Here is a 57,163-nt window from a genome sequence, read left to right on the forward strand (position 1 = left end):
ACGGTGAGCGGCCCCAGGAACCAAAAGCCTGGAGCCGCTCACCTCTGCCCCCTTGACAACCGGACCTACATATCAGCGCTGCGCCGCGTAGCGGTACATAAAAGCGGCCATCTGGTCCCGGAGGATGGACGCGCCCGGCCGGAAGGTGCGCGAGGTGGCCGATTCCGCCCAGCCGTTGCTGATGCCGTTCTTGGCCAGCCACGAAATCTGCTTGTAGAAACCGTGGTCCGTGGGAATGTCCACAAACGGCGACTGGGCTTCGGGCACGTAGTCGGGTGAACCGGCGTGGCGGTAGATGAAGGCTGCCATCTGGTCGCGGTTGACCGTTGCGCCCGGCCGGAAGGTCCTGGTGCCATCCGCTTCCCTCCAGCCCGTGCTGATCTGCTTCTCCGCCAGCCAGGAGATCTCCCGGTAGAAGGCATGGTTGGTCGGGATGTCGGCGAACGGCGAGACAGCAGGCGGGACAAAGTCCGGATTGCCGGCCAGCCGGTACAGGAAAGCGGCCATCTGGTCCCGGTTCACCGGCTCGGCGGAACGGAACGTCCGCGTCCCGTCATATTCGGCCCACCCCTGGGTAATCTCCTCGGTTGCCAGCCAGTTGATCTCCAGGGCAAATGCCGAGTCCTTATTGATGTCTCGGAACACGGCGGAGTCGAACATGTGGGTCCATGAGGCAACGCTGCCGGCTACCAGTGCGTAGCCCGCGGTGGCTCGGGCCATCACCCCCATGTTGCCGGCGCCCGGGTAGGTCCCCGCCGGGACCACGTTGCCGGCCACCAGGTACTCCACCCCTTCGGAAGCGGGCACCGTGTAGGTGTCGTTGGGGGTTCCGAGCTTGTCCGTGAACTGCACGGGCGCCGGAATTGCCCCCGTGGCCACAACGGCCGTTTCTTCGCTGGTCCGTTCGGCCGGAGTGTACCCGGCCTTCGTGCCGTTGATGCGGAGGGCTAGCGGCTTGCCCTTGTCGTCCGCCGTGGGCGTGTAGGTGCTGCCTACGGCGCCGGGAATCGGGGCGCCGGCGCGCAGCCACTGGTAGGACAAGACAACCGGCTGGGGATACCACCCTCCCGGGTATGCCGTCAGTCGGCCGCCGACGATGGCCTGCCCCGAGATGTATACGTGATCCGGCGCGATGACCAGAGCCGCCACCGGCGCCGTCGGCGCAGAAGTGAACGTCACGCTTTTCCCGAAGAACCGGCTCGCGGTGACGGTGGCCGTGAGGGTGGTCCCGGCGTCGTCCGGTTGGATCAAGTACCCCGACGCTTGCGCTCCCGGAATGGGAGCGCCGTTGCGGTTCCACTGATAGGACAAGCTGATGTCGCTGGGTGTCCAAGTGCGGACGTCCGCGTAAATGTTGTATCCGACGGCGGCCTGCCCACTGATGATGGGGGCGCTTCCGGCTATTTCACGGTCGGGCTGAAAGGTGAGTGCCGCCGCCGCGGTCACCGTGCCGCTTCCGCAGCCTTTGGCACAGCTGAAGACATTGTTCCTGGCCGTGTCCTTGAGCCGCGTTTCCACACCGGCCGGAGTGACTTGGTCTCCCAGCCGGGACATCAGGAGGGCGGCGACTCCGGACGCATGCGGGGCGGCCATGGAGGTCCCTTCGGAATACGCATAGGTTTCGGAGGAGGCCGCCTGGGTGCCCTGATTGAACGTCACTACGATTCCGTGCTGCGGAGCATGGGTCATGTCGCCGCCCGGCGCCGCCACATCAACGGCAGCGCCGTAGTTCGAGTAGGGGGCCAGCGTGCCATAAGGGTCCATTGCCGCCACAGAGATGACGCGCTGGCAATTGGAAGGACTTGTGTCCGCAGCCGGCCGGCTCTCGTTTCCCGCCGCGACCACCACTGCAGCTCCGCTGTTGTAGGCGAAGTCGACGGCGTTCTGGAAGGTCGCCGAACAGGGGACGGTGGCGCCGAGGCTGAGGTTGATGACCCGGGCGGGGGTCGGGTTGGCGGGCAGGCCAGCGACGCTTCCTCCGGCGGCCCAGATGATGCCGTCCGTGATGTCGGACATGTAGCCGCCGCACGGGCCCAAGGCACGGACCGGGAGGAGTTTAGCCTCTGGTGCCACTCCGGTGATGCCTGTGGCGTTATTGGCCGTTGCGGCGATGATGCCTGCCACCTGGGTGCCGTGCCACGAGGACGGGCTGGCCGGGCGGCCGTCCCCGCACGCGCCGGCCGCGGTCCAGTCACCTTCGTCGCGCGGGTTCGGGTCGCGGCCGTCGGAATCCCGCGAATAGGCGGGATCGGACATCATGTCGTAGCCCGGGAGGACGTTGGCGTTCAGGTCCGAGTGGCTCGTGATGCCGGTGTCGACCACGGCCACGACGACGCCGGCACCCTTGCTGACGTCCCAGGCGCCAGGCAGGTGGATCGAGCCCAATCCACCATTGGCCTGGAGGCCCCACTGCTGTGGGTAGTACGGGTCGTTCGGAATCGCCGCCGTGGGGTACATCCGGATGTCCGGTTCGGCGTGCTCGACGGCGGGATCCCCCCTCAGCGCCGCCAGCGCCTTTTCGGTTTCACCGGCATCCAGCGTGCGTTCGGCCCGCAGGACGCGGGCACCCGCGGCTGTCCCGCGGACGTCGGTCACGGGGACCCCTACGTCCTTGGCCACTTTGCCGAGGGACTCCGTCCGCAGGCGGGATCCCGCCGCGGCCCTCTCTTTGAACTTCACAATGAACTGGTCGGTCGCAGCGCCGGAACTGACGGCTGGTGTGGCGGGCGCAACCGGAAGCGCCGGCGCATCATCGGCGGCGGCCGGAAGTGAAACCACCGAGCCGCAGACCAGGGCCAGAACACCGGGAATCAGTAAGCGGGCGGACAGACGGGTGCGCAGGGCATGAGACATCGCGAAATCCTTGGGGCCAGGCGTCGACCCCCCCAAGGAGCCGGACCGCGGGAAATAGAGACCGCGGAATCCGCGTCAAGCATGAGTGTAACAACGACTTTACAAATTGCCAGTCCCTTGAAGGCATCTGTTTTTCAGGGCCGGCGCCCGGAAGCAGGTGGCAGCACGCATCAGCTTTGGGCAAGAGAAGAGGCGGGCCGCCTGAGCCACATATTAAGCCAGCTTGGGATGGCCGGACCAGCCTAAGACCGAATGTGACCGGCCGCGTCCCCGTCCCGCACGTTGCCTCGCCTTAGTGCTCCAGCCGCAGCCTTGAGGCCGATTGCAGGGAGCAACACAACGGCGGCAACGACCGACAGAACGGTCCAGCCCAAATCCTCGGGGCTGAATCCGGCTTGGCGCTCCGGGCGCGAGTTCCGCCGGCGCCCGTCATGCATCAGTGTGATCATGGCCCAAGGCTATGTACCGGACACCCGCCTGCACCTCAGTAGCCAGTACCTGTCTTTGGCCTCACGCGACACTTGCCTGTACTGACCAGCAGCCCGAAAGACCGAGTCGTTCCTTTGCTGACCGCACGGTTTCACGTCAGGCGCCACACACAGCGTGGCGAACTGGAACACCCGCTCGACGCTCCACCAGCCGCCATCCGGCGGAAGCGCAGGCATCGCGTCTTACCGCGTGGACAACATGGGTGCATGCGTATCCGGCCAGCTGGTCGAGTGCCCTCCCTACCGAAGTCGCCGAACTCGCAACGCACCTTCTCGCCGAGGCCGCGAATTAGGCGGCGGCCCGCCCAAGCCGCGGGCACAGCGAAGACGGACCACCTGACGCCATCGTAAGCCAGGCTTAGTTCTTGGCTACCGGGTCACCGCAAGAACGAGGACCCATGCCGTAACGCCGGCCAGCAGGATGAGTGACCCGAATTTGAGGTAGGGCCACCCTCGGGTCGAGGTCAGGGAGCGCTTTTCGTGGCGGCTGTAGTTGCTCATGCTTCACTCTTTCACTGCCACCTCCACGCTCGCTGAGTACGGCACGCAAGACCGGCTAGTTCCCTACTTAGGCTCCTCGAGAAGTTCCGAGTTGGGGTCGGTCGAATCCGCAGGGCTTCCTACTCGCGATCGCAGAACTTGCCGAACCAACAGTTGTTGGGATTCGTGACAATGCGATTATCAGCTATGTCTGAAGGTTGCCGTCTTGCGCTCCTCGACGACTCAGTAGCAACCGTTTTGGGCCCGGGTGTTGACAGCCGTCCCGGTGCCTGTTCCTAGGACGTCAGGTCTGATTTGTCGCGCGCAACCATCGCACTTCTTGCCCCCGATGGGCTGTCTCGCGCGTCCTCGCCCTGGACCCTGCCAGGCAATGGCAGGGAACGATGGGCCGCACCGCGGAAGCCGAACCTGAGCGAACAATGACGCGATTCTCGGTGGCGGCGAAATCCTAGTGGTGCGCGCGGGTCTCCTGCAGGCGCTTGATGAACCAGCGGGACTGCTCCGGCCCGTACGGCAGCACCGGGATGGCCTTGGTGGCGTCGCTCGGGGTGTCACGGATGGACTGGATGGCCTGACGCACGGCCGTGCTCATGGTGTTGGCCATGGTCTTCACGAACTGGTCGCTGCAGGGTTCGCCGTGGCCCGGGATGAGGAACTCGTAGCGGTGGCGCAGTGCGGACAGGTGCCGCAGGGCGTCGGCCCATTCCTCCGGGAAGGCGTCTTCGAAGGACGGGTGCGAGCCCTGCTCCACCAGGTCGCCGGCGTACAGGGTGGTGGAGGTTCCCACCAGCAGGTCGCCGTCGGTGTGGCCGCGGCCCAGGTAGAACAGCGTGACGGTCTGGCCGCCGAGGTCCACCAGGACGGGCTGGTCCTTCACGATCGCGTTCGGAACCACGAGTTCGGCGTCGGCGCCTTCGCCGGTAGCCATTTCGGGTTCCAGGACGGCGACCATGCGGCGCTGCCGGTCCCCGTTTTCCTCAATCTCGCGCGCACAGTTCTCGTGCGCATAGAACTCGGTGACGCCGTCGTCCGCGAAAACGGCGTTGCCGAAGAAATGGTCGTAGTGGGCGTGGGTGTTCACCACCACCAGCGGCAGCTGGGTCTTTTCGCGCACGGCGGCCAGGATTTCCCGGCCCTGCCGCGGTCCGCCGCCGGTGTCGATCACCATGGCGCGTTCGGCGCCGACTATGAGTCCGGTATTGAGCTTCGAGCCTTCGGTGGTCAGCACATGGTTGCCCTGGCCGACCTCCATCCATCGCGACATTCTGTTCTCCGTATTCATGCGTTCCGGCGATCTTAGGCCTCGATTCTACCCACGCCTTACTGGTGGAAGCCTGATGAAAGGCACGCGGCGGCGGACCAAAACAGCGGTCATCGCCTTGTTCGGCGCAGGCGAGCAACCTGTGCCGTACTTCAGTTGCCCGGCCGAGGAAGCGGAGGTGCCCGCATGGAATCCGGAACGTCCCTGGAGCGGATGGTGTTTTTCAGTGACGCCGTCTTTGCCATCGCCCTGACCCTGCTGGCCCTGGACCTGAAACTGCCCGAGGGCATGGCGGCGGCACAGCTGGACGGCGCCCTGGTCGACGCCCTTCCGGAACTCTTCGCCTACGCGTTGTCGTTTGTGATCATCGCCAAGACATGGCTGTCCCACCACTCGGATTTCGCCCTGATCCGCCATTTCACTCCGACGCTCGCCTGGCTGAACCTGGCCCTGCTGTTCTTCATCGCCATGCTCCCGGCGCCCACCTCGGTCCTCAGCGAATACGGGGACGACCCCACCCCCTGGCCGAGCATTCTGTACGCCACCAACATCGCCGCGATCTACCTGCTGATGGCCGTGATCTGGAGTTACGCCCGGCATGCGAAACTCATGGATCCGGGGATGACCGCGCACGTGCACCGGCGGGTGTTCACCGCCCGCATGGCCGTGCCGGCGGTCTTCCTGCTCAGCATCCGGCCGCGTTCTTCCTGAACTCCTACACACCGCTGCTGTGGCTGCTGCTCCTGCCGGCATCGCGGCTGTCACGCTGGCAGTCCGCCCGGTCCCTGCCCAGTTCACAGCCCCGGCCGCAGGGCGACGGCTAACGCCGGCTGTCGGCTGCGATACCGGCGAGCAGCTGTTTCAGGGTCCACTCGTAGTGGTCTTCGCTCCCGTAGCGGTTCATGGGACCGGCCGCCGCCGCGGTGAGCGGAAACTCCGGCGGCGCCGGCGGCAGCTGCACCGCTCCCCCGCCGCTGGCGGCCTCGCGGGCGAGGACGAAGGAGGACCAGCCGTAGTTCAGTGCCACTATTCCGCTGAAGGCGGCGACCGCGGCGTCCCCGGTGATGCCTGCACGCTGCAGGATACGCAGCGCGGCTTCACCGATGGGCAGGGCGTTCGCTCCCGGATACGGGTGTCCGATCAGCGGGGTGACGGCCCACGGATGGTCGCGCAGCATCCGGCGGTGGTTCCGTGCGAACGCCGCCAGGTCGTCCGGCCAGCTGGCAGTTTCCGGTGGAGCCGTGAACCGCCCCAGCACCCGGTTGAGCAGTGCGTCCACCAGCTCGTCCTTGGTGGCGAAGTAGCGGTAGAGGGACATGGGCGCGGCCTCCAGCGCCACCGCAACGGCCCGGACAGTCAGCGATTCGAACCCGGTTGCCGCCACCTGCTCCGCGGCGTCCAGGATGGCGTCCACGGTCAGCGAGTTCCGGGCGCGGCGGCTGCGGGGTTCCGTCGAGGTTTTCGAAGGCATGGCACCGTCTTTCAATCGGAAAAGTTGAGTCGCAGGACTCTTGTGTACAGTGTACGTTATGGCGTAGCGTACTTAGTACACAACCACTGCAAGAGGAGATCCTCCAATGTCATTCCTACGCTGGGCACCAACATTCCTCGGCTTCCCGGTGGGAGGCTGGCTGGCCTTCCAGATGGCCGGCTCAGTCACAGGCCCGCTCACGGCGGCACTGGCAGGCGTCATCGCCGGAGCTGTGATTGGCGGCGCACAATGGCTGGCACTGGGACGTGCCGCAGGCTGGCGCTGGCTCGCCGCCACCACAGTCGGAATGGGCGCCGGAAGCGCCCTGGCGGCCGTCGCCACCGGGGCGGGAACCACGACGCCGGCACTCGTTATGTCGGGGCTGGTCACCGGCGCGGTGGTCGGCGCAGCCCAGGGGGTCGTTTTGCGCAGCGGCCTGCGTATCACGGCGGTTTGGGCGGCAACCGTCAGCTTGAGCTGGGCCCTCGGCTGGCTGGCCACCGCGAATGTGATCGTCGACGCCGGGAACGGCTACGTCGCCTTCGGTTCCAGCGGTGCCCTGATGGCCATGGCTGTTACCGGGCTGGTGCTGCGGCGTATCCTCGGCCCCGGTGCCCCGCGTGGGGCCGTGGGAACTCCTGCCGCCGCGGCTGCTGCATCCGAGAAGGCAGTCCGGTGAACGCCACCATCACAGCGGCCGTCCTGCTGATCCTGCTGCCGCTTGCCTTCAACGCAGCCTTCGCGGCTCTGGCAGCCAAGTTCGACTATCCGGACATCCTCCGGCGCCCCACAAGTGAAGTCCTGGAACGCTTCCGGCAGGGCCGCCCGGCGCTGGTGCTGCTCTGGTGGGCGTTCGCCATGACGGCCGTCCTGCTGGCGCCGCTGGCGGTGCTCCTGGCGGGTGTCCTGCACGGCGCCGATCCCCTGCTGCTCAGCCTCGGCTCAACCGTCGGCGTACTGGCTGCCCTGGTGCAGTTCCTCGGTCTGATCCGCTGGCCGTTCCTGGTGCCGTATCTTGCCCGGGTGGCGAGCGAGGGCAACGCCTCCGAGGCGCGGAAGGAGGCGGTGGATGTCGTCTTCCAGTCGTTCAACCGGTACCTGGGGGTGGCTGTGGGCGAGCATCTCGGCTACCTGTTCACCGGGACGTGGAGCGTCCTGGTCGGGGCCGCGATCATGCAAAGCGACGCAGTGCCGGCCTGGCTGGGTCTGGTGGGTATTGTGGTGGGTGCGGTGCTGGCGGTCTGCTCGCTGGAGTTCGTTGGACCGTTCGAGCGCGACGGCTGGAAAGTGGCAGCCGCGCTGACGCCCGTCACGTACATCGCCTGGTCGCTGTGGCTCGTGGCAACCGGCGTGGCAATGCTGCTGTGACCTTGGGGCACCCGATTGGGTTACAACGAACCACGTCACTTCATGTGGATCCCGTGACGGCGGTAGCGGCGTCAGCGTCTAGTGCACCAGGCACTCGGACCTGCTTTCATAGAGCCGTATCCCGCTGTTTGCGCCGACGGACCGAATCGCTCTACCGGGGCAGCCCGCGGGTGGCCTCATGCCAGTCGACACGGCCCCGGACTCGATAACGGGGGCCACGCAGCGGAAAATGCATTGAAGCCGACGCACAGGCGGCGGCCTCGTATGCGTGACCGCCCGGACCGTCGGTTGGTCGTTGACCGCCGACGGCGCACCCTAGGCGAGTACCAACCGATTGAACGCCCACGGACCATCAGACGTACGCATTGGACAATTGGGCGAGGAACAAAGAACCCCTTCCGCGGGCCTGACGGCCTGAGTCCCTCATGTCTCCCCGGTGATTTTGATCGACCGAATGGGGACCGCAATTACTAGCGAACGGTAGGGAGACTTCAACGTGGTGATGGTGGTGCAGCACGTAACCATCGTGACCGAATACGTACCGTGTGAAAGGAAGGGAGTATTTACTATGAAATTAAGCGCGTAGTTCCTACTGTGGTTTGGCTCTCAACGACCAATTAGCGTTTGGGCATGTCGATTTACCTGTAAGAAGATTCCGTCGGTGCATCCTCGAGGCTAGGGCTGTACCGGCCAAACGCATGACTCTTCAGGTCCATCAGCGGGTCTCTTCAAACAGCATTTGGAATTGGGTGTTCAGCCGTGGGCAATGAAGCTGGGGAAAGTACGACGCCATTCGTAAGTGGCGCCAATGTTAAGCGCCGCGGACTGCTGAGGCTTGGAACTTTGGCGAGCGCGATTACTGGGACGTTCGCTTTGTCGGGTCTCAGCGATGGCCGCGCTGAAGCTGCGCCTCCACAGCCAATGTCCGAGAAGGACCTCAGCGCAACTATTGGAACTGAGGTTTCGACCCCCGGGCGGGCGGCACGGACTGCGTTGGACACCATCTTCGGGCGCAATGGCGACATGGCTCTGAATGTAAAGGCGCCACCATACAATGCCAAAGGTGATGGAGTGGCCGTAGACCGGGCAGCGATCCAGAGCGCCATCAATGACGCCAACGCGTCCTACGCGGCTACGGGCCAGCGGCAGTCCGTATTCATCCCGTCTGGGGTATACCTTCTCGACTCCATAAACTACGTCAAGGACGACGCCACAACCTTCGGAGCGACGTCGCTCAAGCTCCTTGACGGTGTGGAACTGTCCGGGACTGGGACACTCAAGGTCAAGAACAACGCATACGGTGCCGGCGCGTTCTACCGCGCCATATCGTCACGCAACGGCGGTGCTTCGAACGCCGGAGTTAGTGGCATCACTATCGACGGCAATAAGGCCAATCAGGTTGGGTCGTCACAGTGCTCCAACATCATGATCGAAGCATTGGCTAACATAACGGTCGACAACGTGAAGTCGGTCAATGCCAACGGCAACGGCATCATGGTTCGAGGAACCAGGACCACAGCCGCTACGAACTTACGTATCACCAGGAACACCGTCACCAACTGCACTTGCGTCGGCATTCAGTGTTCCCAGTTCGACGGACTAGTCATAGCTGACAATTATGTGGCGAATACGGCCGACAACTGCATTGACATATATGGGGAAAACGGCACCATCCTGTCCAACGCTCGGAATTGGTCAATCACCGGAAACACGGTCCGCAATGGCCTAGTCGGCATCTTCCCCGAAACGAGCCGTGACGGCATAGTGTCAGCGAACACAGTGAGCGGATGCACCATCGGCGTTTCCATTAACCGCATCAATGGCCAGCCAATCGGCGTGGTCATCTCAGGCAATGTCATCGTGGCATGCCCGACCGGCGTCAGTGTTAGCGGCGATACTGGGGGTATACAGGTGAGGGGCAACTTCATCCGGGATTTCACTGCCACGGGAGTGCAACTCGGCGGGGGCAGCGGAAATATCTCCTATGTCACGGTCGAAGGCAACGACTTCCAACCCAACGGTGCGACCACATATCTCATCAATGTCGCCGGGTCACTGGCCGCCTTCCTTCGGGCCCGGAACAATAGTACAACCGCCACGAATCGCGCTTACGACTTGATGAACACGGCGACAACCAACGTTATGAATATCTTGGAACCCCCACACTGCCAGACACAGGTGAACCGCGATCAGAACCTCGCTGTGACGGGCATCAGTGTCGCATCGGGTGGAACTTTCACCATCCCAATCCCGGCCAACACCTCAGGAATACTGACCGTAAAGGGCACCATGGGAGGCGGCTGGCAGTCAGCCTACGTCGCTGCGGTTGCCTCGGGCAGTGCTGCTGTCGCCGTCGCCCAGTCAGCAACGACATTCACGACACCGGGGAATTCAATCCGCAACGTCGCGGGATCGACCACGTCGCTGAACGTGACCGTACTTGCGGCTGCATCCGGATCATTTGGGTCTTTCGCATGGTCCTACCGCTACTTATAGACGACCTATTCGCCGGTAAAGCAGCATAGCCTGCGCCATCGAGCCAAGGCATCGTCAATCCATTTCCCTCTGGGTTGACCGTCTCGACGCATATCGGAACAGATCGATAACGCTGACCTCCACTTCCGTCTCCAGGACCAGGTTCGCGTCGGCGGGTACTCTGCGGACGCAACGTCGCGAATTATCAATTCACTGTGCGACCGAATTACTACAAATCAGCCAGAATGGACCCGGGGTTCTCGATCGCGTCAGCCACGTACCTAAGGAATCCGCCGGCCGTTCCTCCGTCGCACACGCGGTGATCAAAAGTTAGCGTCAGCTCAGTGACTTTTCGGACGGCAAGCTGCCCGTCAGCCACCCACGGCTTGTCGATGATCCGGCCAACGCCCAGGATCCCCACTTCCGGGTGGTTGATGATCGCCGCGGAGCCGTCCACTCCGAAGACCCCATAGTTGTTCAGCGTGAAGGTGCCGCTGCCCAGCTCGGACGGCGTCGCTTTGCCCTCCCGTACGACGGCGGTGAGCCGGCGGATTTCGGCATCCAACTCACGGGCGCTCATCTTGTCCGCGTTGCGCACTGACGGCACCATCAGTCCGCGGCCTGTCTGTGCGGCGAAGCCTAGGTTGACGCCGTCGAACGCGACGATCTCTTGGCTCTCCCCGCCGGCCACGTCCTCCGTGGTGACAATCCGGGTGTTCAGTGCCGGGTACTTCTTCAATCCGGCCGTCACAAACCGCGCGATGAATGCCAGGAGGCCTGGGGTATTGTGCGGGTTCACCTTCTTCAGGGCGGCACGCATCTCCACGAGGGCCGTGGCATCAACATCGACCCACACTGTGGCTTCCGGGATCTCGGAGCGGCTGCGGGTCATGTTCGCGGCCACTGCCTTGCGAACGCCGCGTAGCGGCGTCCGGGCGGTGACGCCGAGACCCGTGCGGGAGTCGGTCTCCGCTCCGGTTTCGACAGACTCAACCACGGAACGCGGTTCAACCCTCGGACGTCGCGTTTCGGCAGGCTCAACGACCCGACGCGGCTCAACCGCCGGAGCGGGGGCGATCGCCGCCTCGACGTCCTTGCGCATGATCAGCCCGCTTGCACCCGACCCTTGGAGTCCCCCCAAATCAACTCCATGGTCGCGGGCCATCCTGCGGACCAGCGGCGAAATCACCGCACCGAGTTTGCCCGGCACGCGGGTGCGCAGAAGAAGGAGATCGTCGGCTGCCTTCTCCGCTTCCGGGATTTCGACGGGCTCAATCACCGGGCGGACAGGCTCAATCACCGAGGTCGCGGCCGCAGAGGATTTCCGGGGCCGACTGCGCCGGGCGACGCCGTGTCCGCCTGGTGTTCCATATCCGATCAGGACGTTGCCGGAGCCGGCTTTTTCCTCGTCACGGTAAGTTTCTGCCGCGACAGATGCGGCAGGCTCGGTTTCGACAGGCCCCACCACCGGGGCCTTGGATTCGGCAGGCTCAACAACCGGGGAACCGATGGGCGTGACCGAGATCAGCGGCTTCCCGACGTCAAGGGTCTGGCCCGGCTCCCCGTGAAGCACGGCAACGGTGCCGGCGTACGGCGACGGGACCTCCACCAAGGACTTCGCGGTCTCAACCTCGGCGATGGGCTGGTCGACGCGGATTTCGTCGCCCACGGCCACGAGCCAGTTCACCAGTTCGGCTTCCGTGAGGCCTTCGCCCAGGTCCGGCAGCAGGAACACTTTCGTTTCGCTCATCTGATCAGTCTTCCCACTGGAGGTCGTCAACGGCGTCGAGGATACGGTCCACGCCGGGCAGGTAATAGTGCTCAAGCTTCGGCGCCGGATACGGCACGTCGAAGCCGGTGACGCGGCGGATGGGCGCGGCCAGGTAGTGGAAGCAGCGCTCCTGGACCCTTGCCACGATCTCTGACGACACTGACGCGAAGCCATGTGCTTCGGCGATGACCACGGCACGGCCGGTCTTGCGGACCGACGCGCAGACAGTCTCGTCGTCGAACGGCACGATGGAGCGGACATCGATGACTTCCAGCGAGCGGCCTTCCTCTGCCGCCGCGGCAGCGGCGGCCAGCGCGGTCGGCACGGACGGGCCGTAGGCGATAAGGGTGGCATCGGTCCCGGGGCGGGCGACGGCGGCGCGGCCTTCCGAGGACGTTCCCCGTTCGGCGTTCGCGGCGTGTTCGGCGCGGAGTCCTTCAAGGTCCACCAGGTCCTTGGACCAGTAGAGCTTCTTGGGCTCCATGAACATGACCGGGTCGTCGGAGTCGATGGCTTCTCGGAGCATGCGGTAGCCGTCGGCGACGGTGGCCGGGGTGAAGACCTTCAGGCCGGCGGTGTGGGCGTAGTAGGACTCGGAGGAGTCGCAGTGGTGCTCCACTCCCCCGATGCCGCCGGCGTACGGGACGCGGATGACGATGGGCAGCTTGACCGCGCCCTTGGTGCGGTTGTGCATCTTGGCCACGTGGCTGACGATCTGTTCGAATGCCGGGTAGGCGAAGGCATCGAACTGCATCTCGATCACCGGGCGCATGCCGTTCATGGCCATTCCCACGGCCATGCCGACGATGCCGGATTCGGCCAGCGGGGTGTCGAAGCAGCGGGACTCGCCGAAGGTCTTGGTGAGGCCGTCCGTGATCCGGAAGACGCCGCCGAGCATGCCGACGTCCTCGCCGAACACCAGGACGGAGGAGTCGGCGTGCATGGCGTCCGCCATGGCGGTGTTCAGTGCCTTGGCGAGTGTGATGGTCTGCGGGCCGGTCGATTCGGCGGTGGCTGCGGCCTTGGCGGCGGCGCGGGCTGTTGCCGCACTGACGTTGCCGTTGACTTCGGAGGAGGTGGTGACAGTGGGGCTCATTTTGTGGCCTCCGTATCGGATGATGCGCCGGCGCTGGCGTCGCGGGCCAGTTCGTCGGCGAGCAGGGCGGACTGTTCCTTCAGCTGCGGGGTGGGGGTGGAGAAGACGTACCGGAAGAGATCCTGGGGGTCGACGGGGACGTCCTCGCCCAGGCCTTCGCGTAGCTGTGTTGCTATTGCCTCCGCTTTGTCGGTGATGCGGGCGGCGCCGTCGTCGTCGAGCAGGCCGCGGTCGGTCAGGTAGGTCTGCATCCGCTTCAGCGGATCCCTGGCCACCCACTGGGCCACTTCGCTGTCCTGGCGGTAGCGGGTGGCGTCATCGGCGTTGGTGTGGGCCTGCATGCGGTAGGTGTGTGCCTCCACCAGGAGCGGGCCGGAGCCTTCGCGGGCCAGCTTGACCGCGCGGCCGAGCACGGCGAGGAGGGCGACGACGTCGTTGCCGTCCACGCGTTCGCCGGCCATGCCGTAGCCGACCGCCTTGTGGGCGAGCGACGGCGCCACGGACTGGTGGGCCAGCGGCACAGAGATTGCGTACTGGTTGTTCTGCACGAAGAAGACAACGGGCAGGTGGAAGACGGCCGCGAAGTTCAGGGCCTCGTGGAAGTCGCCTTCGCTGGTGGCGCCGTCTCCGCACATGGCCAGGACCACGGTGTCCTCGCCGCGGAGCTTCGCGGCGTGGGCGACCCCGACGGCGTGGAGCAGCTGGGTGGTCAGCGGCGTGCACTGGATGCCCACCTTGTGCTTGGCGGGGTCGTAGCCGCTGTGCCAGTCGCCGCGGAACAGGGTCATGGTCTGGACCGGGTCCACGCCGCGGGCCATCACGGCCACGGAGTCGCGGTACGTGGGGAAGATCCAGTCGCCGTCGGAGAGGCAGAGGGCGGCCGCAACCTGGCACGCCTCCTGGCCGTGGCTGGACGGGTAGACAGCCATCCGGCCCTGACGGACCAATGCGGAATTCTGGTCATTGACGCGGCGGCCGACAACGAGCTGCTCATAGGCGGCCAGCAGTTCGGCGTCGCCGGGCAGGGAGTATTCGTGGCCGGGCTGGGCGCCCTGCTCGGTGTGGGGGTTCAGGGTGCCGTCCTGGTCCACCATCTGGATCTGGTGGCGGGCCGGCAGCATGTAGTCCTCAACCGTGATGCCGAACTTGCGCACGGCCTCGGCTGCGGCGCCTTCGGTCACGTGGTTCCCGGCCGGCTCTTCCGGCGAGTGCTGCCCGAGGGCGGTGTGGTCCGCGGAGATCGTCATTGGTCAGTCCTTCTGTAGCCACTATTCGTTTCCAGTATCGTCCTGAAGGAACTTTCGTATCCAGTCCCGTAGGAAATCGTGGAGAAGTATGGAATTCTGGCCTAGTCTGAAAGACAAATCGTAAGTGTGAGCTGCGTTACCGGCGGGAGTTGTGGACAAATGGCAGGGACCGAAGGGGACCAAGTGGCGGTGCCGCTGGATGACGTGGACCGGAACATCATCGCGGAGCTGACCCGGGACGGGCGGATGTCCGTCACCCAGGTTGCGGAGAACGTGCACATCTCACGGGCGCACGCTTATACGCGGATCGCCAGGCTGACCGGCGAGGGGGTGCTGACCAAGTTCACGGCCCTTGTTGACCCCATTAAGGCCGGGCTCAAATCCTCCGCCTACGTGACGCTGAAGGTAAGGCAGCATTCGTGGCGCGAACTGCGCGAGCTACTTCGGGCCATCCCGGAGGTGCACCACATTGCCCTGGTAGGCGGCGACTTTGACGTCATCCTGCTCGTGCGGGCAGTAGACAACGTGGACCTGCGCCGCGTCATCTTCGACCAGCTGCAGTCCATGCCGGGGGTGCTGGATACACAGACGTTCCTGGTGTTTGAGGATGTGGATACGCGCTAGGCCTCATGAAACCCGCCAACCTAAGTAGGCCGCGCGATCACACTGGGCCTACGGCGCGCCACCCCCAAATATCTACACAAAAGGGATAGGGGACTCTAGGTACCCTCAACCACGAACACTCGTGAACGCTAATGGCCACTATGCGACAATGCGCGAGGTCACACTAAACACAGTGCTGCACTGTGCCTTAGAATGGCCAAAACTCCAGCTATCGAATGGATCCCCTTTGTCTTCATTATTCGTGGACTGGCCCGCAAACCGCGGCGACATCCGAATTCAACTGGCGCTCCTCCTATTTCGCACAGCTAGGCGACTGCGGACAGGCAGAAGTTACCCGGAGCGGGTCCTCGGCAAAGCCATGTGTCTCGTGTACCTTGTGATCGTTGAGTGGACATGGGGCATAGAAATCCCTTGGACAACAGAAGTTGGCTCCAGGCTAAGGATTTTTCACGGTACAGGAATCGTCGTAAATGGGGGTGCGAAGCTGGGCAATGACGTCACACTCCATCAAGGCGTGTGCATCGGGGCGCGAAGCAGCGAGGGCGGTTCACCGATAATTGGTAATGGCGTTCATCTGGGGGCTGGATCGATGATTCTCGGCGCAATTTCCGTCGGGGATAACGGCCGGATTGGGGCCGGTGCGGTAGTTCTTGCCGATGTTCCCCCCGGCAAAGCGGCTGTAGGCAACCCAGCAAGAATCCTCTAGCCTTAATGGCCAAGACGAACCTTGCGCTCAGCCGCTCTTGTGCGGCCGTCAGCAATCCATAGGACAAATTTCTTCGGCGCAACTTGCCGGCGCGGGCGACCGATCCGGAATCACGGACCATATTCGGTTGCGAACACCAGATCCAGAATCAGAGCGTAACAATAGAAGCTCTGACCAGGCACACCGCAAGAAGTATCCAGTACCCCGCCGAGAGGCTAGAGGCCCTGGAGCCAGCCTCCGAGCGGGTTCTTGAAGAAATGACCGCTGCTGATCAGGCACTAGCGCCCTTCGCGATCCCGACGTCATCAGGGATAGAACGCTCCTGACACAGGATTGTCCAATGCGACGACCTTTGGTGGTGCTCTGCCGCGTATTCGTCTGCCATCGAGGACCTCCCGATGGCGTGGGCCGCTGTCGAAACAATCCACGCACATCCGGAGGTCCCGACGCATCAACGGCAAGAAGTTCCACTATGACGCTGTCATTTGGAGAACTCCAGTCGCCAGTCCCCGACTAATCCCGCTCTTCAAGGAAGTCATTTGGGGGTCGTGGCTATGCCAATAAATTGGAGGTCGGAGGTCCGACTGACTGGCTTTCCGAAGCAGAGTTCAGGCTTGCACGCCAATGGTAGTACTCAGTTCGAGCCGTGCCTTGTCGACCGCAGCTTCAATGGCTCCGGAACGGTTACCGGATGTGATCGTGTCCCACCATTCGCTCATGTAGGTGGCCGTGCAGTCGTCAAACTCCACCCAAGAATCGCCGAACCCCATTCCTTCCATGACTCCGGACGTCTTTCCAGTGAAGTAGGCGATTGCCAGGGCAGGGGTACCTCCCGCCATCGCCAGTATCGCACCATGCAGCCTCACTGCCACCACACCACTTGCTTGGGCATACAAACCACAAAACTCAGAAGGCCCGAACTTACTCGTGTCCAAAACCTCAACACGATTATCTGCAATCTTCGACGCCAACTCTTTCACGACAACCCTGTCGTCTTCCACGACGGATGGGCCGGTCACCTGCGGCACAAGTACTATTGAGTCGACTTCCCCGCGTTCCAGCAGTCCCCGGCCAAACATCGCCAGCTCATCCAGGAGGGTGTCGGTCCGACTACCATCGCCATCAAAAAAGTGCTTCCTCGGAACTATGGCCAAGTAGCGACCGCGACTTTTCTCCGACTGCTCTGAACGTATCGGATTCGGTTGGATTGCAAAACCAAAGTCGGGAGCCAGCTCTACATTTTGGCGCCCAGACAGCCCGAGTGCGACTTGTTCAGATTTTTCGTCTCGGACGAGAATCTGCTCGCTTGAGGCAAACAGGCGCCGGGCAATTGCTTGTCCGAACTTCGTTTCGAACGGGCCCAACGTATGCCCCCACAAATACACTGGCACGCCAACGCTGGCAGCATCAATCGCGGCTTCAGTAATCCGTCGCAGCCTAAATTGGCTTGTGACCGGTCGGCGAACCTCAAATAGGTCACTCCCACCAACGAGAACGACAGCTTCAGCACCTGAGATATGGGAGCGAACAGCTTTTCGGGGCCCCATGCCGATTCCGAAACCAAGGTACAGAGCACGCACGATACCGAGAACAACACTGATTTTCCTGAAGCGTCCTGCAGAACTTGGTTCCGGGTAAAACGCGGGCAAGAAATCAGCCTCTGGAAATCGAACCTTCAGGTGCTTGTTCCACGATTCATACGCTGGGTCATTCCTGCCAAGCATCGTTCGAACTTCAACTTTTGCACCTGCCCACTTTTTCATTGCGGCTTCAATGCAGATCTGTGCTATCGCAGAATCACCGGCGTTGTCATCATGCCAAACATTGAGAAGAATGACCCTTTTCACAAAATCTCCCACTTTGTTATTCGAACCGAAGTCGCAATCGACTTGTGTCTATTTTCTGCCCCTGCATATCGCATTCGTCATTTCAAGGCAGTAAATCCTGCACGCAATGTAAACAGAATTACGTGGATAATTTATAGCTCTGCGTATATCTCGGCCAATTTTTCAGAAGCCATCTCCCACGTGTGAGAGTAATCAGTGGGGCTGGGTTCCACATTCTTCTGCAGCACCTCCGCCGCCTTTGACAAGAGTTGGGATACGTCGTGAGTGTCCACTGCAACAACACTTGCTCCGAGCCACTCGCTGGAGTTGCCTCCCCTTCCGACTACCACCCAACAACCAGCCGCTGCGCCCTCTATGTCGACCAGGCTCTGGACTTCAACCCACGAGCCATTAAGGAGCACGCGGGAGTTGCCCATAAGATCGAGCACTTCCTCGTGTTCGACGCCACCAACCCAGACAAGGTTCGGATCGGCAGCGACGACTGCCTCAAAATCTGCGACGTACCTAGGTGAAGACGGGCTAGGGTGTCCGGCGAACACAACACTTTGGCCCAGAGCAGTGGCAGCTCGGGCTATCTCCAGTTGTCGCTTGCGTGGCTCAATCCGGCCGACAACGCAGATATCGTGAAGACGATGGCTCCAAGTACGTCCGGGTTCCGAACTGTCGCCCGTGGACCGCCCCGCCGGCTTCCCGTTTGGGATCAACTTGCCGTTTCGGCCTTGCCATCTTGTGTCCCGGGTCAAGGAGTTACGTTCTCCTTCGGCCAGCAAAGCCACGGTATGAACCCCGTCCAGGGTGCTTCCGACAGCTCGCCAAACTGTCCCAACCGTCGGCAAGCTTCGGAGCCAAGTCGTTGCCCATTTTTGGCCATCAGACGAGGTGCGGATTTTTCTAGCCGTCCTAACCGAAAAAGCGAGAAGTTCTCTACCCGACTCTGGCAATACGCGGCCCGCCAAGGTTCGAAGGCCTTGGTTCCTTTCCGCCTTGCGCATCTCTCTGACTGACGTCAAGTCATGATGAATGGTTGAAACAACGATCGGCCGGTCACCAGCAATGCGAACAGCAGCAAGAAAATCGAATGGCCTATCGACATTAACAATGTGAACAATGGAGTTTGGGCGCAGAACCATCGAAACGTGAAAAGGAATGCACTGGACGTCAAACCCAGCCTGGGCAAGATTCTTGCGATACTGTTCGATTTGGAAGCCGTCTCCTCCGTTCTTCTCCAAAGCGTCCGACCGGAGTATGAAATCAATTTCATTGCGAGGCATCATTGTCAAACTTCCTACTATTAGCTGAACGCGATGGTGCGTGGGACTCTACAGCGATGTGATCAGGGCTACGTGTTGTAGCCAGGGCAACGGCATCGCCGTACGCAAGCATTGCCCACATTAGAACCATGGGGCGAAGGGAGTACAAAAGATCTATGAATATTGCACCAACTAGTAGGGCAACTATTACGCCCTTCAGTGCTGGGGCCAGCGACCTTCCCCACCTCCTTATTGACCAGGCCCAGACGCCCAAGCCGATAACACCTGTCTCCACCATCATTCGAACAAAGGACCCGTCCACGGATGCACCGGCAAAGGACGGTCCGAGACCAAATAGGAAAGTCCAAGGGCTGTCAATTGAGTCTATAAGTATGTGCCACCTGAAGAAACGAACCATATCGCTCGCCTCGCCTGAACCTGTCGACGCAAATCCGCCCTCGCCAAGCAGATATGGCATGGAACCGTATGCAAGCGTGTAATACTCATTTGCATTGTTTGGCATCTCAAGGCTCGACGCTACCTGCCCTGACAATGTCCATGAGTCAACCGTCGAGGTGTCTTGAAGCCGTCCGATCACGGGATCACCAAGAGCTCCCGACGACGACGGATTCGCGGCGACGAACATCCCGGCGCCGGCAATTAGCAGCATTCCAAGCACCACGTTCACAACGCGCTTCGGCCTCATGGTGCCAGCGGCCGGGGTCTTCCCCTTTGAAAATACGATCGCAATTACGCTGCCGATAACGATGCCAGCAATAGAGATTCGTGAAGCGGTTAGAAACACACCCAACGCCGCGATCCCCGCGAGCGGGTAGTTCCGACGCATTAGCCAAAAGATGGCAAGCATCGAGCAGATGGCCCCAAGTTCGTATGGTCCTGCAGTAAGTCCGGCGCCGCGTTCCACGGAAAACTTTGAGAATCCGATGTTGAAGCCGAAAACCGCTTGAGCTGCAGCTACTCCAACTTGAATCAAGGTCACAGCGCCAAGAACACGGACGAAGTAAGTTCTATGTTTGTCAGTTCCCAAACGGAGGACAAAATATGTAGCGGGAAAAACAGCCCAGTATTCGAGGGGCCGAAGACTATAAAGGATACTCGGGCCGAGGCTCACCCTTTCTCCAATGACAGCAAAGGCCGTTGCGAGAAGACTGACCGCGACGATAGCGGTTACACCGCGACGCGGCAGCCCGCTCGTAGCCTTGCCCCAGCGGGTTAGGACGTACACCCACAGCAAAAGGAGGAGCGCGTCCTCCAGGCGCACGGATGACCCCGCTATATTGGCTAGGGGCAATCGAGGCCCAACTAGGAGCCACGTGACCACCAAGATCACAATATAGGGGGTCGAACGCGTAAATGGCCCTTTGGTCAAAGCCTTTGCGGATCCGATGCGGTGAGCAACTCTATCCATCTGCGGGTTGTGCCTGAACAGGCCGTTGCGTCGAGCCACTCAGTGCTTTTCCGGGCACTCCAACGATGGTGGAATTGGCAGGAAAACTCTTGGTCACTACGCTCCCCGCCCCCACAACGCAACCGGCGCCCAGAGTCACGCCGTCAACGATGGTCACTCTGTGGCCGATCCATGAACCGTTGCCCACAGTGACTCCCTTACGCATCACCTCAGAGTGGCTTACTCCTTCGGGGCCCATCTGATGGTTCTCAGCAATTACAGTAAATCCGGCACCAATCTGGCAGTCGGCTCCGATTGCGACAGGACCGCCAACGCCAAGAACCGCTCCGGGCCCGATATAGGTATTTTCGCCTATCTCTAGACCCGCCCCTGGATTTGCCGGGCTAGACGAGCATTGAATCCAAGTATTTTCGCGGATTGTGCAACCGCTGCCGATGCTAATCCCATCTTTGGAGAAGGCGTTGATATTCGTATTTGCGCCAATAAACACGGAACTACCCATCCGGATAGACGATGCGTAACTAATGGTGACGCGACGACCCAAGAATACAGGGAACCCTGCGGTGGCAAAACGACCACGGAATAATACGCCTCGAACTAGGGGGAAGAAGCCCTTACGTGCATACCATCCGATGAGGACAGAAGTGGAAACGTTAGGATCGGGCGAATAGTTCGGGCGAATTCTTCGAATTATTATTGTCATCAAATTATCAATCATTGGCCGTCCCATTCGTTGAAAAGTATTGAATCAGAATTATTGCCAGTCCGACGCCCTGAGCCGCAATCAATCCGAAGCTGATCGCAATAACACTTGATCCAAGGAATGTTCCAAGGACGAAGCAACCGAGAATTAGAACAGTCAGAATCGACAGTCCTGGCCATAGGGATGCCTTCCGGCGTTGCGCATTAATCGCTGACAAACACACAAAAGTGAAAGCTAGTCCCCCAGCAGCAGCCAAGAGCGGGAAGGCAAGCGCTGAGGCACTAAAATCGGTTCCGAATACAATCGGCGTAAGATACCATCCGGCAGCCCCGCATAATACTGTCAATAGACTCGCGATTCCCAGAATGATCATCAGAGTCTTGCCTCGCCCGCGTTTGGCAACGAGGCCGATCACTCGACCTTCGAGCACCGTGGCAGCGATTAGCACGGCCGAAAAGCCAAGTTTTGCAACCGCATAATGGCCGAGGACATCCGTGGAGGTTAGCATGCCGAAAATAATTACGTCGAGGTTGCCGCTCAGCAGGGGGATCACCGACGCAGGCCCATTCCTGAAGCTGGCCTTCAGCAGAGCCGATTCCGTGTCAGGGCGTCTCCGGCGATCTCGGCGTCGAACCTTGCTTCTGTCGTTCAGATGCCACTGCCACGCGGTGACTAGGCGTGCCGCCTGCGCTCCGATAGCAGTGAATATCGCCACAGCCAAGCTAAAGCGCTGAAAGAGGAACGCACCCAATGTGACCGCAAATTCCAGAACGGCGGGCATGGAAGCCGCAATCCCAATCCTGGCTCGTAACTGCCCATGATTAGCATTGGCGAACTCAATCTGGTTCATCACAAAACTGGGTGCCAGCAGGACAGTGCCTACGATCGACCAAAATATCAGGGGTGAAAACGAAGTCGCTGCGACCCAGGACAATGGCAAAATTACAATAGTTGCCGCCAGGACGGAGACCAGCCCCATCCTGATGTAGCTCATGGAGAACCGGGAGTCTCCTACGAACCCGACTTGATAGCAGGCATATCTCACGCCGAGCGCCGCAGCCACCCCAATTGTCGTCAGTGAAGACTGAAAATAAGCGAACTCACCGCGGCCAGACGGTCCAAGGATCTGAGCTCTGAGAGGGGCCAGGAGAAAAGGCAACACGGCTGATACGCCTACAACAAGGACGAGCAGCGAGTCACGACCGAGACCTCCACGGCCCCTCCTGATCGTTCTTCGAGAGGCTTCGCTTCTTACGGTCATGACCGCGAAGAAAGCTTCAGCCGACGCGCGAAGTCTCCTGCTGCCTGACTTAGGGTGAACTTTGCCGACACGGCGGCCCGAGCCAGTGCCCTGTCGGCCCAGCTTCGGCTCATGTTTTTCGCGTAGTAAAGGAACAAAGCGTCATGAAAAGCCTTGTTGGACGTACGGCCACGCGGCCAACCACTGGAAACACCCTTCAAATGCAGCGATGCTGGCCAGTCAATAATGACCACCTGATATCCCTCGTCAGCGGCGTCTTTGCAGAGCTGCAAGTCCTCACCGTACATCCAGTATTCCAAGTCGAAGATAGGCTGCGTGGAAGGCCGAAATTGCGGATTCACAAGCATAAGTGCACCTGTGGTCGCCTCAATAACTGAGTGACCCGGGGACTTCTGTCCGGGCAGCCCTGATTCCAGGTCGTCAATTGTCGTGGCGTTGTACCGAAAGCGTTTCGGTACAAGTTTTCCGACAGCCGAGTACAAGAGAGAAGACCCGAAGCGTGGGAGTTTACGTACGCTGGCTGAGTCCAACTGTCCGTCTGCTCGAACCAGAGGCGCCGTTACTACGCCTATCAGCGGGTCCGAGTTGAGAGTGTCGAGCATTTTCTCGACAGTGCCGGCGCTCAACACCGCATCCGGGTTTAGGCAAAGTGTTGGCAACTCCCCGTCACTGAGACCCTGGCACGCCCCAAAAATGCCTTGTCCGAAGCCAACGTTGTCGGCCCTGATTATGGTTACAGTCAAGTCCGGGCATGTGGCCGACACGGCCTCTACCCTCGCCACCGTGTCGTCTCCACTGCCATTGTCATGGACGACTACTTGCTCGATCCATTCGCTCTGCTCCGCCAGATTCCGGAGGAGAGGTTCGACCGTCGCTTCGTTGTTGAACGTAACGCAAACTATGTTTACTTTGGACCAAAACAATTTTGTCGTCATGCGAGTCACCCAAACCTTGTGAGGAGTTTAGTACCCCTCAGATATTTAGGTGCGCCGCTGCAGCAACACCGATGCCTGAGACTGCAGCGACTCATCATCGGGGTACAGATACGATTAAAACACGCTTGACGGCGACCTCGTTCCTTCGGTTTGTAACATGAGCAGCGGACTGGCCGACGCAGCCGAAACCTGCAAATGATCAATCGTCAGTTCACGACGGCATGAACCGCCTCGAGTTTGAAATAACAGAAGCCCTCGGGTTCACTTGCACTCAAAGAACCCAGGACCCCTACAGGATTACTGGCATCCGAGTCCAGCGGAGTCGCCCGACATTTCCGGAAGCTTCCAGTATGTACTCCGGGGACTGATATCTTTGAAAAGTCTAGCGTGTGGAGACCGCACGCATCTGCAGGGGTACTTCCCCGATGTCACAGAAAACTTGAGAGGTATTGATCTTGGAGCTGAGCGGCTATTTGATGGTCCTCCGTCGCAACTGGATTCTGATCACAGCCTCCATGTTGCTCGGACTGTTGGTGGGCGGGGCGGTGTCCCTCTCAATCGGAGCTACGTATACTGCAAAGACGCAACTGTTCGTGGCCATTCAAAGCTCTGGTTCCGTCTCGGAACTTCAGCAGGGAAACACGTTCAGCCAAGCAAGAGTCCAGTCGTACGTGAAGACGGCCAAGACACCCGCTGTGATTCAGCCAGCGCTGGACAGTCTCGGACTAAGCCAGTCGCCCGAAAAAATGGCCGCAAAAATTGAAGCTACTGCTGACCTGAACACGGTGTTAATTAACATATCGGTCGAGGATGAGTCGCCAGTCCAGGCGGCAGCCATTGCGCAGGCCATTGCGGATAGCCTCATCAAAGTCGTGGACAGACTCGAAACGCCGTCTCAAAGCGGTACTTCTCCGGTGCGGCTTTCAGTTATCACACCGGCAACTGCGCCGAACGCCCCGTCCTCGCCAAACATCAAGCTGAATATTCTGCTTGGCCTCGTGGTGGGACTCGGACTCGGCATCGGCGCGTCCATACTCCGAACGGTGCTGGACACAAAGGTTCGGGGAGAAACCGAACTAAGGCGAATCACCGATGCCGCAATTCTCGGCGGTATCGCGTTTGATTCCGATGCCACAAAGAAACCCCTGCTGACGCAGGTCCCCCCGCAAAGCCCACGCGCTGAGTCCTTCCGGCAAATCCGAACGAACCTCCAATTTTCGCATGTAAGTCATCAGTCAAAGACAGTCCTGGTAACTTCATCGCTGCCGGGAGAGGGTAAGAGCACTACTGCGATAAACATGGCTATGGCGCTTGCCCAATCAGGACAACGTGTCGCTTTGGTTGATGCTGACCTGCGGCGGCCAATGGTCGGGGAATACCTGGGCTTGGAGCGCAACTCGGGTCTGACGACCGTCCTAGTTGGGAATGCAAGTCTTGATGAGGTCACCCAGCCGTGGGGGCAGGACGCCCTCTACGTCCTTACATCTGGTCAAATTCCGCCCAATCCCAGTGAGCTGCTTGGATCAGATTCCATGAAAGCGCTCGTTGGAAGACTGGAGGAGCAGTTCGACGCCGTCGTGATCGACGCACCCCCGCTTCTCCCGGTCACCGATGCCGCGGTTCTAGCCCAAATCGTCGGCGGCGTCGTATTGGTCGTAGGTAGTCAGCAGGTTAAGACGACAGACATTGAGAAGTCTCTCTCCGCACTAATGATGGTTGACGCCGATCTAATCGGGATCGTCTTGAACAAGCTGCCTTCCAAGGGGCCGGACGCCTACGCGTATACCACCTATGCGTATGGGCCGACGCCAATCGAACGTGAAAAAAAGACGCGTTCGCGGTCGCTTCCATCAGAGATGACTAGCGATAGCAAGTTCGATCAAGTGATCTTTGGCCAGTTGGATCAGGAGCAAACGCACAAATAGGTCTATGCGACCGTTGCGTCGCTGTTTTCGTCGTGATTGGTAGCTCGAAGTCCGCGAGTTCGAGGATGTCGACAAACCCCAATCGCAGTGAATTGTTACTTCATATGCAACGAAATTCCTGGTCCGGAGTAAAGGCGTCACCTTTACTCGATTGAGACGCGCACACACTAAGATCTCGAATGCCCAGTCGAATATATTAGGGACCCTAAGGGGAAAGGACCCTTCATGACCACCTACGCTGATTGGCGTACAAAGTACCGCGTACGCCTCTGCTGGATTGATGCATTTGTGGTGATCTGGGCGGCAAGCGGCGCCTACTTCATCCGTTTTCGTATGGACGGGACCACAGCGTCGACTCAAGACTCCACGAGCTATGCAGTTCTGACCGTGTTGCTCATTTTGGCGTGGTGGTTGTTTCTGAGTGCGTGGGGCAGTCGTGACCCTAAGATCCTCGGCGCTGGCACAGAGGAATACAAGAGCGTTTTCGCTGCTTCGCTCTGGCTATTCGGACTCGTGGCGATACTCTCGTATGCCTTTCAGTTTGAGACCGCTCGTGGCTACGTTGGGTTGGCACTGCCGGCGGGAGTCCTCGGTCTCCTAATTGCCCGATGGGTGGTTCGGCAACTGCTTTGTGCTGAGCGTTCCCAGGGTCGCAGCAATTCGCGAGTAATGATCATCGGAGGTCCCCTTTCGGCCGAGCATTTGGTCCGATCGTTTGTGAGCCACCCTCAGGCTGGATACCAACCAGTAGCTGGCTACCTCGTTGGAGTCCCCGATGGGGCACTCGCCGAAGACATAACTATTCCCGTAATCGGACATGAACAAGACCTTCAGAAGATTCTGAACGCCATCCAAAAATGCCAAGCCGATACGGTGGCCATCTCATCTGGTGCCCAGCTCGCCCCAGAGCAACTTCGGCTGCTTGGTTGGGAGTTGGCTGCCAAAGGAATAGGGATGATTCTTGCGCCTGCCCTAACAGATGTAGCCGGGCCCAGGATCCACACACAGCCCGTGGCAGGTCTCCCATTGATTCACGTATCCACCCCGAAGCTAACGGGCGGAAAACGCGTCGCAAAACGGCTGTTTGACGTAGTAGGGGCAGTCCTGCTCATCGCTTTCAGCTCGCCAATGCTAATTATTATCGCCGTGCTCGTGAAGGCCACAAGCCCTGGGCCGATATTTTACGCGCAGAGCCGGATTGGGAAGGACGGAACACCTTTCCATATGATCAAATTTAGGTCCATGAAACAAAATGCGGATGCGGAACTTCAGCGTTTACTGGAAGCCCAGGGTACAGCCGGAAAGCCTTTGTTCAAGGTCGAAAACGATCCTCGCATTACAGCGATTGGGAAAATTCTGCGGAAGTACTCGTTGGATGAACTCCCGCAACTGTTCAACGTCCTCATGGGTACCATGAGCTTGGTCGGGCCGCGTCCGCAACGCGAGGGTGAAGTGGCCCTATATGACCATGCCGCCCACCGCAGGCTCTACGTTAGCCCTGGAATGAGTGGCCTCTGGCAGGTTAGCGGTAGATCCAACCTGTCATGGGAACAGTCGATACGCATAGATCTCTACTACGTTGAGAACTGGTCATTGACACAAGACATAGTCATTCTGCTCAAGACCTTTCGAGCAGTATTCGGTAGCCACGGCGCCGTTTAGACACGCAGCAATCCGAAAACTGGCGTAGGAGACCCTTTTGACAAGCGAATTCCCTTCCGGCAATCGAACGAGGATCGCCCGATCAAAAACCCCGGGCGCCAAAAGCGGTCGACGCCCATATATTGCTCGGGCAATTTCCCTCCTCCTTTTGTTTGCGGTGATTATGATCGCTGTCGGACTGTGGCTTGGTAGCAGGGCCCTCATCATCAAGGACAATCTCGAAGCGACCAACACAAATCTCGTCGCGATCGAAACTGAGGTCCTCGCAGGTCCGGACAAAGTGTCACCCGCATCCTTGGCCAAGTTGCAGGATAGTTCATCCGCTGCCAAAGATGCTGCCTCCGACCCATTCTGGAAGGCCGCTGGAATGATCCCTTGGGTAGGAAGTAATTTTTCTGCTGCAACTGAAATGGCCGTTTCCGCCGACGATATCGTGAATAGGGCTGTCGTTCCCCTGCTCTCGGACGCTGGGCTAATCAACTTCGACAAATTTACGCCTGTTAATGGAGCAGTCAATCTCGATTGGCTGCGCGCGGGAGAACCGAAATTGACAGCCGCCGCAAACGTTGTTCACCTGTCCCACGAGAGACTCGCGAGAATTGATGCGTCAGCGCTGATACACGAAATCGCGGAACCCCTGACGGCCGCGACTTCGCGGCTCGACACATTGGATGCAGCGCTTCAAGCCTCAGCCCGCACAGCCCAAGTCCTGCCTTCGATGATGGGGGCTGATGGGCCACGCCGCTATCTCTTGTTGGTTCAAAACAATGCCGAGGTACGGGCCACCGGGGGAATTCCTGGCGCGTTGGCGGTCCTGACTATCGACAATGGCAAACTTACTTTGGACTCACAGACCAGCGCGAGTGCGCTCCGAGCCTTTTCCCCGCCCGTGTCCGTGGACCCGGACCAAACGACCATCTACTCGCGCCGTATCGGCACGTACATACAGGACGTCAATTTAACGCCTGATTTCCCAACGACCGCAGCGACTGCGCAGGCCATGTGGGAGAAGACCAAGGGAGAACGCTTGGACGGCGTTCTTTCACTTGACCCCGTGGCCCTGGCATATATCCTCGACGCCACAGGTGCGGTACGTGTGGAGAGCACCTCTGCCGCGAGCGTCGGTAAGGGCTCTCTTCCTACAGAGCTAACAGGACGAAACGTGGTCAGAACGCTTTTGTCCGATGTCTATGCAGAAATCGCTGATCCTGAGCTCCAGGATGCATACTTTGCAGGCGTAGCCAAAGAGGTTTTTGGTGCACTTTCCGCAGGCAAGAGTGATCCGAAAAGACTGATCGAGAGCTTAGGGCGTGGTGTGGATGAGGGGAGAATCCTCGTGTGGTCCGCCGCGTCAAACGAACAAGAAGTGATCTCAGACTACAAGCTTGGAGGGTCCGTAACGGGTTCGAACATCTCCCCTGCCGAGTTTGGTGTGTATTTCAACGACGGCACAGGCGCAAAGATGGACTACTACGTCAAACGGACGGTTCAGCTTGTTGAGGAATGCACGGGCAGCGACTACGGGCAGGTCAAGGTCCGCATCACAAGTACAAACACGGCTCCCACTGATGCCCCTACTTCCCTGCCCGCATATGTCACAGGCGACGGCATCTTCGGCGTTCCGGCTGGGACTGTACAGACCAACGTGATCGCGTATGGCCCGGCCCAAGCCAACGCTGAGACTGCATTTGTTGACGGAATAAAGACGGACTTCGCTGCCAACAGGCACGGCAACCGGCCCGTTGGATCCGTAACAGTCTCCCTGGCCCCGGGACAAAGCAGCACCGTGGAGCTTACATTTGGAAAGATTGTCCAGCACACCGAACCTAACTTGGTTGTCACGCCCACCGTCCAAGCTGTCAAAGACGTGGTTCTCGCTACGCACCAAGCAAAATGCGTTCCGGAGAAGTAGACATCGCGTTAACAGTATGTAAAGCGACTTGATTCACTTTGGTAACACCCGTCACGGGATGCTAACGTCTACTTGGGCACAGCAAATGAGATTTCAACCTACGGTCACTCGGGGGATCGGAAATCTCCACTAATCACGTGACAGCCATCGTAATTACGGTCTCAGGGGGACTCATGAAGAAAACACTTGCAGCAATCGCACTTGCAGGTTCCATCGCACTTATCGGCGCCGTTCCGGCCGTCGCAGCCACCTACCCGGCACCGCCGGCCAACGCAGCTGTCTCTGACGGCACCGTGGGTCCCGGCGAGCAGTTCGTCTTCCGCGGCAACGGCTTCCTTGCCGGCGAAGGCCTGACCATCACCGTAACTCCGGGCAACCCCCCGGCTGCCAACGGCTCGAGCGTCTCCAACGGTAGCCGCACGGTACCCACCAAGATCACCCTGCCCCTGGCAACCGACACCTTCTCCACGACCGCTGACGCCAACGGCGCCTTCGCCTACACTCTGTCCATTAATGAGCCGGGCGTTTACACCCTAACTGCCACTGGCGCTACGTCCGGTAAGACCGCCAGCGCGACCGTCACCGTCGTCGCCTCAGGCACTGGCCTGGCAAACACCGGCGGTGCCCCGCTGGCAAACACCGGAGCCGGCCTCGCCAACACCGGTGCGGACGCAAGCCTGGTCCTGTGGTCCCTGGTGGGCGCAGGCGCACTGGCTGCCGGCGCAACCTCGGTAGTTGTGGTTCGCCGTCGCGCCAAGGCTGCGGCCACAGCGTAAGGCTAAACCAACAAGCACCAAAGAGGGTGGGTGGTTCTCCGGGGAAACCGGAGAACCACCCACCCTCCGCATTTAACTAGAAACCGCAGGCCAAGCTTCCGACCTTTGTGGTATTCATAAGAGTTATGGGGAGACATTGGCGCAGATCACGTTGGCAGTTCGATTTCACCATGCCGCTCCTTCCTCCGCACTCACTCCCCTACATCCTCTTGACACTTCTCGCGCTCGCCGCGCTGGGCGTGGCAGCGCTCGCCATCCTGAAAGCGTCCTGAGGCCTGCTTGAAGTGCCTGGAGCAGCCCCGCCTTTGGCGGGCAGTCCTCACAGTAATGTCGGTGCCGCTGGCCTTGGTGGCATTCTGGCCCAGCCCGGTGGACCAACCCTTGCAAGGCGAACTTGCGGGCCTCCTCATCGTTATCCATGCCATGGGAATTCCCGGCTGGGTCAATTATTCGTTTATCGAGGCCGCAGCTAACGTCCTACTCTTCGTGCCCGTGGGCATAGTCTCATCACTGGTTTTCCCAAACAAACGAATTTGGCAGCTTGGCGCCTTCGGGCTCCTGGTCTCCGGCTGTATGGAGCTGGGTCAGCAGCTATTTCTTCACGATCGTGTCGCAAGTCCGCTGGATCTTGTCACAAATACGGCTGGGTGCCTCTTAGGGGCATCAGTAGGCCGTGCTGTTGTGCGGGAAATTAAGCGGCGAGAGGCTCAACGCCATCTGGCGTTGAGCCTCTCGACAAGTAACTCCTGAACTGAATTATTTGTTCACGAATTCCTTCATCCATGCTTTCAGGTCTTCGCCAAAGTCCACGCGCTCCGAAGCAATGGAAATAACGGCCTTGATGTAGCTGAGTTTGTCTCCAGTGTCGTAACGACGCCCACGGAACACAACCCCGTAGACACCACTGCCTTCGTCCTCCGAGGTTGCGAGGGTCTGCAACGCATCCGTCAGCTGGATCTCGCCGCCGCGGCCCGGCTCGGTTTCCTCGAGCACGTCAAACACGGCCGGGTGCAGCACGTACCGGCCGATGACGGCCAGGTTCGACGGAGCCTCGTCAGCAGAGGGCTTCTCCACGAGGCGGTTTACCTGGAAGTAGTTCTCCCCGTCCACGGGCGTAATGTCCGCGCACCCGTAGGCACTGATCTGGGACGGGTCCACCTCGATCAGGGCAATGACAGAGCCGCCAGTTTTGGCCTGGACATCGATCATGGTGCTCAGCAGCTCATCGCGTTCGTCGATGAGGTCGTCACCCAACAGGACAGCGAAGGGCTCGTCCCCCACGTGCTGGCGGGCACACAGGACTGCGTGGCCCAGGCCTTTGGGGTCTCCTTGGCGTAGGTAGTGCAACGGCGCGAGGCTGGAGGCGTGCTGGACGGCCTCCAAGCGATCCAGGTCGCCCTTGAGCTCCAAGATGCGCTCCAGGTTCGGTGCGCGGTCAAAGTGGTCCTCCAAGGCGCGTTTCTGACGTCCGGTGATCATGAGGAGATCATCCAGGCCGGCTTTAACGGCTTCTTCCACCACGTACTGGATTGCCGGCTGGTCAACCACCGGCAACATTTCCTTCGGCATTGCCTTGGTGGCTGGCAGGAAGCGAGTTCCCAATCCGGCAGCAGGAATGACGGCTTTTCTTACGGATTTCCCCAAAGTCATAGCTGAACCATATAAATCTATGCAGGAACATCGCAATCCCTGACGCCGGATGACGGTGACGGCCACCGCAGTTTAGACAGTTCAGCCACCGGAGTTAACCACCTCGACGGACAGCATTGTCCTTTTTGGGGTAGAAGAGCAAACTGTTCTGAATGGCGCCAGTCACCCTATGGCAAGGTCCGGTATGGCATGAGCAGCAGTCGATTTGTTCGGTACCGCGTCACCTTCATTTTGTTCAGCTTCCTCTTACTAACGGGCTGCGCGGGACCATCGTCGGGACTTTCCACCGATTCCCCGGCAATGCCCACCGGAACGTCAACTGCAGCGCCCGGCGCAACAATTGCTTCACCGCCTACTCCGACCGTCGCGCCCGCTGACCAGAGCGCCGTTTGCGCCGTGGCAGCTGAACTGACCAGGGCAGGCAAGCCCGAGCAGGCATTGGAAACAATCAAGAAGCTGCGTGAGCTCGGTCCAATCAAGCCTCCCTCAGCAGCGCCCGCTGAAACATCCGCACCGTCAGAAGCAACTGCGGCCCCAACGCAAACAAATGTTGTACCAACGGAGGCGCCAACGCCGGCGATACAACCAACCGCCTGTCAACAAGAACTCGTGGATGCGCTGCGCGCGTCAGGAATTGCCCAAAAACCTCTCCAAACGCGCGTTGACAAACTGCAGAGTCCCCCCGGCGACTGGCTTCCGAATTGGACGGCACCATTTACAAGTGCAGCCCCGGTCTTCGCGGGCATGTTAGTAGGAGCCCTGCTGTTGTCCCGGTTCGTCGCGGGGACCGCCAGATGTTCAAAAGCAGAGCTCGGATTGCGTCCCGAATTGGACCGAGGAGCCGTGTGCCTTGTTGGGATCGTGATGGCCGTCGCGGGCTCATACTTTTTCGTGGCCAAACTGGCTGAACTTCTGGATCCCTTCAGCGCGCCCTTAGACGGCTCGAATGGTTCACAGCCAGCCGTCTTCTGGATGGGACTGTTGCTCGCCGTCCTTTTGTTTACCGCCGTCGCCGGCTCAGTGATGTTCGCCTATTTCCTATCAAGCAGGTTGCGCGTCTCCGTTGTCATTCGCGACAAAACAGGCAAAGTGGACGACGCAGCAGTGGACAAGGCCGTGGCCTACATGACTGAGCTAGGTGGTTCCCGACCCCACGGAATGCAAGTCCCCCGAGCAACCGATGTCACCGCACTGTCCGGTGATGTCCTGGTCGATGCACCGACGAACAAGATCCTTGCGGCGCTCAAAAGAATCGTTCAATCCGCCCTGCTATTCGTCCCTTGGACCGTCACCATCGACGAAACCGGCGATGATCAAATTTCCGTTGTCGTGGCCAGGAACGGCTGGGTCAACAACGCTGCCACATTCAGTACAACAAGCCTGGGCCTTCCTGATGCCGATGCGGCCCCTCCCAAGGGCGGCGAGGCGAGCTCAGCTGTCTCACCTCCTTCCGATCGCCGGCAGAAGATGGCGGCAGCCGTCGTCATCTCCACGCTGGCCACCAAACACAGGGGCTTTGAAAGCCTATGCGGCGCCACCGACTGGCGGAGTATTGGCCTCCACTACATCGCCACCACCGAACTGGATCAAGAGCCTGTGCAAGCTGTCACCCTGTTGGCGCAGGCGTTGAATGCCGACCCATTCAATCTTCCGGCGCAGCTGGCCAGCCAGTATTACCGGTACAAGAAGTCGGACACTGAAGCCGAATTGCTGACGTTCACCAATTGGCTTCATGCCCGGATCGATGATTTCCCGCGCACCAACGGCCGGATGCATGAAGGGCACGAAGGGATCTACAGGCGGCTGCTCCTGAACTACGTCCTGGCAATGCTCAATCTTCACAGCATTCGCAATTTGCTCGTAGCAGAGAGGGATAAGACCCTCGAAGTTGCCAAACTGCTAACGACGAGCCTGGAAAAACGAATTCCGGCCAATGACGTGATGGGCCGCTCCATGCGTGTGGTCGCAGCCATTGCCCAACAGGCCGTTGAGGAAGTGAGTCCGGCACTCGGCCCCTCGCTTCCAGCTGCGGGCTCTACCCCAAGGGACTGGACTAAAGCAGAAAACAGTCCCCTTGCGCCCAGCATCGCCTACAACCTTGCCTGCTACCTCGCTTCGCACACGTCGCCGGACGCCGAACCCAACCCTGTACAGCAACCGCTAACGGTCGCCTGCGCGGACGATCGCCTCCGTGCCTGGGCGAAGGAAGACCCCGTCCTTACCAAATTCCATGGCACAGGGTGGTTCCAGAAGCTGGTGGGCGTCAGCCCGCGAACAACGTTCTTGGAGATAGCGCCGTTCAAAGAACACAAAACCAAACTTGAAGCCATCGGTGCCACCGCCCCAGCCCGGCTATTGGCTGTTTCCCCGTGGCGGCTGAAAGAGTATCTAGAAATTCCCTCGCTGCAGTTCGATCGACTCCGCCGCCTTGCCCAATTAGCGGCGAAGGTGGAGCAGACCGCCGGGTTCCCTAACGTCGAAAAATATCAAGTAGAGCTCCTCGGGCTGCTGGTCAGTGACGGGGTGGAAGACGTCAACGGTATTCAAAACGACCCGGCACACAGAATGATTCTGATCACGACGCTAAAGAAGCAGTACCTCGTCGAGCTGCCCGAGGAGGAACTCCGCGACTGGCTCACCAACCTGAAGCTCTAGCGTGCCCCGCCTTCGACGGGCTCCCCAGAGGGGCCGCTACCGGCCCTTGAACTCCGGCGTCCGCTTCTCCTGGAACGCCTTGAAGCCCTCCGCATAGTCCTCGGACTTGCACAGCCGGGCCTGCTCCGCGTTTTCCTCTTCCATGGCCTCCCAGAGGCCAAGGCGCTGGTCGCGGATGTGGGCCACCAGGTCCTTGCTGGCGTTGAAGGCACCCGTGGCACCCGTGGCAACCTTCGCCACGATGCCGCGGGTGTTTTCCAGCAGCTCGCCCTTGGGCATGGCCCGGCTGAACATCCCCTGTGCCACGGCCTCGGCGCCGGTCATCAGCTCGGCCGTGTAGATCAGGTCCAGCGTCCGGTGCATGCCCAGCCGCTCGGTGAAGTACCAGTGCCCGCCGGAGTCCAGCGTGGCGCCCAGCTTGGCGAACGGCGAGCCGAACTTGGCGTCCTCCGCCACATACACCACGTCCGTGGCCAGCAGCAGGCCCAGCCCCACGCCCAGGCAGGCGCCCTGCGCCGCCGCGAACGTCGGAGCGGGGAAGGCCGTCATCTTCTTCAGCAGCGGCTGCAGCAGCCCGCCCAGGTACCCCTGGACGTCGTCCGTCTCCGGCGTCACGCCGGCGATGTCCCGGCCCGCGCAGAAGGCGCGGCCCTCTCCCCTGAGCAGCAGCGCCCGCACCTCACCGCGCGAGGCGGCGTCAGCGGCGTCGTCGTACGCCTGTGTTAAATCCCTGAGCGCCTGCTCGTCCAGTGAGTTCAGCTTGTGCGGGGCGTTCAGTACAACCTCGGCGATGCCGTCGGCGATGGAGAGGGAGATCATGGGGCTCCTTGCGTTGAAACACTTAGACGTCGAAGTCGACGGTGACTTCGGGGGTGGTGGGGTGGGACTGGCAGGTGAGCACGTAGCCCTTGTCCAGTTCATCCTGCTCCAGGGCGTAGTTTTCGTCCATGGTCACCTTGCCCGTGACCACCTTGGCGCGGCAGGTGCCGCACACTCCCCCGGCGCAGGCGAACGGCACGTCCGGGCGCACGCGCAGGGCGGCGTTGAGGATGGATTCGCGGGCATGGGTGGGGCTGGCCACCTTGCCCTCGAGGCCGTCCAGCTTGAACGTGATCTTGTACGTCTCCTTGGATTCGTCCTCGATCACCGGCCGGCCGATGTTGCCCTCGGGACGGTCCGGCTTGCCGGAGGTGAACAGCTCGAAGCGGATGTGCTCCGGCTTCACGCCGCGGGCGGCCAGGGTGTCGCGGCACAGCTGCACCAGCTCGAACGGCCCGCACAGGAACCACTCGTCCACATCGTCCGCGTGGATGGCGGTGCCCAGCAGCTGCTGGAGCTTCTCGGCGTCGATCCGTCCGCTGAGCAGCGGCGCGATGCGCTGCTCGCGGGAGAGCACGTGGTGCAGGGCCAGGCGCGACGGGTACTTGTCCTTCAGGTCCGCCAGCTCCTCCAGGAACATCACGTCCATGGCGGCCTTGTTGGCGTAGATCAGGTCGAAGCGGGTGTCCGGGTTCGCCGCCAGCAGCGTGCGGGCAATGGCGATCACCGGAGTGATGCCGGAACCGGCGGCGATGGCCACGAAGCTGCCGGGCTCCCCCACCAAATCCTCGGGATGGTTCATGGAGTTCATGACGTTCTGCTCCACGGCCTTGCCGTCCCGGCCGTGCTTGGAGACGAACGCACCCATGGGGCTCATCACGTCCAGCTCGTCGCCGGCTTTCAGCTCGGCATTGGCCCACGTGGAGAACAGCCCGCCCAGGTCCTTCTTGATGGCCACCCGGATCTCGCTGCTGCCATCAGCGAAGCTGCGCGGCTCGGCGCAGATGGAGTAGCTGCGGCGCACCTCGTGCGGCTGGCCGTTCTCATCCGGCATGGTGGTGCGCAGGGCCACGTACTGGCCCGGCAGGTAGTCATACTGCCCGGCCAGCTCGGCCGGGACCCCGAACGTCACCTCGATCGCATCGTCGGTGAGCCGGCGGACTTCATCCACCGTCAGGGTGTGGAAGGACGCACGACGGCGGCCGGTGGCTGCCGCCTGTTCGGCGGCGGTCTGGCGGACAACAGTCATGGGAGCACCTGTTCCTTACAAAACTTTGAAATAGTCGAACGGTTCCTTGCAGTCCTGGCAGACGTACAGCGCCTTGCAGGAGGTGGAACCGAAGCGGGTGAGTTCCTTGGTGTTCAGGCTGGAGCATTGGGGACACTTCACAGCCATTTGCAGGCGGATGGGCCCGGCATGGCGGGCTGCATCCGAGCGGCCGGTGGGCGGCGCGATGCCATACTCCTGCAGCTTGGCCTTGCCGGACTCGGTCATCCAGTCCGTGGTCCACGCCGGCGAGAGCACCAGCTCCACGTGCACGTTGGGGTAGCCCTCCTTGGCGAACGCCGCGCTGAGGTCATCTCGGATGGCGTCCATGGCCGGGCAGCCCGAGTACGTGGGCGTGATGGTGACCTGCACTGCAGGGACCATGCCGCCGTCGTCGAACACCCGGACATCCCTCAGGATGCCCAGGTCAGCGATGGTGAGCACCGGGATCTCCGGATCGCACACCGTGGCGGCGAGGTCCCAGGCCTTCTGCTCCGGGGTTCTCGTGTCCGCGGGGGCGGCGTCCGCGGTGGGGTGGCTGACGTACATGTCCGGCATGGCTACCAGCTCGCCCCGGGGAACTGGCGGGCCAGGACCTGCATCTCGGCCACCATGAAGCCCAGGTGCTCGGAGTGCCTGCCCTGGCGGCCGCCACCGAGGGCGGCCGGAACCTGCGGAATGTCCAGTAACGCCTCGGCCAGGACCTCGCCGGTGAGGCGGTCAAAGTCCGCGCGCAGGCTGGAAGGCTCGACGGCGGCACCCGCCGCCGCGAGGCGGGCGGTGAGTTCGTCGTCGCGGAACAGCTCGTCGACGTAGGGCCAGATGACGTTGAAGCCGTGGATCATCTTGGCACGGGACTCGTCCGTGCCGAGGGCCAGGCGGAGCACCCACTGGGTGCTGTGGTCCCGGTGGTAGTCCACTTCCTTGACGGCCTTGGCGGCGATGCCGGCCAGGGTGGCGTCCGTGGACTCGGTGAGCCGGCGGTAGAGCTCGAACTGGTAGTAGCTCACCACGAACTGCCGGGCGATGGTGACGGCGAAGTCCCCGTTGGGCTGCTCGAAGAGTTCGATCGAGCGGAATTCGTCCTCGTCGCGGAAGTAGGCGAGATCGTCCTCGCTCTTGCCGTTCAGGCCGCCGGCGTAGCTGAGGAAGGAGCGGGCGTGGCCCAGCTGGTCCAGGGCGATGTTGCCCAGGGCGATGTCCTCCTCCAGCTCGGGAGCGCGGGAGATCCAGTGGCCCAGGCGCTGGGCCAGGATCAGGGCGTCGTCGCCAAGGCGGAGCGCGAGCTCGGCCGCGTCCTCGGTGGGCTTGGCGGCGCCGCGGCTGACGGCGAGCGCGATGTCCTCCGGGCGGAGGGCGTTGCCCGGCGTGATGCGGGTGGCGCTGGCGGTGGCGTCTCCGCTGGTGCCGGCGGTGGCGACGCCCACGGAGATGTCTCCGTGGCCGCCGTCGTGCGTTTCAGTCGTGGTCTCAGGTGACGTGCTCACAGGTGCTTCACGCCCTCACTCTTGGTGTAGTACGTGGCGTGCCGGTAGTCCTTGCCCTGGGGCGACTCGAAGAACGAGCCCTTGGCGTCCGGGTCGCTGGAGGCGATGGCCTCCGCGGGGACAACCCAGATGGACACGCCCTCGTTGCGGCGGGTGTACAGGTCACGGGCGTTGCGCAGCGCCATCGCTGCGTCCGGCGCGTGCAGGGATCCCGCGTGCACGTGGGACAGGCCGCGGCTGGAGCGGACAAAGACTTCCCAAATGGGCCAGACGTTGCCGGCGGGGGTTTCAGGGCTCATGCTGCGGATTCCTTCTCTGCTTGCTTGCGGGCGTAGGCGGCTGCTGCTTCGCGCACCCAGGTGCCGTTCTCGTGTGCTTCGCGGCGCCGTTCCAGGCGCTGGGCGTTGCAGGGGCCGCGGCCCTTCAGGACCTCGTGGAACTCGTCCCAGTCCAAGGGGCCGTGTTCCCACTTCTTGGTTTCCTCGTTGAAACGGATGTCCTTGTCGGGGAGGGTGAGCTCCAGGACCTTGACCTGCTCCATCATCATCCCGACGAAGCGGTTGCGCAGTTCGTCGTTGCTGAAGCGCTTGATGTTCCAGGCCATGGACTGCTTGGAGTTGGGTGAATCGTCATCCGGCGGGCCGAACATCATCAGGGCCGGGGCGTACCAGCGGTTCACGGCCTCCTGTGCCATCTGCTTCTGTTCCGGCGTGCCGTGGGAGAGTTCCAGCAGGATCTCGAAGCCCTGGCGCTGGTGGAAGGACTCTTCCTTGCAGACGCGGACCATCGCGCGGCCGTAGGGGCCGAAGGAGGCACGGCACAGCGGCACCTGGTTGGCGATGGCGGCGCCGTCAACCATCCAGCCGATGGCACCCATGTCCGCCCAGGTGCGTGCGGGGTAGTTGAAGATGGAGGAGTACTTGGCCTTGCCGTCCATCAGGTCCTGCATCATCTGGTCGCGCGGCTGGCCCAGGGTCTCGGCGGCCGAGTACAGGTAGAGTCCGTGGCCGGCCTCGTCCTGGACCTTGGCCATGAGGATGGCCTTGCGCTTCAGGCTGGGGGCGCGGGAAATCCAGTTGGCTTCCGGCTGCATGCCGATGATCTCCGAGTGCGCGTGCTGCGAGACCTGGCGGATGAGGGTCTTGCGGTATGCCGGGGGCATCCAGTCGCGGGGTTCGATGCGCGAGTCATCCGCCATGACGCGGTCAAAGTACGCCTGACCTTCTGCCTCGTGCCGGGCTGCCTCTGCGAGCTGTTCAGGTGAAAGCTCAGCGGGCACTGACTGCAGGGTCTGCGATGCCATGGTTGCTCCTATGCATATCCGATAAATAATTACCGACCGTTCGTTCAGGATATGCGGAAGCCGTGAGATGCGTCAAGGAGGCCGGGCGCGCCGCAGCAGAGGGAACTTCCAAGCGGGCGTTCGTTTTTCAGGGGCGGTGGGCGTCCTGCGGCTGGGTTGTGCGGGCGACGGCCTGGATTCGTTCTGTTGCGGCCCAGCTGGCGAGCAGTCTCAGCCGTTCATCGGAGGGGGATCCGGGCACGGCCGGGTAGACGGTGAGGGTGAAGCCCGGATCCTCAGCGAGCTCCATGGCTTCGTAGGGGAGTTCGAGTTCCCCGACCACCGGGTGGCGGAAGACTTTTGTCCCGGCGTAGTGGCGCCGGACGTTGTTGGCCGCCCAGCGGGTCCGGAATTCCTCGCTGCGCACTGACAGTTCGCCGACGAGGTCGGCCAGGCGCTTGTCGAAGGGGTTGCGCCCGCTCTGCGTCCGCAGGATGGCCACGTTCGTGTTGGCCGCCAGCTCCCAGTTGGGGTAAAAGTCCCGGGCTTTGGAATCGAGGAAGATGAAGCGGGAATGGTTGGCGGGCCGCGCCGGACCGCGGTACATCTCCGAGTACAGGGCGTAGCCGAGCTGGTTGGCCGCCACGATGTCCATGTGGTGGTTGCCGATGAAAGCCGGCGCAGCGGTAATGGCGTCCAGCATGAACTGCAGGGCGGGGCGGACGGTTCCGCTTTGGAGCGGACGGCGCTGGCTCCTGCCGGACGGGCTGGCTGCACGGGCCAGGTTGTAGAGGTGGTCCCGTTCGGCCTCGTCCAGCTTCAGTGCCCTGGCGATGGCGTCGAGGACGCTTTCGGACGTGCCGGCGAGGTTCCCGCGTTCAAGCTTTGTGTAGTAGTCCACGCTGACGCCGGCGAGCATGGCCACCTCTTCACGGCGCAGGCCGGCGACCCGGCGTCGTCCGCCATAGAGCTTGAGCCCGGCCATTTCGGGAGTGATCTTTGCTCGTCTTGAGGCGAGGAACTCGCGCACTGCCATCCTGTTGTCCACTCGTCCACGCTACCGCTCAGGAGCTTCCCTAGGGAGGTACTGCCAGAACCCGGATCAGCAGGGCACTCGCTACGGATGACGTGTCCCTGTTGCATTGAACGTGAACGGGTTATCCCCACAATGCGAACGGAGCCAGCGTGACAGCCATCGACACACCGACGTCCACACCTGCACAGACCGTCGGCCGCCCACTGGCGACGGTCCTCGGCCTGCTGACAATCTTCGGTCCGATCTCCATGGACCTTTACCTGCCGGTTCTGCCGGCGCTCACCGCCGAACTCCAAAGCACGACGTCGGTAGCCCAGCTGACCATCACGGCCTGTCTGCTTGGACTCGCGATAGGGCAGCTCATTGCCGGCCCCCTCTCGGACCGTTTCGGCCGCCGGACGCCGCTGCTCATCGGCGTCATCGCCTACACCGTCACCTCGGCCCTGTGTGCGCTCAGCCCGACCGTCGAGACGCTCATCGCCGCCAGGTTCGTCCAGGGACTCGCGGGCGCAGTAGGCATTGTGATCGCGCAAGCGGCCGGACGGGACGTCTACTCGGGCGGCAAGCTGCTCCGCTACTACGGCCGCCTGACCGTCCTCGGTGGAGTAGCCGCCATCATCGGCCCCGTCATCGGAGGCCAGCTGGCAACGGTCACCGACTGGCGCGGGGTCTTCCTCTTCCTCGCAGCCGTGGGCGTAGCCATCCTCGGAGCATCCCTGGTGATCTTCCGGGAGACGCTGCCGGCAAACCGGCGCACCACCGGAGGCCTCTCCCATACGCTGAGCGACTTCCGCCGCCTGCTCGCCGACCGGGTGTTCGTGGGAGCGGTTCTGATCACCGGCTTCACCTACGCCGCCATCTTCGCCTACCTGAGCGGGGCAACGTACATCCTGCAAGGCGTGTACGGGCTCTCACCCCAGGGCTACTCCTTTGCATTCGGCCTGAACTCGCTGGGCTTCGTGATCTTTGGATTCATCGGCGGCCGCCTGTCCGAACGGTGGTCCGAACGGGGAACCCTCGCAGTGGGACTGGTCATGACCGTTTCAGGCGCCCTCGGCCTCCTCGCCACCGCACTCCTGCACCTGCCGCTCATCGCCATCATCCTGTCCCTGTTCACCATGGTCAGTGGTGTGGCCGTGACCAGTCCCCCGGCCACGTCCCTGGCGCTCAAGGACTATCCCGACATCGCGGGCACAGCCTCCTCACTCCTGGGCCTGGCCCGGTTCGCGTTCGGCGGCCTCGCCGCTCCCCTGGTGGGCATCGGCGGAGCCAGCGACCCGGTGCCGTTCGGCATCGTCGCTGCCGTTGCCGCGGGGGCGGCAGCACTCAGCCTGGGGCTGGTGCGGAGGCAGCACGGAAAGGCAAACCCGAACACGACCGTCAAGGAGAAGTAGCTGTCGGTTCGTTCATACAAGTGGGGGCTCGTCCAAAGGGCGGGCCCCCACTTCCGTTTGTTCCCGCCTGGTTTTAGAGGCGGGTGACGCCGATTGTGTGGTCGGTGGTGAACTCCTCGATGGCCCAGTCGCCGTTAAAGCGACCCAATCCGGAGTTGCGTTGCCCGCCGAAGGCAACGTGGGCTTCATCCTGGATTGTCATCTCGTTGATGAAGGTCATACCGGCCTTGACCTTGTGGGCGAACTGCAGGCCGCGGTCGAGGTTCTGGGTAAAGACCGCGCTGGAAAGACCGTAGGCGTGGTTGTTGGCGAGGTCAAGGGCGTGATCCTCGTCCTCGGCTCTCAGGATGGCGACCATGGGGCCGAAGATCTCCTCGCGGGCGATCTCCATGTCAGGGGTGACATCGGCGAAGACGTGCGGGGGCACGACCCGACCGCTGATCTCGCCTTCGACGACGGTGCGGGCGCCGGCCTCCCGGGCCCATGCGATTTTCTGCTTGAGTCCTGCAAGCTGGGAGTCGTTTACCACAGGGCCCACCAGGGTGCCCTCGGCAGTGGGGTCGCCGTACGAAACGGACGAGGCAGCCTCGGCGAAACGGGAGACGAACTCCTCGTAGACCGGGGCTTCGACGATGATTCGGTTGACGGACATGCAGATCTGGCCGGAGTGCAGGAAAGCGCCCGGGACGGCGGCGGCCACGGCCGCTTCGAGGTTGGCGTCGTCGAGAACCACCAAGGGGGCGTTACCGCCAAGCTCCAGGGCCACTTTCTTCAGGTGTTCGCCGCTGGTGGCCACTGCACCCACGTTCTGTCCAACCGGGGTGGAACCGGTGAAGGAAATCAGTCCCGGCACAGGGTGGGCTACGAAGTCGTCACCGATCTCCGAGCCGGCACCGATGACAGTGGAGAGCACTCCTGCCGGCAGGCCTGCTTCCTCGAAGATCCGTGCCAGGATGAGCGCGCCGGTAACAGGAGTGTCACTGGCCGGTTTGATGACAACGGCGTTACCCAGGGCCAGGGCCGGGGCGACAGACCGCTGGGACAGGTGCAGTGGAAAGTTCCAGGGGCTGATCACGCCCACCACACCGATCGGCTTGCGGTAGACGCGCATCTCTCGGTTGGGGGTGTTGGAGTCAAAGATCCTGCCGTGGACCCGAGTGGGAAATGATGCCGACTCCTGCGTGATTCCGACGGCGAGGGAGACCTCGATGTTGGCCTTCAGGAAGGTGGAACCGGACTCGCGTACCAGCCAGTCCACGATTTCTTCGCGGCGCTCCTCGAGGATCTGCGCGGCACGGCGCATCACCTTCTGGCGCTCGGCCGGCGGCAGGGCGGCCCACCCGGTCTGGGCCGCCTCGGCGGCCCGGTAGGCGTCGTCGACGTCTGCGACGGAAGCCTGACGGATGGTGGTCAGTACGCTGTCGTCGTAGGGGTTGGTCACGGTGAGGGTCTTCGCCGACTGGCCCTCACGCCACTTTCCGGCGATGTATTGCAGGGTAGCGGACTGGCCGGCGAATGTAGCCGGGGCTTCGATGGTGGAGATGGTCATGGGGTGTCGCTCCTGTTCAGGTTATGCGGGAAGTATGGCTGGACTAGTTGGTGTGTTCGCTGGCCAGGACCCGGAGGGAGTCTTCGATCTGCTCGCGGTCGGACCAGCTGCCGTGGAAGCCGAAGGGAATGCGTCCGGGCAGCTTCACCCTGGCGAGCGGGGTGCGGCCGAAATCCGCGGTGTCATAGATGCACAGCTCTGATAGCTCCGTCTGGCGGTTCCACCAGATGGAGAGCAGGTAACCGTCGTCCTCATTCACGGCCCCGGCCCGTGGTACGAAAATCGGCTCGGAGGGATTGGTGAGGTCATCCAGCCCCTCGATGACCGTGACGGTTTCCTTGTCCAGGTCGGTCTTGGCCAGGCCGTCACTCATGGTGTCGGCGTCCCGGCCACGGGTGGTGGCGAAGTAGCCGAATTTGTGTTCCAGGCCGACCTTGTTCGGGTTGATGGCCGGGAATTCACCGGCAATGTGACTGGTGGCCTGGTTGGCCACCCGCCCGGTGGCGGTGTTGACGGTCCAGCGCCACGGGATCGCGTTCATGAACCACTCGTGCGAGTCCACGGGCCGGGTGATACGGTCCGCCGGGGTGCCGAAGCGCTCCTTGATGCGCGGGGCCTCGATGACGATCTCATTGCCTCGCTCGTAGGCATTGAAGAAGTGGGTCGGGAAGAACGTCTCATCGACCCGGTAGGTGCGCACTTCGTGGGTCGTCCGGTGCATCGTCACGATCTCGACGCCGTTGTTCGTTGCGGCGGGATCCCACACCAGGCCCGGCTTGCCCCGGCCGATGTTGGGTGCCAGGAACAGTCCCGGGGTGACGAAGAAGATCGCGTAGTTCTTGCTCACGGCGAAGTCGTGGAACATCGAGGGGGCACTCGTGCTGAAGGCGAAGGTGTCGAGGACCTTGCCGTGCCGGTCTGCCTCGTACCAGGTGACGTTGGTACCCATGTAGGAGTAGAAGAGCATATTGCCGGTGTCCGGGTCGAGCTTGTAGTGGGCGGTGCAGGTGAACGGGACATCGCCGTTGAAGTCATATGTCCCGAACGTTTCCAGAGACTGCGGATTCATCTGGTGCGGCAGGCCGCCCTCGAAGAATACGAGCAGCCGGTCGGCGAGGACGCCGACATTGGTGTTGGGCACGTTCTTCATGGGCGGGGCGCCGGCCGGCAGCGATGGGGCGGTACCGCCGTTGACGAACCCGGAGTAGACCGCCTCCCCCGCCTCCATCTCGACTTTGAGCGCGTCGGTCATGACCCATTTGTTCCGGTAGGCGGCCTTGCCGTCACGCAGATACGTTGCGTAAACCATGCCGTCACCTTCGAACCAGTGGTAGCGGTCCGTGTTGCGCGGCTTGAACTTGGGGTTGGACCCGGTGCGGAACAAGGCTCCGTCCAGGTCATCGGGAATCTTGCCGATGACCTCCAGGTCGAAGGCTTCGGTCTCCTCATGCCAGGGGGTGAAGGGGCCGTTGAGGAACTTGTTGTCTGTCTCCCACATGGTGGTGCCTTTCGGTCTCTGAGTTCTTGGGGTTCTTGGAGTTCTAGGAGTTCTTGGCCGACGAGGGCCAGATGCCGTGGTTGCCCGGCGAGAGCGTTCCGGCGGGGTCCAGCGCGTCCTTGAGGGAGGTGTAGAGCCGGTTCAGGGCGTGGTCGTTGAAGTCGAAGTTCCCTGCCACGTGCTCGATCAGCGAGGGGTGGGCGCGGTATTCGCTCCAGCCCCATTCGGCGGCCTTTTCACACATGAGGTCGACGGCGGCGTGCGCGGCTGCCGCTTCGGAGGGGTCGTTCACGTCGAAGAAGACCATGCAGGCGCCCACGAGACTGCGCGTGTTGGCGATCCAGCCGAAGCCCGCCACCAGTCCGGCTGCTTCGAGGATGGTGCGGACCATGAGCTCGTGCTTGGCCGCGGATTCGCCGTCGAACGGGATCGCGGGCGAGAAGTCGATGTGGCCCACGTTTTCGCCGATGTGCTTCTTCATCATGTCCAGCAGGAACATGTTAGGGATGCCGGCCGGGACCAGGTCCAGCGGGTGCACTTCTTCCGGGCTGACATCGCCGCGGTAGGACCGTAGGTCCACGGTGACGCCGGGAAGGTGGGCGACGGCGTCGGTGACAATGCGGCGCCGTGCCTCCACAATGGCTTCGTGGCCGTAGAAGGCGATGCGGGCGTGCCAGCGTCCCGGGGGCAGCGTCGCGGACAGCTTCGCCGCCTTCGACATCCCGGCGGTGTCCTGCATCGGGTTGGCCCGGCCGTCCTCGGGTTCCGGTGAGCTGGTGATCAGCGGCAGGCCTTGGATGGTGCCGTCCAGCACCAGAGGGCGGAGCGCGTCGATCAGCGGAGCGATGTCCTCGTCGTTGTGGCAGATGACCGCCCCGGTGGTGAACACCTCGGGTTCAGGCATGAGCCAGACGCCCATCTTGGACACGATGCCGAAGTTGGACTGCATGAACAGGCTGTCCAGGGACGGGCCAAAGCCGCGCTTGTGCCGCTGCCACATGGGGCTATTGCTCATTGCGCCGAGGCCGGTACGGACCACTTCGCCGGAGGCGAGGACCACCTCCATGCCGCAGACGGCACTTGCGTGGTCGCCGTTGACGGTGTAGCCGTAGCCGTGGTCCAGGGTGTTGCCGACGATGCTGCCCCAGCCGAGGTCCGGGACCGAAATCCAGAGCTTCAGCCCGCGGGCCTTGATCTCGTTGTAGAGGTCGAAGAAGCTGACTCCGGGCTCGAGCAGGGCGTAGCCGGCGGCTTCATTGATTTCCAGAATCCTGTTCATCCGGCGCAGGCTCAGCACGACGGAGCCGTTGACCACCGGTGCGGAGCCGCCGTAGCCGTAGTTGCGTCCGGTGGAGGAGGTCCAGAGCTGTATCTGCAGTTCGTTGGCGATCCGGACCACGGCCTGTATTTCTTCAACGGTGGAGGGCTGGACCACAAATGAGGGCTGGTAGTCCGTGGCGTCGTCGCCCTCGTAGGGGTCGCGGAAGTCCTTGACCTGGCTTTCATCCAGCAGGACGGCGTCGGCCCCGAGGACCTCGGTCATCCGTGCAATGGCCTCAGTCAGGACCGACGATGAGTCTTTGAGTTCAGCGGTGGTTGTCATGTGCTGTGTCACGCTCCGTTGCTTGACGGGTGTTCAACTCCGAACACCGATTGGTTCAAGTGTGGTGTGGGGCACAGGGTTGGTTCTTGGTGCCGGACGGCAAGAAAAGCCGTTCCGTATGGCGCCCGGGAGCAAAGACCGTGCGAGCATCCCTATACTTGGCTTCCGGTAGGCAAGACCAAAGGGGGTTTATAGCAGTGATGAACTGGCTGGAGAGCCTCCACCCGCCGGCGGACCGCGCCGGCGACGGTCCGGCGTCGGATCCAGAGATCATTGCCAGCGCCGAGGCGGAAATCGGCGCGCCAGCCACGGCCTGGGCTGTCGAGACTGCCGCGGAGATAGTCCGCCAGGTGGATGAGGACTTCAGCCTCGCCGGGACGCCCGGCATGATGACAGGCACCGAGCGGGAGGGCTGTGAAGCGTCCCTCCTCACGACCTTGATCGGTTTGCACCGCGGCACCGCGGCGGCGGACATTGTGGCCCCTCGCGGTGCACAGGAGAACGTCCGGTTGTCCGTGCGGCAGGGCGTCCCGATCGGTTCCGTGCTGCGCACCGTCTGGGCCTGCCACACCCGAGTCCAGGATGCGCTGCTCGCCGTCATCGAGCAGGAAGTCCCTCCCGATCGCATGGTCGCTGAAGTGCGCGAGCTCAACGCGGCGCTTTTTGCATACGTGAATTCCTACGTCGTCGACCTCATGCACGGTTACGAGGACGAGCTCACCCTGTGGCATGGCAGGCTGCCCGCCGAGCGGCTGAGGGTCATCACCGCAATCCTCGACGGCGAAGAGCCGGGCGAAGACGCCGAACGCATTCTGGGGCTCAGGCTCGGCAGGCACCATCTGGTCGCCCTGGCGTGGCCCGCCACCACCGGGCACATCCCGGACCGTGAGGCGGCGCGTCAGCGATTCGGCACGGACGCGGCAAAGGCGCTCGGCGCCGCCGGCTTTTTGACCTTCGACTACCAGGGCACCACGCTCTTCTGGTGGGCGTTCAACACCCGCCCGGACCCTTCTGTGGCAGGTGGGCTACGTGCTGTGCCACGTGCCGACTGGATCCACGTCGCTGCCGGACGGCCCGGTTCCGGGCTAGCCGGTCTACGGTACAGCTACTTAGAGGCCCAGCAGGCTGCCCGGGTCGCACGCCTTTCGCCACGGCAGAAATTCTGGGACTACGACGAAGCCGGCATGCTGGCGCTGCTCCTTGCCGACCCGGAGGGAGCTGCCAGGTTCGTCCAGGTCCAGCTCGATGGGCTGCTGGGTCCGGACCAGAAACTGACCGACATCCGCGACACCCTCCGGCACTTCCTGCTGGCCGGAAGCAGCCGCCTCGCCGCAGCCCAAGCCCTGCATCTGGCCACCAACACCGTGGCGTACCGGGTCAAACGCGCCGTCGAGCTCCTCGGCCGGCCCATCAACGAGAACCAGGCGGGGACCCTGGCGGCACTGGAGATGGCGCACACCTTCCCACATCTCACGGACGCGCAGGCCCCTTATGCGAGGCGGAACTTCACCCGTCAACACCAGAAGGAATCTCACTGACGTTGGGGGCTAGCCCAGGCGTGCCTTGAGATTATCGTCCAGTGCTGCGAGGAACTCCTCTGTGGTGAGCCATTCCTGGTCCGGTCCCACCAAAAGGGCCAGATCCTTGGTCATCTGGCCGGCTTCGACCGTCTTGATGACGACGTCTTCGAGAGTGACGGCAAAGTCAATGACGGCAGGCGTGTTGTCCAATTTGCCGCGGTGCATGATTCCCCTGGTCCACGCGAAAATCGAGGCTATCGGGTTGGTGGAGGTCGGCTTGCCCTGCTGGTGCTGGCGGTAGTGGCGCGTCACGGTACCGTGGGCGGCTTCAGCCTCGACGGTTTTGCCGTCCGGGGTCATCAGCACGGAGGTCATGAGGCCGAGCGAGCCGTAGCCCTGGGCGATGGTGTCGGACTGGACGTCGCCGTCGTAGTTTTTGCAGGCCCAGACGTAGCCGCCTTCCCACTTCATCGCCGATGCCACCATGTCATCGATCAGCCGGTGCTCGTAGGTCAGGCCTGCCGCTTCGAACCGGTCCTTGAACTCGGCGTCGAATACTTCCTGGAAGAGGTCCTTGAACTGGCCATCGTAGGCCTTCAGGATGGTGTTCTTGGTGGAGAGGTACACCGGGTAGTTCCGCTGCAGCCCGTACGCGAAGGAAGCGCGGGCGAAATCCCGGATGGAGTCGTTGAAGTTGTACATGCCCATGGCCACCCCTCCCCCGTCCGGGTAGGTCACCACCGTCTGTTTGATCTCTTCGCCTCCGTCGGAGGGGGTGAAGGTCATGGTCAGCGTGCCAGGACCCGGGACCTTGAAGTTGGTCGCCATGTACTGGTCGCCGAAGGCGTGGCGGCCGATGATGATCGGCTTGTTCCAGCCCGGAACCAGGCGCGGGATGTTGGAAATGATGATGGGCTCGCGGAAGACGACGCCGCCCAGGATGTTGCGGACGGTTCCGTTCGGGGACGGCCACATCTTTTTCAGGCCGAATTCCTCGACCCGGGCCTCGTCAGGGGTTATCGTGGCGCACTTTACGCCGACGTTGAATTCCTTGATCGCGTTCGCGGCGTCGATCGTGACCCGGTCATCGGTAGCGTCACGGTTCTGGAGGGACAAATCGAAGTACCTCAGGTCCACATCCAGATACGGGACGATCAGGCGGTCCTTGATGAACTGCCAGATGATGCGGGTCATCTCGTCGCCGTCAAGCTCCACAATGGAGCCAACGACCTTGATCTTTTCGTTCATGCGGTCTCCTTGATTTCATGGGCACAATGACCCACCGAAGGTGGTCTGATATTCGAACCCTGGGCGGCGCCCGGTGGACGGAGGCTTTCGCGAGCCGGGCGCCGCCCCTGGCACCTATCGGGAGCTGACGCGCGGCGTGCCCCGGCGGGCAGCGAAGCGGTTTTTGAGATGTTGCAGCTCGGCCGCCAGTTCGCGGGGCAGCGAATCACCGAACCGGGCGTACCACTGATCGATGCTGTCGATTTCCTGGGCCCATTCCTGTGAATCGACCGCCAGGGCGGCACTGAGGTGTCCGGGGGTGACGTCGAGGCCTTCGATGTCGAGGGACTCCGGCGCGGGGACGAAGCCGATGGGGGTTTCGATGGCAGCCGCTGTCCCCTCGAGGCGTTCGATGGCCCATTTCAGGACGCGGGAGTTGTCTCCGAACCCGGGCCAGAGGAAACTCCCGTCGCTGCCGCGGCGGAACCAGTTGACCAGGAAGATCCGGGGCAGTCGGGCAGGGTTGGCCGTCCGGCCGGTCTCCAGCCAGTGGTTGAGGTAGTCCCCTGCGTCGTAGCCGATGAAGGGAAGCATGGCCATCGGATCGCGGCGGACGACCCCGACCTGGCCGGCGGCTGCCGCCGTCGTCTCGGAAGACAGCGTTGATCCCATGAAGACACCGCCCGCCCAGTCCCTGGACTCGGTGACCAGAGGGATGGTTGTCTTCCTGCGGCCACCGAAGAATATGGCCGAGAGCGGCACACCCTCGGGCTGGTAGTATTCCTCGGCCAGGATGCCGACCTGGCTGATGGGCGTACAGAAGCGTGAGTTGGGATGGGCCGCGGGCCGGCCGGAGGCCGGGGTCCAGTCCTGGCCTGTCCAGTCGGTCAGGTGCTCGGGGATGTCCTGGGTCATCCCTTCCCACCAGACGCCGCCGTCATCGGTGAGGGCCACGTTGGTGAAAATGGTGTTGCCCTTGGCGATAGCGTCCATGGCGTTGGGGTTGGTCTGCCATCCGGTGCCGGGTGCCACGCCGAAGAGGCCCGCCTCCGGGTTGGTGGCCCGCAGTTCCCCGTCCTTGCCCGGACGTATCCAGGCGATGTCATCCCCGAGGGTTTCCACCGTCCAGCCCTCCACGGTGGGGTTCAGCAGGGCGAGGTTGGTTTTACCGCAGGCCGAAGGGAACGCCGCGCTGACGTAGTAGGTCTTTTGTTCCGGGCTGGTGAGTTTGAGGATGAGCATGTGTTCCGCGAGCCAGCCCTCCTGCCGGGACATCGCGGACGCAATGCGCAGTGAGTAGCACTTCTTGCCCAGCAGCGCGTTGCCTCCGTACCCGGAGCCGTAGGACCAGATGGATTTCTCCTCCGGGAAGTGCACGATCCATTTCTCGTCGTTGCAGGGCCAAGTGACGTCCTGCTGGCCTGGTTCCAGCGGTGCACCGACGGAGTGCAGCGCAGGGACGAAGTCCGCGTCCAGCTCCACCATTTTGGCCAGGACGTCGGACCCGGTGTGGGCCATGATGCGCATCGACGCCACGACGTAGGCGCTGTCAGTGATCTCAACCCCGAATTTGGGGTCCTCCGCGTCGAGGTGGCCCATCACGAACGGGATTACGTACATGGTGCGCCCGCGCATGGCGCCGGCGAAGAGCCCCTGCAGCTTCTCCTTCATCTGCGCGGGCTCCATCCAGTTGTTGGTGAAGCCCGAGTCCCGTTCGTCTTCGGAGCAGATGAAGGTCCGCTCTTCGACGCGGGCGACGTCCTTGGGGTCGGAGAAAGCGGCAAAGGAGTTCGGGAACTTGGCCTCGGCCAGGCGCGTCAGCGTGCCGGCTGCGACGAGTCCGTCGGTGAGCGCACGGTATTCGGCCTCGGATCCGTCGACCCAGTGGATACGGGCCGGTCCGGTCAGGGCGGCTACCTCCCCGACCCAGTCCAGAAGCCGATCAGAAGCAACGGGGGCAGTGTCCAGGAGGCTGGAGTGTGTGGTGTTGTGCACGGTTTTCTTCCTTCCCCCGCACTGACGGCGGGCGGGGCGGTCCTAGAAAAGTCATGGAAATTGTTCGCAAAGCCTCGGCCAGGGCTGACAGGAATCAGCAGCGGCCGTCCGCGCACCAATAGAGGAATCGGGCGGATGCTTTACTATTTGATGGATACATCATCTAATATAACAGTCAATCAATGATGCGGGTCGCCCTGCCGTCACCGCGACCCCCTTGGACCAACAACTTTGCGAGGATGCCACATGACCGCCCTGCACTCGATTCCACTCACCCTCATCGACGGAACGGACACTGACTTCGGCCGCTTCAAGGGGGAGGTGGTGCTGGTGGTGAACGTCGCGTCCCAGTGCGGGTTCACGCCGCAGTACGCGGGGCTTGAGGCGCTGCACAACAAGTTCCGCGAGCAGGGCTTCGCGGTGCTGGGCGTCCCGTGCAACCAGTTTGCCGGGCAGGAGCCGGGGGCCGACGCCGAGATCGCCGAGTTCTGCGAACGAAACTTCGGCGTGACGTTCCCGCTGACCACCAAGGCAGACGTCCAGGGTGAGAACCAGCACCCGCTCTATGCGGAACTGACCAAGTTCAAGACCGGCGAACTTCCGGACCTGGTGCAGTGGAATTTCGAGAAGTTCCTGGTGGACCGCGACGGCGCGGTCATGGCGCGTTTTTCCCCCGGTTTGGCGCCGGACTCGCCCGAGATCATCGAGGCCGTCCAGTCAGCCCTTGCCTGATCCTGACGCAGGGCCAAGGGCGGGCCGTCACCGGCAGGGATGCTGCCGGCAGGTAATTAGGGCCTCGCTGTCAGGCTTTCGGCATAGGGCAGGACGGTCCTCAAGTCCGGGGCGCCGGTTTCCAGGCGCGCCCGGGCGAGGGCGATGACGTCCAGGTCGGTGTTTTCGGCAAGGCGGACGACGGGGTGACCGTTGGGCAGCAGGCGCCACCGCGCCACGGGGAGGTTCCGGACCAGGACGGTGCCGACGAAAAGCCCGGTTTCAACCCTGAGCCGCCATGGCGCCGGCCGGTTCCTGTCCGGCCCGGCGAGGAGTCCTTCGAGTACCTCGATCCCCGACGCGGCGTCAGCGAGCGTTGCGCCGCGGGCTGCGGTCCATTGACGGAGGCTGCTGCACTGCCCCAGATGGGCAGTGAGCTGTTTCTCCGCGGCAGCGGTGCCGAGCGCCGGTTCCCTGGTGAAGAAGATTGCATAGTCCCGGGGGGTGCCGGTACCAGGGTTGTGCCGGGAAAAATCCGCGGGCTGTCCGCTCATATCCTGAGGCCTCCCGTTACCACCCGGGTGAGGGGAATCCCCGCCTGGAGTTCCTGTCCGTTGAGGGAGCTGTAGGCGGTGATGCGGCGATCCTCCCCCAGACCGGCCAGGGAAGCCCGAGGGAAGAGGGCCGTGACGGAGGCCCCCGCGCAGGACGCGCCGCCGCGGGGATGCACTGTGCGGGTGGCGGTCCCGAAATCGTAGGTGGACAGGCCGGTGACGCGCCCGTCCCGGAGGCTGACTGTGAGGTGCCGGATCGTGGTCCGGTCCGCGTCGCCGGCACGGAGCCCGACCAGGTAGCTTCCCCTGCCTGGCGGCCTGTTCAGTTCGAATTCCACGCGCACGTCCGGGCCGGAGGAGTCCACCGAGACCCCGGCAATGAGCGGAGCCGGAGGCACGGGGGCGGGAACGGGCGCTGGCCGCTCGACCCGCGACTCCGTCCGCGGGTCCCTCATGGCCGGGCCTTTGCGGTCCGGCGGGCCGTGGCCGCCGCCGTGGTCATTGTCGCGCAGGGCATGCGGTGCCCCTTTCCCCGGTCGGGCAAAGTGGCTGCCGATGCCCTTGGCCGGTGTGGAGTGTCCGTCCGGTCCGCGGAAACCCGGGCCTGACAGGGACGGAATGTTCCGGCCCCTGTTATATTGGATGATGGATCTATAAAATAGTCAAGCAAGTGCAGATTGTGATTGGCCGGGAGGCAGGCATGGAAGAGTTCTCGGATTTCCGGGCGCCGTTGTACGAGGTGAAGGCCAACCTTTTCAAAGGCCTGGCGCATCCCGTGCGGATCAGGGTGCTGGAGCTGTTGTGCGAGGCGCCGGAGGTGTCCGTGACGGATCTTCTCGCCGCCACAGGCCTGGAGGCCTCGCATCTGTCCCAGCACCTGTCGGTGCTGCGCCGCTACCACCTGGTGAAGGGCGAACGCAGGGCACTGCAGATGTTCTATTCGCTGGCGTACCCGCAGGTCGCTGACCTGCTGTCCGTGGCACGTCTGCTGCTCAACGACATTCTGCACACCACGCGCGAGCACCTCGAACATTCGGCGGCCACGTCCCCCCTGGCTGCGGCCGCAGACAGCTCACAATGAAGGCCCTGACCGCGGCCCGGGCGCTCCTGCCCGGCCGGAGGGACTATGCAGACCTGCCCCGCACCTGGAAAGGGGACCTCATCGCCGGGGTCACCGTCGGCATCGTCGCCCTCCCGCTGGCCCTGGCCTTCGGGGTCAGCTCCGGCGCCGGAGCGGCCAGCGGACTGATTACCGCCGTCATCGCCGGCATCGTAGCCGCTGTCTTCGGCGGCTCCAACATCCAGGTTTCCGGCCCGACCGGGGCGATGGTGGTCGTCCTGGGTCCCGTCATCGCCGCACACGGCCCCGGGGCCCTGGCCGCGGTGGCCGTCCTCGCCGGGGTCATCGTCGTCGCCGCCGGTGTCCTCAAGCTCGGCCGGGTCGTGACCCTGCTTCCCTGGCCGGTGATCGAGGGATTCACCCTCGGGATCGCCCTGATCATCTTCCTCCAGCAGGTCCCGGCCGCCTTCGGCGTCAAAGCCGGACCGAACAGCAACGCCGCCGTCTCTGCCGTGCAGGGACTCGCCACGGCGTCCCCCGCCGCCCTCCTGGCCCCGCTGGCACTGGTGGCACTGGTCGCCGTCATCATGATCGCCGCACCCCGGATACACCCACAGATCCCCGGTTCCCTCATCGCCATCATCATCGCCAGCATCGCAGCCCAGGTGCTGGACCTGCCGGTGGCCCGGATCGGCGCCCTGCCCGACTCCCTGCCGGCCCCGGTCATCCCCTCCCTGGACTGGGGCACCGTTGCTGCCCTGGCCGCGCCGGCCGCGACCATCGCCGCCCTCGCCGCGATCGAGTCACTGCTTTCGGCCCGGGTTGCCGCGTCAATCTCCGACACCGGCCCCTACGACGCCGACCGTGAACTCCTGGGCCAGGGCCTGGCCTCCGTCTGCTCCGGGTTCTTCGGCGGCATGCCTGCCACCGGCGCCATCGCCCGCACCGCCGTGAACATCCGCTCCGGCGGCCGGACCCGGCTCGCCGCCGTCACGCACGCCCTGGTGCTGCTGGGCGTCGTGTACCTGGCCACCGGCCCGGTCTCCCGGATCCCGCTCGCCGCCCTCGCCGGTGTCCTGATGGTCACCGCCACCCGTATGGTCTCCCTGGCCACCCTGCGCAGCGTCATCGGCTCGACCCGGGCCGACACGGTCGTTTTCTTCGTCACGGCCCTGATCACCGTATCCTTCGACCTGATCCAGGCCGTCGCCATCGGCATCGCCGTCGCGTCCTTCTTCGCCCTGCGCACCCTGGTCAAGTCCAGCGGGGTGCACCGCGAAGAGATCCCCGGCCCGATTCAGGAAGGCGACGAACACATCGCCGTGTTCCGGCTCGACGGGGCCCTGTTCTTCGCCGCGGCCGAACGCGTCCTGGACCGGGTCAGCGCGATCCGCAACGTCGATGTGGTCATCATCCGCATGTCCCAGCTCCAGGTGCTCGACGCAACCGGTGCCCGGGTCATCACCGACATCGTCAACGCCCTCGAACGCCGCGGTATCACCGTGCTGATCAAAGGCATCCAGGAACGCCACCTGGCCCTGGTCACCAAGGTAGGTGTGCTGGAATCCCTGCGCCACCACAAACACCTGTTCGATGATCTGCCGCCCGCCGTGGAACACGCCCGCAGCCACGTCGCCCGCGCCAGGGCTGCCCGTAGCGCAGAAAATCCCGCACAGGACAAGGCGCCCGACGCCGGCCAAGACCCCGCCCGTGGCCGGGGCGCGGCAGCCACTCCCGGCCGCACCACGGACCGATGAATGATCAGGAGCATCCTTTGCCGCCAACAGCGCCCCTGGAATCCCGGACCGAACCGGACCGCATGCCGCTCTACCTCCTGGGTTTCGGCCTCGCGGCCCTTCTGCTGTTCGACCTCCCGGCACTTTTTGCGGGGCCCACGAACCCGGCCTGGCTGGCCGCTGTGGTAATGACCGGCCCGACCGTCGGCATCCCCGCCGGGATCGTCGCATGAGCGTGGACGGCATGCCGCTGCCGGCGTGGAAGCACGCAAGGGGACGGCCCGGCTACCCCGCCGACGCCGCGGCCTGGAACCGCTGGTACGCCGAAACGGACTACGGCTGGGCCCCTGCCAGCTCGTCCGTGCGCTCGGAACTCAACGGGCTGGTCCCTGGACGGGCGCTGGACCTCGGGGCCGGGGACGGCCGCCACGCGGTGTGGCTGGCCGGCCGCGGCTGGCACGTGCAGGCCATCGATTTTTCCACCGAAGCCCTGCTGATCGGACGCGAACGCGCCTTCGCCGAGGGCGTCACGGACCTGATCACCTGGTCGGTGGCCGACGTCACCGCCCACACCCCGGGACCGGGGAGCCTGGACCTGGTCCTGGCCGCGTTCCTTCACCTGCCCGGCACGGATCTTGGGGGCACCATAGCCCGCACCGCCCCGGGTCTGGCCCCCGGCGGGCTCTTCCTGTACATCGGCCACGACCCGGCGGACCCCCGCGAAAGCGCCCTCGGACCAAGGACCGCAGCAGTGCTGCACGACAGCGCCCGGGTGGCCGCCTGGGCCAGACGGTCCGGACTGCAGGTTGAATCAGCCGAAACCCGGTCCCGGCCAGTTCCCGGTTCCCGCATCCCCGCGCTGGACTGCGTCGTTCTCGCCCGCAGTCCGGTCCCTCCCGCCCCGTCTCCGTCCGCAATTCCCGGCCCGCCCCGTGTACAGGAAGACAGTCATGGACAAACACCTTAGAAACATCTGGTCTGCTTCGGCGGAGCTGGAGATGATCCAGTTCCAGACCGACCAGGCCCACGAGCACCTCGTCCAGGCCCTGTGCGAGGCAATGGCGGCACAGATATCCCCTGCCGCCGTCGCAACGGCTGCCAACATGAGCCTCAGTGAACTCTTCGACACGCTCCGCAGGCCCAGAACCACCATGCCAGACCGCGCCCAGACCAGGAGCCACCCATGAACCCGTCCCCGCCCCGCAGCATGCCGGACGCGCCCGTCCGCGGATCCCGCGTCGTCGGCGTCGGATCCTACCAACCCGGCAGGATCCTCACGAACAGTGAACTGAGCCAGCTTGTGGACACCAGTGACGAATGGATCCGCAGCAGGGTGGGCATCGAAACGCGCCGCATCGCGGACGCCGAATCCGTGGCCGACATGGCCATCCGGGCCGGACTGGACGCCCTTCAGGACGCCGGGATGGACGCCGTAGACGTGGACCTGATCATCGTTGCCACGGTCACGGCCAAGGACCGCTCCCCCAGCACCGCTGGCCGGGTCTCGGCCAGCATCGGCGCCGCGTCCCCCGCCGTTTTCGACGTCAACGCCGCCTGTTCCGGTTTCACCCATGCGATGGCCATCGCCGATCAGGCGATCCGGGCCGGGTCCGCGACCACGGCTCTGGTCATCGGAGCGGAAAAACTCAGCGACTTCACCGACTGGGCCGACCGGAGCACCTGCGTCCTGGTCGGAGACGGTGCCGGCGCCGCCATCCTGACGGCCAGCGACGAACCCGGGGTCGGGCCGGTCCACTGGGGCTCAGTACCGGCCCTCGCACAGGCAGTCAGAATAGAAGAGCCCTCCCTGCATCTGGAGCAGGAGGGCCTCACCGTCTACCGCTGGGCCATCACACAGGCAGCGCAACTGGCACGCCGGACCTGCGAACTGGCGGGAATCCGCCCCGAGGATCTCGCCGCGTTCATTCCGCACCAGGCGAACCTGCGCATCATCGAACCCCTCGCGGACCAGCTCGGCATCCCCCGGGCAATCACCGCCCGCGACGTGATCCACTCCGGGAACACCTCATCAGCCAGCATCCCGATCGCCCTGGCCAAACTCGTCCGCACCGGAGAAGTACCCCCGGACAGCCCCGCCCTGCTCTTCGGGTTCGGCGGCGGGTTCGCCTTCGCCGGCCAGGTCATCCGCACACCCCGGAACACATAAGGCCTCGAGTGGTCCCCCACGCGGTTGGCGGCTAGTTGCCGCCCTGTTCCAAAACTGATTCGGCTGTGAGCTGTCCCGCGGCCGCCGCGACGGCGGCCCGGTAGCCTTCCGGCTGGCCGTGCCGGGCACCGACCTCATCGGCCAGCTGGTCCAGCGGGACCGCACTTGCCGTGGCTTCCCAGATGGCCGGTCCGATCCCGCTCAGCCGCACGATCTCCGACTCCAGCATCACCAGCAGATCGTCGCCGACAGCAACGGCGTCCTTGGGTTCGACCCGCCTGAACCACCCGTCCGGGATGGCCCCGGACTCGGTTTCCGTTCCGGCGGCTGTCCACTCAGGCTTGGAGCGGCGCCGCTTCCGGAAGAGCGGTTCGAGGGCCTGCGGCAGGTCC

50 protein-coding genes (1 of these 50 cut by a window edge) are annotated in these 57,163 nt (G+C 62.7%); 21 read left to right on the forward strand and 29 right to left on the reverse strand.

Translation table 11 applies throughout. From position 1 onward, the window contains the following. Positions 1-72: 72 nt before the first annotated feature. From CXQ91_RS06990 to CXQ91_RS06995, 3 genes are all read right to left on the reverse strand, one after another. Positions 73-2,853: a S8 family serine peptidase gene (locus CXQ91_RS06990; RefSeq protein WP_104173209.1), complete on the reverse strand. Its 2,781-nt coding sequence runs from the start codon at positions 2,851-2,853 to the stop codon at positions 73-75. 857 nt (positions 2,854-3,710) lie between these two features. Further along, positions 3,711-3,842, reverse strand: a complete 132-nt coding sequence (locus CXQ91_RS25220) for a hypothetical protein (RefSeq protein WP_258073859.1) — start codon at positions 3,840-3,842, stop codon at positions 3,711-3,713. A 448-nt stretch (positions 3,843-4,290) separates the two neighbouring features. Further along, entirely contained in the window at positions 4,291-5,106 is an 816-nt protein-coding gene (locus tag CXQ91_RS06995; RefSeq protein WP_181038812.1) for an MBL fold metallo-hydrolase, read from the reverse strand. Positions 5,107-5,289: 183 nt separating this feature from the next. On the opposite strand from CXQ91_RS06995, the gene CXQ91_RS07000 reads away from it, so the two are divergent. Further along, positions 5,290-5,814, forward strand: a complete 525-nt coding sequence (locus CXQ91_RS07000; RefSeq protein WP_258073860.1) for a TMEM175 family protein — start codon at positions 5,290-5,292, stop codon at positions 5,812-5,814. Positions 5,815-5,923: 109 nt separating this feature from the next. Here CXQ91_RS07000 and CXQ91_RS07005 read toward each other — a convergent pair whose 3' ends face one another. Then, a complete protein-coding gene (locus CXQ91_RS07005; protein WP_104173211.1) occupies positions 5,924-6,574 on the reverse strand; it encodes a TetR/AcrR family transcriptional regulator in 651 nt (216 codons plus the stop codon). A gap of 106 nt (positions 6,575-6,680) precedes the next feature. Between CXQ91_RS07005 and CXQ91_RS24990 the strand changes: the two genes are divergently transcribed. The 3 genes from CXQ91_RS24990 (at position 6,681) to CXQ91_RS07015 (ending at position 10,438) form a co-directional block, all read left to right on the forward strand. Then, positions 6,681-7,253, forward strand: a complete 573-nt coding sequence (locus tag CXQ91_RS24990; RefSeq protein ID WP_219816497.1) for a hypothetical protein — start codon at positions 6,681-6,683, stop codon at positions 7,251-7,253. Continuing rightward, positions 7,250-7,942 (forward strand): DUF4386 domain-containing protein, encoded by a 693-nt coding sequence (locus tag CXQ91_RS24995; protein WP_219816498.1) that lies wholly within the window; start codon positions 7,250-7,252, stop codon positions 7,940-7,942. Before CXQ91_RS24990 ends, CXQ91_RS24995 begins: the two co-directional genes overlap by 4 nt. Positions 7,943-8,935: 993 nt before the next feature. Beyond that, positions 8,936-10,438 carry a NosD domain-containing protein gene (locus tag CXQ91_RS07015; RefSeq protein ID WP_181038813.1) on the forward strand — a complete coding sequence of 501 codons (1,503 nt, stop codon included), beginning with the start codon at positions 8,936-8,938 and terminating at the stop codon, positions 10,436-10,438. Positions 10,439-10,646: 208 nt separating this feature from the next. On the opposite strand, the gene CXQ91_RS07020 is transcribed toward CXQ91_RS07015, so the two are convergent. Genes CXQ91_RS07020 through pdhA form a run of 3 tightly spaced genes read right to left on the reverse strand, consistent with a single transcriptional unit; the run spans position 10,647 to position 14,531 of the window. After that, the gene (locus tag CXQ91_RS07020) at positions 10,647-12,167 is read right to left on the reverse strand and encodes a dihydrolipoamide acetyltransferase family protein (RefSeq protein WP_104173214.1); all 1,521 of its coding nucleotides are present in this window, start codon (positions 12,165-12,167) and stop codon (positions 10,647-10,649) included. A 4-nt stretch (positions 12,168-12,171) separates the two neighbouring features. Beyond that, positions 12,172-13,284, reverse strand: a complete 1,113-nt coding sequence (locus CXQ91_RS07025; RefSeq protein ID WP_104173215.1) for an alpha-ketoacid dehydrogenase subunit beta — start codon at positions 13,282-13,284, stop codon at positions 12,172-12,174. Next, on the reverse strand, positions 13,281-14,531 hold the full coding sequence (pdhA, locus tag CXQ91_RS07030; RefSeq protein WP_104173216.1) for a pyruvate dehydrogenase (acetyl-transferring) E1 component subunit alpha: 1,251 nt from the start codon (positions 14,529-14,531) through the stop codon (positions 13,281-13,283). The genes CXQ91_RS07025 and pdhA overlap by 4 nt, the downstream gene beginning before the upstream one ends. Before the next feature lie 159 nt (positions 14,532-14,690). On the opposite strand from pdhA, the gene CXQ91_RS07035 reads away from it, so the two are divergent. Both CXQ91_RS07035 and CXQ91_RS25710 read left to right on the forward strand, forming a co-directional pair. Then, the gene (locus CXQ91_RS07035; RefSeq protein WP_104173217.1) at positions 14,691-15,155 is read left to right on the forward strand and encodes an Lrp/AsnC family transcriptional regulator; all 465 of its coding nucleotides are present in this window, start codon (positions 14,691-14,693) and stop codon (positions 15,153-15,155) included. A 358-nt stretch (positions 15,156-15,513) separates the two neighbouring features. After that, positions 15,514-15,861, forward strand: a complete 348-nt coding sequence (locus CXQ91_RS25710; protein WP_374953640.1) for a serine O-acetyltransferase — start codon at positions 15,514-15,516, stop codon at positions 15,859-15,861. A 608-nt stretch (positions 15,862-16,469) separates the two neighbouring features. On the opposite strand, the gene CXQ91_RS07045 is transcribed toward CXQ91_RS25710, so the two are convergent. The 6 genes from CXQ91_RS07045 to CXQ91_RS07070 form a co-directional block, all read right to left on the reverse strand. Beyond that, entirely contained in the window at positions 16,470-17,720 is a 1,251-nt protein-coding gene (locus tag CXQ91_RS07045; protein WP_146072304.1) for a polysaccharide pyruvyl transferase family protein, read from the reverse strand. A gap of 119 nt (positions 17,721-17,839) precedes the next feature. Beyond that, entirely contained in the window at positions 17,840-18,982 is a 1,143-nt protein-coding gene (locus CXQ91_RS25715; protein WP_146072305.1) for a glycosyltransferase, read from the reverse strand. Further along, the gene (locus CXQ91_RS07055; RefSeq protein ID WP_146072306.1) at positions 18,966-20,240 is read right to left on the reverse strand and encodes a hypothetical protein; all 1,275 of its coding nucleotides are present in this window, start codon (positions 20,238-20,240) and stop codon (positions 18,966-18,968) included. Before CXQ91_RS07055 ends, CXQ91_RS25715 begins: the two co-directional genes overlap by 17 nt. A 139-nt stretch (positions 20,241-20,379) precedes the next feature. Continuing rightward, on the reverse strand, positions 20,380-21,105 hold the full coding sequence (locus CXQ91_RS07060) for a DapH/DapD/GlmU-related protein (protein WP_181038816.1): 726 nt from the start codon (positions 21,103-21,105) through the stop codon (positions 20,380-20,382). Next, a complete protein-coding gene (locus CXQ91_RS07065; RefSeq protein WP_104173223.1) occupies positions 21,098-22,084 on the reverse strand; it encodes a hypothetical protein in 987 nt (328 codons plus the stop codon). The genes CXQ91_RS07060 and CXQ91_RS07065 overlap by 8 nt, the downstream gene beginning before the upstream one ends. 263 nt (positions 22,085-22,347) lie before the next feature. After that, entirely contained in the window at positions 22,348-23,286 is a 939-nt protein-coding gene (locus CXQ91_RS07070) for a glycosyltransferase family 2 protein (protein ID WP_104173224.1), read from the reverse strand. A 455-nt stretch (positions 23,287-23,741) separates the two neighbouring features. Between CXQ91_RS07070 and CXQ91_RS07075 the strand changes: the two genes are divergently transcribed. The 5 genes from CXQ91_RS07075 to CXQ91_RS07095 all read left to right on the forward strand — a co-directional run bounded on the left by CXQ91_RS07075 (position 23,742) and on the right by CXQ91_RS07095 (position 30,311). Continuing rightward, positions 23,742-25,211 (forward strand): polysaccharide biosynthesis tyrosine autokinase, encoded by a 1,470-nt coding sequence (locus tag CXQ91_RS07075; RefSeq protein WP_104173430.1) that lies wholly within the window; start codon positions 23,742-23,744, stop codon positions 25,209-25,211. Positions 25,212-25,436: 225 nt separating this feature from the next. Then, complete coding sequence (locus CXQ91_RS07080; RefSeq protein WP_104173225.1) at positions 25,437-26,873, forward strand: sugar transferase; 1,437 nt, start codon at positions 25,437-25,439, stop codon at positions 26,871-26,873. Positions 26,874-26,910: 37 nt separating this feature from the next. Further along, the gene (locus tag CXQ91_RS07085) at positions 26,911-28,785 is read left to right on the forward strand and encodes a DUF4012 domain-containing protein (RefSeq protein WP_258073861.1); all 1,875 of its coding nucleotides are present in this window, start codon (positions 26,911-26,913) and stop codon (positions 28,783-28,785) included. A 173-nt stretch (positions 28,786-28,958) separates the two neighbouring features. Next, positions 28,959-29,561, forward strand: coding sequence for an LPXTG cell wall anchor domain-containing protein (locus CXQ91_RS07090; protein WP_104173226.1), 603 nt, complete (start codon positions 28,959-28,961; stop codon positions 29,559-29,561). A 327-nt stretch (positions 29,562-29,888) separates the two neighbouring features. Then, complete coding sequence (locus tag CXQ91_RS07095) at positions 29,889-30,311, forward strand: VanZ family protein (RefSeq protein ID WP_104173227.1); 423 nt, start codon at positions 29,889-29,891, stop codon at positions 30,309-30,311. Between the two features lie 6 nt (positions 30,312-30,317). On the opposite strand, the gene galU is transcribed toward CXQ91_RS07095, so the two are convergent. Next, positions 30,318-31,211: a UTP--glucose-1-phosphate uridylyltransferase GalU gene (gene galU / locus CXQ91_RS07100; protein WP_104173228.1), complete on the reverse strand. Its 894-nt coding sequence runs from the start codon at positions 31,209-31,211 to the stop codon at positions 30,318-30,320. A 396-nt stretch (positions 31,212-31,607) separates the two neighbouring features. Here galU and CXQ91_RS07105 point away from each other — a divergent pair, with 396 nt between their 5' ends. Next, a complete protein-coding gene (locus CXQ91_RS07105; protein ID WP_146072307.1) occupies positions 31,608-33,866 on the forward strand; it encodes a hypothetical protein in 2,259 nt (752 codons plus the stop codon). A gap of 36 nt (positions 33,867-33,902) precedes the next feature. Here the strand turns inward: CXQ91_RS07105 and CXQ91_RS07110 are convergent, their stop codons facing one another. The 7 genes from CXQ91_RS07110 to CXQ91_RS07140 form a co-directional block, all read right to left on the reverse strand. After that, positions 33,903-34,685, reverse strand: a complete 783-nt coding sequence (locus tag CXQ91_RS07110) for an enoyl-CoA hydratase/isomerase family protein (RefSeq protein ID WP_104173230.1) — start codon at positions 34,683-34,685, stop codon at positions 33,903-33,905. Between the two features lie 22 nt (positions 34,686-34,707). Further along, a complete protein-coding gene (gene paaE / locus CXQ91_RS07115; RefSeq protein WP_104173231.1) occupies positions 34,708-35,934 on the reverse strand; it encodes a 1,2-phenylacetyl-CoA epoxidase subunit PaaE in 1,227 nt (408 codons plus the stop codon). A gap of 15 nt (positions 35,935-35,949) precedes the next feature. Continuing rightward, positions 35,950-36,510 (reverse strand): 1,2-phenylacetyl-CoA epoxidase subunit PaaD, encoded by a 561-nt coding sequence (gene paaD / locus CXQ91_RS07120; protein ID WP_374953638.1) that lies wholly within the window; start codon positions 36,508-36,510, stop codon positions 35,950-35,952. A 2-nt stretch (positions 36,511-36,512) separates the two neighbouring features. Further along, positions 36,513-37,439: a 1,2-phenylacetyl-CoA epoxidase subunit PaaC gene (gene paaC / locus CXQ91_RS07125; protein ID WP_104173232.1), complete on the reverse strand. Its 927-nt coding sequence runs from the start codon at positions 37,437-37,439 to the stop codon at positions 36,513-36,515. Beyond that, entirely contained in the window at positions 37,436-37,738 is a 303-nt protein-coding gene (gene paaB / locus CXQ91_RS07130) for a 1,2-phenylacetyl-CoA epoxidase subunit PaaB (protein WP_104173233.1), read from the reverse strand. The genes paaC and paaB overlap by 4 nt, the downstream gene beginning before the upstream one ends. Further along, positions 37,735-38,742 (reverse strand): 1,2-phenylacetyl-CoA epoxidase subunit PaaA, encoded by a 1,008-nt coding sequence (gene paaA / locus CXQ91_RS07135; RefSeq protein WP_104173234.1) that lies wholly within the window; start codon positions 38,740-38,742, stop codon positions 37,735-37,737. Before paaA ends, paaB begins: the two co-directional genes overlap by 4 nt. Positions 38,743-38,869: 127 nt before the next feature. Next, positions 38,870-39,769 (reverse strand): helix-turn-helix transcriptional regulator, encoded by a 900-nt coding sequence (locus tag CXQ91_RS07140; RefSeq protein ID WP_181038818.1) that lies wholly within the window; start codon positions 39,767-39,769, stop codon positions 38,870-38,872. Positions 39,770-39,906: 137 nt separating this feature from the next. Between CXQ91_RS07140 and CXQ91_RS07145 the strand changes: the two genes are divergently transcribed. Next, complete coding sequence (locus CXQ91_RS07145; protein ID WP_374953639.1) at positions 39,907-41,151, forward strand: multidrug effflux MFS transporter; 1,245 nt, start codon at positions 39,907-39,909, stop codon at positions 41,149-41,151. A 73-nt stretch (positions 41,152-41,224) separates the two neighbouring features. On the opposite strand, the gene CXQ91_RS07150 is transcribed toward CXQ91_RS07145, so the two are convergent. From CXQ91_RS07150 to CXQ91_RS07160, 3 genes are read right to left on the reverse strand one after another with little or no spacing between them, the layout of a single operon-like run. Continuing rightward, positions 41,225-42,700: an aldehyde dehydrogenase family protein gene (locus CXQ91_RS07150; RefSeq protein ID WP_104173235.1), complete on the reverse strand. Its 1,476-nt coding sequence runs from the start codon at positions 42,698-42,700 to the stop codon at positions 41,225-41,227. Positions 42,701-42,743: 43 nt separating this feature from the next. Further along, positions 42,744-44,198 (reverse strand): carotenoid oxygenase family protein, encoded by a 1,455-nt coding sequence (locus CXQ91_RS07155; RefSeq protein ID WP_104173236.1) that lies wholly within the window; start codon positions 44,196-44,198, stop codon positions 42,744-42,746. A gap of 43 nt (positions 44,199-44,241) precedes the next feature. Then, positions 44,242-45,801, reverse strand: a complete 1,560-nt coding sequence (locus tag CXQ91_RS07160) for an FAD-binding oxidoreductase (RefSeq protein WP_104173237.1) — start codon at positions 45,799-45,801, stop codon at positions 44,242-44,244. Between the two features lie 200 nt (positions 45,802-46,001). On the opposite strand from CXQ91_RS07160, the gene CXQ91_RS07165 reads away from it, so the two are divergent. Further along, a complete protein-coding gene (locus CXQ91_RS07165) occupies positions 46,002-47,339 on the forward strand; it encodes a helix-turn-helix domain-containing protein (RefSeq protein ID WP_104173238.1) in 1,338 nt (445 codons plus the stop codon). A gap of 9 nt (positions 47,340-47,348) precedes the next feature. Here the strand turns inward: CXQ91_RS07165 and CXQ91_RS07170 are convergent, their stop codons facing one another. After that, positions 47,349-48,569, reverse strand: coding sequence for an NADP-dependent isocitrate dehydrogenase (locus CXQ91_RS07170; protein ID WP_104173239.1), 1,221 nt, complete (start codon positions 48,567-48,569; stop codon positions 47,349-47,351). A 114-nt stretch (positions 48,570-48,683) separates the two neighbouring features. Then, positions 48,684-50,543: a phosphoenolpyruvate carboxykinase (GTP) gene (locus CXQ91_RS07175; protein ID WP_104173240.1), complete on the reverse strand. Its 1,860-nt coding sequence runs from the start codon at positions 50,541-50,543 to the stop codon at positions 48,684-48,686. A 246-nt stretch (positions 50,544-50,789) separates the two neighbouring features. On the opposite strand from CXQ91_RS07175, the gene CXQ91_RS07180 reads away from it, so the two are divergent. Continuing rightward, on the forward strand, positions 50,790-51,275 hold the full coding sequence (locus CXQ91_RS07180; protein WP_104173241.1) for a glutathione peroxidase: 486 nt from the start codon (positions 50,790-50,792) through the stop codon (positions 51,273-51,275). 56 nt (positions 51,276-51,331) lie between these two features. Here the strand turns inward: CXQ91_RS07180 and CXQ91_RS07185 are convergent, their stop codons facing one another. Both CXQ91_RS07185 and CXQ91_RS07190 read right to left on the reverse strand, forming a co-directional pair. Then, positions 51,332-51,808 (reverse strand): DUF6278 family protein, encoded by a 477-nt coding sequence (locus CXQ91_RS07185; protein ID WP_104173242.1) that lies wholly within the window; start codon positions 51,806-51,808, stop codon positions 51,332-51,334. Next, the gene (locus CXQ91_RS07190; RefSeq protein ID WP_104173243.1) at positions 51,805-52,263 is read right to left on the reverse strand and encodes a hypothetical protein; all 459 of its coding nucleotides are present in this window, start codon (positions 52,261-52,263) and stop codon (positions 51,805-51,807) included. The genes CXQ91_RS07185 and CXQ91_RS07190 overlap by 4 nt, the downstream gene beginning before the upstream one ends. Positions 52,264-52,508: 245 nt before the next feature. Here CXQ91_RS07190 and CXQ91_RS07195 point away from each other — a divergent pair, with 245 nt between their 5' ends. The 6 genes from CXQ91_RS07195 to CXQ91_RS07220 are packed head-to-tail and all read left to right on the forward strand — an operon-like array spanning position 52,509 to position 56,771. Continuing rightward, on the forward strand, positions 52,509-52,889 hold the full coding sequence (locus tag CXQ91_RS07195; RefSeq protein WP_104173435.1) for a metalloregulator ArsR/SmtB family transcription factor: 381 nt from the start codon (positions 52,509-52,511) through the stop codon (positions 52,887-52,889). Beyond that, on the forward strand, positions 52,886-54,625 hold the full coding sequence (locus CXQ91_RS07200; protein ID WP_104173244.1) for a SulP family inorganic anion transporter: 1,740 nt from the start codon (positions 52,886-52,888) through the stop codon (positions 54,623-54,625). Before CXQ91_RS07195 ends, CXQ91_RS07200 begins: the two co-directional genes overlap by 4 nt. A gap of 17 nt (positions 54,626-54,642) precedes the next feature. Then, a complete protein-coding gene (locus CXQ91_RS07205) occupies positions 54,643-54,837 on the forward strand; it encodes a hypothetical protein (RefSeq protein WP_104173245.1) in 195 nt (64 codons plus the stop codon). Then, entirely contained in the window at positions 54,834-55,571 is a 738-nt protein-coding gene (locus tag CXQ91_RS07210) for a bifunctional 2-polyprenyl-6-hydroxyphenol methylase/3-demethylubiquinol 3-O-methyltransferase UbiG (protein ID WP_104173246.1), read from the forward strand. Before CXQ91_RS07205 ends, CXQ91_RS07210 begins: the two co-directional genes overlap by 4 nt. Then, a complete protein-coding gene (locus CXQ91_RS07215) occupies positions 55,555-55,791 on the forward strand; it encodes a hypothetical protein (protein WP_104173247.1) in 237 nt (78 codons plus the stop codon). Before CXQ91_RS07210 ends, CXQ91_RS07215 begins: the two co-directional genes overlap by 17 nt. Beyond that, positions 55,788-56,771: a beta-ketoacyl-ACP synthase III gene (locus CXQ91_RS07220; protein WP_258073862.1), complete on the forward strand. Its 984-nt coding sequence runs from the start codon at positions 55,788-55,790 to the stop codon at positions 56,769-56,771. The genes CXQ91_RS07215 and CXQ91_RS07220 overlap by 4 nt, the downstream gene beginning before the upstream one ends. A 31-nt stretch (positions 56,772-56,802) precedes the next feature. On the opposite strand, the gene CXQ91_RS07225 is transcribed toward CXQ91_RS07220, so the two are convergent. Then, positions 56,803-57,163 carry the 3' portion of a hypothetical protein gene (locus tag CXQ91_RS07225; protein WP_104173248.1) on the reverse strand. Its footprint extends 905 nt past the window's final position, so only the last 361 of its 1,266 coding nucleotides appear in the window; its start codon lies off the right edge, out of view — the gene reads right to left on this strand; it ends in the stop codon at positions 56,803-56,805.

It is taken from the genome of Arthrobacter sp. Y81 (genome assembly GCF_002929335.1).
Lineage (GTDB): Bacteria > Actinomycetota > Actinomycetes > Actinomycetales > Micrococcaceae > Arthrobacter.

What these genes read in the sequence shown, in the direction of transcription:
- CXQ91_RS06990 (WP_104173209.1), bottom strand. Translation starts at nt 2,853, where the DNA reads ATGTCTCATGCCCTGCGCACCCGTCTGTCCGCCCGCTTACTGATTCCC.
- CXQ91_RS25220 (WP_258073859.1), bottom strand. Translation starts at nt 3,842, where the DNA reads ATGAGCAACTACAGCCGCCACGAAAAGCGCTCCCTGACCTCGACCCGA.
- CXQ91_RS06995 (WP_181038812.1), bottom strand. Translation starts at nt 5,106, where the DNA reads ATGTCGCGATGGATGGAGGTCGGCCAGGGCAACCATGTGCTGACCACC.
- CXQ91_RS07000 (WP_258073860.1), top strand. Translation starts at nt 5,290, where the DNA reads ATGGAATCCGGAACGTCCCTGGAGCGGATGGTGTTTTTCAGTGACGCC.
- CXQ91_RS07005 (WP_104173211.1), bottom strand. Translation starts at nt 6,574, where the DNA reads ATGCCTTCGAAAACCTCGACGGAACCCCGCAGCCGCCGCGCCCGGAAC.
- CXQ91_RS24990 (WP_219816497.1), top strand. Translation starts at nt 6,681, where the DNA reads ATGTCATTCCTACGCTGGGCACCAACATTCCTCGGCTTCCCGGTGGGA.
- CXQ91_RS07020 (WP_104173214.1), bottom strand. Translation starts at nt 12,167, where the DNA reads ATGAGCGAAACGAAAGTGTTCCTGCTGCCGGACCTGGGCGAAGGCCTC.
- CXQ91_RS07025 (WP_104173215.1), bottom strand. Translation starts at nt 13,284, where the DNA reads ATGAGCCCCACTGTCACCACCTCCTCCGAAGTCAACGGCAACGTCAGT.
- pdhA (WP_104173216.1), bottom strand. Translation starts at nt 14,531, where the DNA reads ATGACGATCTCCGCGGACCACACCGCCCTCGGGCAGCACTCGCCGGAA.
- CXQ91_RS07035 (WP_104173217.1), top strand. Translation starts at nt 14,691, where the DNA reads ATGGCAGGGACCGAAGGGGACCAAGTGGCGGTGCCGCTGGATGACGTG.
- CXQ91_RS25710 (WP_374953640.1), top strand. Translation starts at nt 15,514, where the DNA reads ATGTGTCTCGTGTACCTTGTGATCGTTGAGTGGACATGGGGCATAGAA.
- CXQ91_RS25715 (WP_146072305.1), bottom strand. Translation starts at nt 18,982, where the DNA reads ATGATGCCTCGCAATGAAATTGATTTCATACTCCGGTCGGACGCTTTG.
- CXQ91_RS07060 (WP_181038816.1), bottom strand. Translation starts at nt 21,105, where the DNA reads ATGATTGATAATTTGATGACAATAATAATTCGAAGAATTCGCCCGAAC.
- CXQ91_RS07065 (WP_104173223.1), bottom strand. Translation starts at nt 22,084, where the DNA reads ATGAGCTACATCAGGATGGGGCTGGTCTCCGTCCTGGCGGCAACTATT.
- CXQ91_RS07070 (WP_104173224.1), bottom strand. Translation starts at nt 23,286, where the DNA reads ATGACGACAAAATTGTTTTGGTCCAAAGTAAACATAGTTTGCGTTACG.
- CXQ91_RS07080 (WP_104173225.1), top strand. Translation starts at nt 25,437, where the DNA reads ATGACCACCTACGCTGATTGGCGTACAAAGTACCGCGTACGCCTCTGC.
- CXQ91_RS07090 (WP_104173226.1), top strand. Translation starts at nt 28,959, where the DNA reads ATGAAGAAAACACTTGCAGCAATCGCACTTGCAGGTTCCATCGCACTT.
- CXQ91_RS07095 (WP_104173227.1), top strand. Translation starts at nt 29,889, where the DNA reads ATGTCGGTGCCGCTGGCCTTGGTGGCATTCTGGCCCAGCCCGGTGGAC.
- galU (WP_104173228.1), bottom strand. Translation starts at nt 31,211, where the DNA reads ATGACTTTGGGGAAATCCGTAAGAAAAGCCGTCATTCCTGCTGCCGGA.
- CXQ91_RS07110 (WP_104173230.1), bottom strand. Translation starts at nt 34,685, where the DNA reads ATGATCTCCCTCTCCATCGCCGACGGCATCGCCGAGGTTGTACTGAAC.
- paaE (WP_104173231.1), bottom strand. Translation starts at nt 35,934, where the DNA reads ATGACTGTTGTCCGCCAGACCGCCGCCGAACAGGCGGCAGCCACCGGC.
- paaD (WP_374953638.1), bottom strand. Translation starts at nt 36,510, where the DNA reads ATGCCGGACATGTACGTCAGCCACCCCACCGCGGACGCCGCCCCCGCG.
- paaB (WP_104173233.1), bottom strand. Translation starts at nt 37,738, where the DNA reads ATGAGCCCTGAAACCCCCGCCGGCAACGTCTGGCCCATTTGGGAAGTC.
- paaA (WP_104173234.1), bottom strand. Translation starts at nt 38,742, where the DNA reads ATGGCATCGCAGACCCTGCAGTCAGTGCCCGCTGAGCTTTCACCTGAA.
- CXQ91_RS07150 (WP_104173235.1), bottom strand. Translation starts at nt 42,700, where the DNA reads ATGACCATCTCCACCATCGAAGCCCCGGCTACATTCGCCGGCCAGTCC.
- CXQ91_RS07155 (WP_104173236.1), bottom strand. Translation starts at nt 44,198, where the DNA reads ATGTGGGAGACAGACAACAAGTTCCTCAACGGCCCCTTCACCCCCTGG.
- CXQ91_RS07160 (WP_104173237.1), bottom strand. Translation starts at nt 45,801, where the DNA reads ATGACAACCACCGCTGAACTCAAAGACTCATCGTCGGTCCTGACTGAG.
- CXQ91_RS07165 (WP_104173238.1), top strand. Translation starts at nt 46,002, where the DNA reads ATGAACTGGCTGGAGAGCCTCCACCCGCCGGCGGACCGCGCCGGCGAC.
- CXQ91_RS07170 (WP_104173239.1), bottom strand. Translation starts at nt 48,569, where the DNA reads ATGAACGAAAAGATCAAGGTCGTTGGCTCCATTGTGGAGCTTGACGGC.
- CXQ91_RS07180 (WP_104173241.1), top strand. Translation starts at nt 50,790, where the DNA reads ATGACCGCCCTGCACTCGATTCCACTCACCCTCATCGACGGAACGGAC.
- CXQ91_RS07185 (WP_104173242.1), bottom strand. Translation starts at nt 51,808, where the DNA reads ATGAGCGGACAGCCCGCGGATTTTTCCCGGCACAACCCTGGTACCGGC.
- CXQ91_RS07190 (WP_104173243.1), bottom strand. Translation starts at nt 52,263, where the DNA reads ATGAGGGACCCGCGGACGGAGTCGCGGGTCGAGCGGCCAGCGCCCGTT.
- CXQ91_RS07195 (WP_104173435.1), top strand. Translation starts at nt 52,509, where the DNA reads ATGGAAGAGTTCTCGGATTTCCGGGCGCCGTTGTACGAGGTGAAGGCC.
- CXQ91_RS07200 (WP_104173244.1), top strand. Translation starts at nt 52,886, where the DNA reads ATGAAGGCCCTGACCGCGGCCCGGGCGCTCCTGCCCGGCCGGAGGGAC.
- CXQ91_RS07210 (WP_104173246.1), top strand. Translation starts at nt 54,834, where the DNA reads ATGAGCGTGGACGGCATGCCGCTGCCGGCGTGGAAGCACGCAAGGGGA.
- CXQ91_RS07215 (WP_104173247.1), top strand. Translation starts at nt 55,555, where the DNA reads ATGGACAAACACCTTAGAAACATCTGGTCTGCTTCGGCGGAGCTGGAG.
- CXQ91_RS07220 (WP_258073862.1), top strand. Translation starts at nt 55,788, where the DNA reads ATGAACCCGTCCCCGCCCCGCAGCATGCCGGACGCGCCCGTCCGCGGA.